Source organism: Terrimonas rubra, assembly GCF_042686025.1.
GTDB lineage: Bacteria > Bacteroidota > Bacteroidia > Chitinophagales > Chitinophagaceae > Terrimonas > Terrimonas rubra.
In genome coordinates, this window is sequence record NZ_JBHUOZ010000002.1 from 1 (window position 1) to 57671 (window position 57671).

Sequence of the window (57671 nt, forward strand, 5' to 3'; positions counted from 1 at the left end):
TGGTTTTGTTCTAAAAACTGTTTGGCTTTCAGGCTATCCGTCTTTTGTAGTTTTTTGTAAATACGGTTTTCCTGTTGTTGCAATTTGCGTAGCAACTTATCTGTTTTCTTATCCAGGCTAGATTCTAATTTGTCCGCTGTTTTATTGATCGAGGAAAGGTATTTGTCCGAAACCAGGGCGGTGCTGCTATCCGGGGAGGAGACATCCTGCGCATGCAGTTGCATAAAACAACATAGGCATGAACATAAATATATAAGCAGGTATCTAATGGTTTGGTTCAAGCGACTCGGTTTTATCCTTGGTCTATCTTGCACAGATCAAATGGCACTCTATGAAATTAGGAGATGTTTTCAGAATAAAAATGTAAAAGAATTATTAATTCACTCTTTTATTGAAAAATGAAAACATTCCTAGAAAGAATACTATATATTTACCGCAACAATTACGTATCAGATAAATTATTTTGACATATATCATATCATCATATACATTTTAGTATTCAACTACAATTTTTTATGGGTTTGTAATACCTAAAAACAACAATTTGAAAATTAATTTCTAGTATTGGGTCATAATAATTTTGACAATATAGGAGAAACTCTCCCACACATTAGATCGGATTCTTATTGTACATGTATTTGCTACACTTAGCGAGTACCAGCTGTCTCGCCCTGCGGCTGTACAAGCAGCCTCTTTTTATTAATAGAATACTTATTCTTCTATTACCTCCATACCTGCCAGGCGGGCTTTGTAAACAATCTTATCACGTAACCCCGACATACTCCAGTTACGTAATAAAAAACTATTTTCTTTTTCTTTGAGTGCAACCTGCTTATCGGTATGGTTCAATAAAAGAATGGTACTGACCGCGTGTTTTTTACAAAGGTCAACCAGGCGACGACTATACAGGTGCAGCTTATGTACCACATAATTCTTCTCGGCATCTTTATATTTTGTTACCAGGCTGAATTTCTTTTTCTTTCCATGCCCGCCGGAAGTATAACCCGCTGCGGCCTGCGCCCTTTTAATGGCCGCCTGTATGGCCAGGCGACGATGCAGGAATTCCTCTTTATTGCCGATATTGTAGATATGCTTTTCAATTTTTACCTGTAAAGGATAATCCATAGAAAGGTTAACCTCCGCTACTATATTAGTAGCCACCGGCCCGTCAGCCACTGCCTCGAAAGTCGCCAGCAAATAGATCTTCCTGTCCTTTAACTGTAAAGCACTATTACAGAGCGTAGCATGACCAGCCGTTATTTTTTGCAATAAGATCCGTTTATCATCATACCCTCTGCCCAATACCGTACAAAAGGGAATACCCAATAATACAAAATGGAGGTTCCTGGCTTCTTCATCCCAATACAGGGAACGCAGATTACGCCCCTTTACCGGCATGGGTATATCCTGCCGGTAATTAGGCATGCTTTTCTTACCGTTGATGTAGTGTTGCCTTTCCCTGTTATAATCGCTTACCAGGCGATTATTAAGGCCGGTATAAATATCCGATGGCAGCTTGTTCTTAAAATAGTGTGCCAGTACCTGGTAAGTGGTATTGAGGCGTGAAGTGGTCAATACACCTTCACCATCTTTCAACATAGAAGCAAGCTTTAGTTTTATCCCTTCCTTAAAATAAAAGAGACTGGCTATATTATCCTGCAAAAACTGGTGTGTAAAAATATAGTTCGCACTACGGAAAGTATTGTACTGCCAGTTATAGAGTTTATCATATAGCTGCTGTTTTTCAACCGGGTCAGGATGATTGATCCTTAACTGGATTTTACGGGTGAGATAATGTTTGTTGGGTATCATAACAATAGATTTTTCATGGTTAGTTTTTGCTCATTATTTTCAATGCTTCAATATACAGGCACCTGACTTCAGGGGTATCTAAACCTATACTGGCGGCTATACATTCAAAACTCTTATTTTCATTACGACGCATGCAGACAATTTTTTCTTTAACTGCATCCAGTTGTACCAGGTTAAATACTTTGCTTCTTTTTTGCTCTTTCTTTTCAAACATGTAAGAAGCATGAATGATCTGTTTTAAATGGCTGGCAGCATCCTGTAATTGTAAGGAAACGGCTGTAGCGGAAGAACCAATACGTGCTGCGATCTGTTTACAGCTGAGACCATATTTTAAAGACAGGGTGGTAATATTTTGTTTGGTAGGTGTCAGATAAGGAATAGCATTGTAAACCAACTGCCGTCTTTCCTCATCCTGCTCCACCATTTCCATTTGTTTTTCATCGGCCAGCACCACTTTGTATTCTTCTTCCAGCACATCATCGAGGTTGCTGCAACGATTACTGTAAAATGTATGTTGTTTACTACGTAACCAGGCAAAACATTTCCAGAGAAGATCCTGCCGGATAAAAAAGTAAATATGTTTGGTGCTTTTCATGGTATGCCGGTGTTCCCAGCCATGCAGCATGGCTTCCTGTAAAATGCAGGAGATAACAAACTCGTTATTAAGGATACGTAAGCCTATATGTTGCAGGGGTAGCCAGGCATGTTTATAAATATAGGCCAGCGACCGTTCCTCGCCCGCCACAAAGCCACGGTAATGCAGGTGATTGTCAGCACAATCCTGCAAAAGAATATTGTACATAAAAAGTAGTTTGGTTAAAATGAATAGTTGTTTGTGTTCATTTAACCAGCCTACACCGGGTTTTTGGGTTTACAGGCAAACCTGGTAAGTAACAGGTGAATGGTGGTGTAATGATAAATGGCTAGCATGGTCAATATGTTTTTCAAAAATTATGGCTTGTAATAGCGGTGTTATACGGCTCTTTTTACACTTTTTTACACGAACATATATAAAAAGTAAACAATATTACACACGATTTTGTTTACAAGTTACCATTTTTGTCCAATTTTTTATACATATCTGTTAATTTCTTTACTGCGGTGAAAGGAAAGCGTACAAAACTTAACCGTGGGCAGGTATTAGCTACTGCTGTTGAGGCTACAGGTCTGAACAAGGAAGATATTGCCAATAAGGCCGGTTACAGCCGTTCGGCTTATTACAAACATATTGAGAACCCGGAACTGGACTACCATATCCTGATGGCATATGGCCGGGCGATCCGTTACGATTTTACCGAAGAGTTTCCCGATATGCCCAAGTACATTGCGGAAGAACCCGACGATACCTTCAACAAGCCAACCACTTTTGAAGAAGCCCTTCAGCAGATGGAGCGATGGAAGGATAAATACCTGGAATTATTGGAAAAGTATAACCAGATCATTGAAGAAAGGCTGATGAAGAAATGATCTTGCGGCGTACAGCCTGACATAAAACAGAAAGAGGCTGGTGTTTGTTACACCGGCCTCTTTGTTGATATAAGATCTACTTAATTAATCGTCACCGTTTGGGTATACTCATTTAAAGTAATAGTATAGGTACCCGCAGTTGCCGGGGTTTTAAAGTTCTTATCACCATTCCATACAATAGGCTTGGCAGTACCGGTGGCATTACTTTGCCCGCTGTTATCTTCATAGTCAAACGCACCCCAGGCGTTACCAGCCAGGAATTTAATTTCCATATTGGCTTTTAGCGCCAGGCTAATGGTCCACACTCCATTGCCGGAATAGGTCATTTGCGGTGAACTGCCCGGATCCCAGTCATTTACACCGGTCATACCATTACCCACTACCCGCATTTCAGCTGCAGGACTCATTTCATATTTTAATTCCTGGCCGTTAGTTCCATCCCATATAAGTCTTGTACGGGGTGAAGTAGCTGCTACCAGGTTAGGATCGCCGCCATCATGATTTAACTTACCGCTGCCGGCATCACCCCACCAGCGTGCTTTATCAGGCGTACTGTTATTCCATTCAGGACCATCGTGAAATTTAAACGCATCACTGCCATTTGAATTCGCTATGATGAGGAAATGGTCTCTTTTAATATACCCGCCGGTTAAAGGCGCAGCAGCATCCCAGCCTTGCATATTGCCCACAACGCCTACCTGTTTCTGTTGTACATAGGCCATATTGGTTCCTACATCCAGTGTTAAACGATAGATACCCGCCGTAGCTATTACAAAGTTACCGCCCACATTGAAGCCGGTACTAAATCCTGCTCCCGAAGTACCATTGTTACCATAGCCGGAACCCCAGTCACCTTTTGTTTTAAAGAACTTAAATTCGCCTCCGGCATCTATTTTTATATAAGTATAGAATACTTTACCATACCGGTCGGCTCTTTTATCGGTGATAAGCTCCAGGGGGTCATTGATATTCCAGCCCTGTACCGAGCCCACCAGGTACATTTTTACCTGGCGTAAAAAGAAAAGATCATTTTTGTAATCTGAATTTTGTTTCCAGGAGCCGGAAGTAGCCTGTACGGTCCATTTTAAGTTAGCTTGTAATCCCAGGTCACTGTATCCATGGTTAGCAATGGAATCACTCAACGCTTTATAGGTAACCGTAGCAAAGCTATCTACACCATTACTATTTGAGGTGATGCTGAACAACGTACCGGTTGTCCAGTCAATAGGCAGTTCGAGTCCTTCGCTGTCCAGTTTACGCTCGGCAAATAAAATTTTATATGTTACTGCCGGTCCGCCCGCAGCCGGTTTGGAACGGGTCCAGTTAAATGTAAAACTCTCTGTAGTTGAAGTTGGATTTATTTCTAATATGCTTGTACTTGATACGGGGCCTAACAGGTAAAAAGGAGAAGCTCCGTCTTTAAATCTTGTAACAGTAATAAAGAAAGTGCTTTGAGACAGCAGCTGTTTACTTCCGTTATCGGCAGTTACCGACCATTTCAGATCAGCAGTAGCTCCGGCCGCAATTCCTTTGGCACCCAGTGCATCATCTAATTGTTTGTAGGTGAGTGTTAACTTATTGGCTACTCCGGCATTATCAGCATCAAAAGAAAGTAAAGGTGCATTAAAATCACCGCCCTCGCGTAATACGGCCACCACTTTATATTTTGGAGCAGTATTGAGGCCGGGCTTTGCAGCATTCCAGGTAAAGGAAATAGCAGTTGTGGGAATAGCGGCATTTAACTGTAGCACTGCGCCGGAAGAAGGTGTCAGAAGGGTAAAATCGACAAGGCCTTCACCCGTCACCGTATTATCATTGAAATCTGCTTTTTTACAACCCGCCAGGATCATATACACTGCAGTAACAAATAATATAATTTTTTTCATTTGCAACATTTTAAATATGACAAGAAGGGTAGCTTAGTTAAGGTTTACAAATTCATAAGTAGCTTCTGAAGAGCTTACATTAACCGGTGCACCGGTTGTACCCAGCACCGTGCCATTAAACTTATAGATAAACTTTTTTAAAGTATGCCCGGCGGCCGGTGTAAATCTTGTTTTAGGGTCAAATGTAGCTGCCCATATATTGGTTTGTAACACGCGTACCGGGATCGTTACAGCGGTTCCTATCTGTGCATTGGTTTCGTCAAATGCCGTAATGGTAGCGGTTTGAGGCGTCATACGTTGCTCGTTTACCGTACCGCCTAAAGTTCTGTCAAAGTTGATAGTAATGATATCAGTACGGCTGGCTTTGCTAGGAAATACCCTCAACATGGTAGGCGTAAACACCAGAGGGTCAAAAGTAAAGCCCTCGTAGTTAGAGGTTTGTTTGGAACCTGTTTTTGTTTTTACCAGGAAGGCAAATGTTGTGAGGTCAGAAGGCGGACGCCCCCATAAAAGAGTAGCAGTAAAAGTAAAACTCCATTTATTACCACCCACATTGGTCAGTTTAGCCGTTTCCGGAGAGTTGCTCCAGGCTGTGTTTAATGGACTGTCACCGGCGCTGCCCCACATCCACAAATAAGCTTCCGCTTCACCAGCCATCGGAGTACCGGTTACATCAACTGTTAAAGTAACTTCATCCTCGGCTGTAAAAATTGCCGGTGAAAAGGTTGGGTTCTGTGCTCTTATAACAAAAGCTAAGCCCATTATTAAACATGTAAATAATATCTTTTTCATACAACAGCAGTTTTATTGTTTTGTAAATTCATAGGTGTAAGAGATCATCACTTTCCCCGCAGCATCCTTACGTTCAATTCTGAAGGTAAGTTTATTATTGCCGCCTATCGGATAAGCACCTAAAGTAACCTGCTCTGTCGTTGCACCATTTTTAAAAATAAGTGTCTTAGGAGCTTTACCGTCGTCCACAGACCAATTGCCGGCTGTTAACCCGATGATAGCAGGAGAGCCACCTGCATTAGCGGTGAACGTAGTAGGGCTGCCGCTATTATCAGCATTCAGGGTTAAGGTAAAATCTGTATAGGGAAATAAAGTAGTCAGGTCAATTGTATTGAAAATAAAACTGCTTCCTTTACGCTTTACGTCCTCATCTACCTGTAATGCTTTCGTCAGTTTCCAGCTACCCACAAAACTGGAAGGGATATCCCTGGGTGCACCAATGGCCTCAATTTTATCGGGCTGACATGCCACCAGCGACACCATCACCAGCAGCAGGATTGTTATTTTTAGCGAAATATTTTTCATATTACAATCATTTAATTTTTTAGAAACAACCGCCTTCTGGGTTTAATTTAAAACTGGTCATGGCATCCTGCTCTGCCTTAGGGAACTGCAGTATAAAACCATTACAGTTCCAGGGCGAACCCCGGCGATCCACACTGATACCGTTCCTGGCACCTATACGTTTGATCTCGTGATAACGATTACCCTCGCCCACCATTTCCAGCTCTCTTTCTTTACGGGCAGTACTGATTACTAAACCGGCCGTTGCATTAACACCCAGGTTACGAGTGGTCCCACCATAAGCTCTTGTGAGAATCTGGTTCATATTGGTGATAGCAGCTGATAAAGCACCTGCATTACCCGCAGCAATTTCAGCACCGCTCTCTGCCAGTATTAGTTTTATCTCGGTTAAATGTACAATAGGCAGATCGAAGAAATCACGATTGTATTTAGTCAATACATTATAGCCGGATTGTAAAGAATTACTGTACCAGGCTTTCCTCACATCCAGGGGATCTTGTGTTGCTATACCATAAAACTGATTAGTATAGCTTAATAAAGGAATATTCTGATCCGAACGATAATTACCTCTCAACTCTCCACCCGGACTATAATAGTTTGTTACATTTTGAATAACCAATATCCCTTCCTTACTTAAAGCCGGTGAATAACGCAGGTTGTAGGCATTATCTAAAACAAAGGCTGGGTTTGCTACCACTTGTGAAGCATAGTTATAGGCATTTGCAAAGTCATTCATTTGAAAATATACTTTGGCTAAAATTGCTTTAGCTGCCCATTTGGTGGCTTTGTAATTACCGGCATAAGTATCCGGTAACAGCTGTTCTGCTTCTTTCAGGTCACTAATAATTTGTGCATATACTGCAGCTACTGTTGAACGTTGCACCGACCCTATTAATACTTCTGTGCGTAATGGGATGCCATCCTGGCTATTATCCGGTGAGTATCCATAAGGCTGTGCAAAGAACCGAACCATTTCAAAATGGCCCATTGCACGGAACAATAATACCTGACCTTTAGCATTATCCTGATTCGCAGGGGAAACCAACGACATCTTGGTTAACAATAAATTACTCACATTGATTACCCTGTAAGCATTTTTATAAAAGTCGTCCCTAAATCCGCCAAAAATTGAATTCTGTCTTCTGAATATTTCAGAATAATCGCCCTGAAGACGGCTTCCATCCATTTCATCGGCTAAGAACTCAGCTATTGTCTGCAAGCGGCCCCCATACATTTGCGGGTTAGCAATTAATGTATATTGACCATTTATCATAGTCATGAAATCAGACTCATTTTTTAAGGCATCTTCTTCTTTCATCTGCCCATCAGGAGGTCGTTCCAAAAATTTTTTACAACTACTAAAAACTCCTGCAATTAACACGGACATCAGGGTTATATATAATATCTTTTTCATACTTGCAATCTGTTTAAGGCTTAAAAGGAAAGGTTTAATCCAAAAATGATATTACGTTGCGATGGCGCGGTTAAGTAAGTAATATTAGGACTTAAGTTACGATCCTGCGCATTTTCAAAATCACGGGTAATTTCAGGGTCACCGCCAGGGTATTTGGTGAACGTAAATAAGTTACTGCCTGTTGCAAACAGGCTCAATCCTTTGATACGGCATTTGGCCAGTTTAGCCGGATCGAAACGATAGCTTAATGTCAGCTCACGTAACCTTAGATAACTCGCATCCCTCAAAAACATGGTGGAGTTAAACTGGTCTTCACTGGGTACACCCGGGTAGTTCGCCGCATTATATAATAATTTAGGATATTGCGCTTCATCACCAGGATTTACCCAACGGTCAAGAAAATCGGTTCTATAATTCCAGTTACGTGTTGATGCACCCAGGAACTGGTATTTAGCGGAGTTTTCATAAATATTACCGCCAATAACAAAAGTGAACAAGGCGCTTAATTCAAAATTTTTATACCCGACAGCAGTATTAAAACCACCGATATAATCGGGTAATACTGAGCCTGCAAATACACGATGATTCAGCGAGAAGGTTTTGGTTTGTTTACCGGTATTGTCTAACCAGATAGGCAAGCCATCAACCGGGTCAACACCGTGGTAACGTACCAGGTAGTTAACACCCAGTGGCAAACCTGCGACAATACGGGTATCGTTAGTACCGCCGCTTACCGCATCCGGACCTAATTCGTATTTCAATACTTCGTTGTAGTTACGGGCTATATTACCGCCAACCGACCATCTTATATTTTTGCGATCGATCAGTTTAATATTGGCGCTGAATTCAATGCCTTCATTTAATATCTCAGTGTTGTTCAGGTTGCGCCAGATATCACCCAATCCGGTTGCAGAAGGTGAGATACCGGGTGCCAATAAAATATTGGTAGAGTTTTTACGGTAGTAAGCAAGCTCACCGGTAACACGCCCTTTAAATAAACCAAATTCAACGGCCGCATCCAGGTTACGCATATTCTCCCACTGCAGATCAGGATTACCTAAATTATTTAAATATAAAGTTTGGGCCCCGTTGTAATTGGTACCTCCTAGTTGAAAATTATCATAATATACACCCGATGGAATATTGGCATTACCTACCAAACCATAACTGGCCCTGATTTTTACCAGGTCTATCCAGTTAACATCCTGCAGGAAGTTTTCTTCCGAAACTGTCCAGGCTGCTGAAGCAGAAGGGAAGAAACCATATTTGTTATTGGTACCGAATTTAGACGATCCGTCCAAACGGCCGGTAAGCTGGAAGAAATATTTATCGGAGATATTATAGTTTAAACGACCGAAGAAACTGGTAAAGGTCCAGGCATCTCTTTGTCTTTCTACAATCTGATCATTATCCAGCATTCTTTTACGCAGGTTACGATAGCCCTGGCGGGAGTTGACATCGGTCCAGTAAGGTTTACCTGACCATTGAAAGAAGTCGTAACCAGTATAGTCTTTTAAAGAAACAGATTGGTTCTCCTGTCCTACTAACAGGTTGAATTTATGGTTATCACCCATATTCCATAAATAGTTGGCCGTAATAGATGTGTTCCAGTTAGTACCCCAGTAAGGAGAACGACGTATAACACCTGAATCAGCAACCGGTTTCTGTGTCCAGATATAAGTTTCGAACTGGTCATCAAAAGCGTTCCTGTATTCGAGGTTACCGGAAGCCTTTAAGAAAAGATTTTTAACAGGTTGAACTTCTACCGACAAACCTCCTAAAAACCGGTTATCCACTTCGCGACGTTTGGTTTGCTCCAGTCTTCTGAGAGGATTAATGGCGTCCTGGGTACTTAACACATAATTCCCATTTGCATCAAATACAGAATAAATAGGTAATGCCCTTGACATGGCTTCACCTATACCGCCATCCCAGGCAGCGGGTACACGTTTATTGATACCGCGGTTAAAACCGGTTGTTAATGCAATTTTCACGGCTTTAACCGGAGAATAATCCATATTTAACCTCGCTGCCATACGGGTATAAGAGTTAGCTTTAATATACCCTTCGTTATCACTGTAGGAGATATTGGCAAAGGTTTTTAATTTTTTTGTACCGGCGTTTAAGGATAAGTTATGCTCATTGATGATGCCGGTTTGTGTTAACAGGTCCCACCAGTTTGTATTATTAGTTTTAGCTTCCGGATATAAAACAGGTAAAGGAGCATCTCCTGGATTACCGCTGTTATGCCAGGCTTCCTGCCTTAACTGCAACCATTCCTGGCCATTTACAAATTCGGGCTTCATGGATGCGCTGGAGAAACCAATTTTATTGGAATAATTAAAAGAAGGCTTACCGCTTTTACCACGTTTGGTAGTTACCAGTATAACGCCATTGGCGCCACGGCTACCGTAAATACCGGTAGCACCGGCATCTTTTAAAATTTCAACAGACTCAATATCTGCCGGGTTGATAGAAGCTAACGGATTCTGGTTCATACCACCACTGTTACCACGTAAGAAAGGATCGGCTACAATGGGCACTCCATCAATTACGTATAAAGGATCGCCGCTGGCAGATATAGAGCCTATACCACGGATACGGATTACCGAACCTGAGCCGGCCAAGCCGTTACCCTGCATGATCTGTACACCGGGTGCTTTACCCTGTAAAGCCGCTTCGAAGCTGGGAACCGGTATCGCATTCATTTTTTCGCCGCTTACTTTGGCAATGGCGCCTGTAACTTCTTTTTTACGTTGTGTACCATAACCTACCACCACCACATCATCCAGGTCGGTACTGCCCGATACCAGGGAAATATCCACGGTGCTTTTACCGGTTATATCCACTTCCCGGGTAACAAAGCCCACCGACGAAATAACCAGTGTAGTGGCATTGCCCGAGATGGTTATACTGAAAGCGCCGTCAACACCGGTTTGGGTGATACGTGCGGTACCTTTTACGGCCACGTTGGCTCCGGCAACAGGGCTGCCATCGCGGGTATCCAATACCTTACCCGTAATAACCTTATCCTGCGCTAACGCAAACAACGATATAAATAACAGGGAAAATGTTACGGCTGCACGAAGCCATTTTGTGCACAACATAAGCAATCGTTAAGAGTTAAGCAATTCGTTTTAAAATACGATAATGTGTATTTAATACACAATGTTAAAACAAATTTATTGATACCGCAAAAATATTTTTTATACGTCCCTTACCGGCCCGGACAGGGCAAACCATCCCTGGTGAACGCTGCCGGTAAAATTCTTGTAAGCTTTTGTTTATTATATATACGATTGACAAAGGGCTGCCGGATTGCAGGGGAAAGCCCGTAATTACCAGGTGTATACCAGCCGGCTTTTATATGGGAAAGAAGAGCGGGAAAGCGTTTTAGCCCGAACTAAAGGGCTTGTACCGGAAAGCCGGGACTGCAGCTGACCGGAGCGGTAAAGCTGACAGCCCCCATAGTAAGCTGATTGTTTAGACCTTCTCTACCTTTTTCTGGCCGCTTTTTTTGCGCAGTACTGTCTTTAATTTGTAGAGTTTGCCGGGGCGATGCGGCACATCTACTTCCATTTCGTCCAGGTCGTGTAACCAGTCCTTGATGGCCATTTTTTTACGGAAGTTACGCCTGTCCAGCTCCGTATTTAAAATAGCCTCGTACAGCTCCTGCAGTTCCCGTAAGGAGAATTTTTCGGGCAACAGGTTAAACACCACCGGGTGCTCCATTACCTGCTCCCGTAAGCGATGTAAACAGGTATCCAGTATGGTTTTATGGTCAAAGGCCATTTTTTTAATATCGTTCACCGGGTGCCAGTGCAGGTGATTGTTGTTGATCTTTAGCTTGACATTATTGATATCCAGCAAGGCAAAATAAGCCGTGGTAATTACACGTCCTGAAGGGTGGCGGTTAATGGTACCGAAAGTATGTACCTGCTGCAGGAAAATATCATCCAGGCCGGTACGCTCCCGCAGTATACGGTAGGAGGCCGCGTCCAGGTCCTCATCAGGATTTACCAGGTCGCCCAGTAAGGAGTACAGGTTGGAGAACTCTTTTAAGTCGGATTTAATTAACAGCACTTTCAGTTCCTGCTGCTCATACCCAAGAATAACACAGTCCACCGAGATCGCTATTTTAAAATAATCGAGGTGACTGATCTTTTCCGCCTCGGCAGTTTTTAAGAGTGACTTATTGCCCATAGATCTATCCATATTGAGATCGCAAAATTAAATGACTGATGCAGTACAATGTGAAATTACGGGAAACTTTGTGACCGCATGATGTTTGCAAAAGGATTGGTTGTTTTCCACGGCTGAGCCTTGCTGTTTATAAAACCAGCTTTATGGTTTTAGTGGCAGAGCCGGCTACTACCTTTATCCAGTATAAACCTTTCATGGCATTGGTATACCGGGTATTGACCGGCAGGTTATGCACACCACGGGCAAGGGTACCATCATAAATAGTACCCAGCGGCCTGCCGGACCCATCAAATATACTGGCCTGAACCCTACCCGATGCAGGCAGGTTTATTTTTATATAGGCTTGTTTGCCGGCCGAAGGATTGGGGAAAACGCTGGCCAGTACTTCATTGGCAACAGGCTCTTCGGGTTCTTCCGGCTCTTCCGGATCAACCGGGTTGGTATTAATATTTAAGAGGTTCCTGTTCAGGTAAACAATATACTCCCCCGGAGCCAGCGTAACATTTTGTGCTGTAGCCGTGATGCTGATAAAGGTACTGTCGAGGTAGCTGAACCAGTTGCCCGTAACCGGGAAGTTTACCTGTTGCGTTACCGTACTAAGGCCAAAATTACCCACCACCAGCAAACAGGACGTATCACTGGCCGAACGTAAACGCATCCACTTGAAAGCCCCGTCCAGCCCATGTTCTATCTGGGTGTTCTGCGCAGCAAATACATGCTGGTAAGCTGTACTGAAACGCAGAGTTCCCATTTTTTGGTACAACTTGTAAATATTGTAACGGCGGGCCTGTTGCAGGTAATCCCAGCGGATCGGTTTTTTATTGGTACGGCAATCATTGTTAACCGTACCATTTTCGCAATAGTTGATGGAGTAATCATAACCCAGCTCGCCAAACTGCCAGATGAGTTTAGGCCCGGGCATGGACAGGAAGAAAGCGGCTGCCAATTGTGAGCGTTTCAAAGCTGTGGCCGTATCCCGTATATTGTAATTACCGGATGCATTACCAAAGTTAATGTTCTTGTATACCACCCTTTCCTCATCATGACTTTCCATATAGGTTACCAGGTTGGGATTGGCCCAGCCACGGGTAGTATGTAAACCCCAGGAAAAGTTGGACTGATCCAGCCAACCCATAGAAGCTTCGGTAAATGCATGGTTGGAATTTCCCCAGAACATCATACCATAATCTGATAGTTCTTTTTCCTCCTGGTTATCGGCAAAATGTTCCAGTATAGCATAAGTGCCGGTTGCGGCTGCCTGCTGTGCATTGTAATAATCTTTCCAGATAGCCACACGGCTGGCATCGTATTGTGCCATTAAGGCCTCGTTGCCTATAGAATAGGTTTGTGTAAACCCTTTTGACAGGTCATACCGATAACCATCAATTTTATATTCTTTTAACCAGTGCTCAATGACCCGCTTGGTAAAGTATTTGGTAGGCGCCGCTTCGTGGTTAAAGTCGTGAAATACATTAAAAGGGTGCCTGGCCGTTACATTGAACCAGGGGTTATCGGCCGCTGTTTCGTTGGTGGCGCTATTCCAGTATAAGGCTGCTAAAGGATTGCTGCCGGTAGAATGGTTTAAGGCTATGTCCATTACCACGGCCATGCCCTTGCTATGGCATACATCAATAAATTGTTTTAAACTGTTTTTGGTACCGTAATATTTATCGGGTGCAAAAAAGTAAGCAGGATTATAGCCCCAGCTCTCATTACCATCAAATTCATTGAAAGGCATAATTTCAATAGCATTAATGCCGATGCGTTTTAAGTAATCCAGGGTATCCTTTAAAGTTTGCCAGTTATGGGTGGCTATAAAATCACGCACCAGTAACTCATACACCATCAGGCTGCGTTTATCGGGCCGGCTGAAGTTGGGTATAGTCCAGGTATAGGCAGGTGCTGCTGTTTGCAGGATGCTCACGATACCTGTTTGCCCCGCAGGATAAGCTTTTAAGTTAGGGTAAGTAGCAGCACTGATATACTGGTCATTCCAGGGGTCCAGTATTTTTTCCGCATAAGGCTCGCCCACTTTTAAAGTACCATCTACCAGGTACTGGAAAGCATATTCGGTGCCGGGTGTTAAGCCGGTAATCGTCTTCCACCAGTAATTGCCATCGGGCGTTTTATTCATCTGGAAGGCGGTGTTCTCCTGCCAGTTACTGCCTGCAAATTCGCCAATAACACATACGCGGCCTTTATTGGGTGCGTATAATACCAGGGTAACTTCGGTATTGTTAGGGTTATAGTTTATACCGTCTCTTACACCTGCTGGTAAAGGTGCTATGTTAGCGGCATTGTTTACCATAAAGGTTATTTCCTGTGAGCGGACATCGGTTCCGTTCACCGCCTCCAGTTTCAGGCGGGTATTGCCGGCTACGTTCAACACAGGGTTTGCCGTAATAACTGTAGCCGCAGCTGCCGTTTGTACAAGGTTATCGTTAATATACAGGTTAAGGGTAGAAGGTTTATTAGCTGCGCCGCTGATGGCAATGGTTTCACCCACGGTTTTACTGATCGTTTCCGGTATAGGCACAAAATAAGGCTGCATATAGGGCTGCGTTAAACCTACTACCAGTGAGTCGCCACCATACAATTTAATATACATATCGCCGCCATTACTGTTACGCTGTACCGTATTGCCATTACCGCTCCTGAATAACAGTGCAATGTTTTGAATATACTCCGTGCCGGTTACATTAAAAAAGCTGCGGATATTATTAATGGTAAAACTATACTTATTATTTCCCAGGTAGCTTGCCTTGTTCTGTGCCGTATTGGAGCTCCACTCAAAAGGCACATGTTTCCAGTCAGCAGGACCGGTACTCAGGTTGGTGATCACCCCCACATGTACATATACATCGCCGGTATTGGCATAATTCAGTAAAGCCTTGTTGCCAAAATTGGCATCCATAGTTATGATAATATTATCCGTTTCCCGGGCAAACTGTGGAGTAGTGCCCAGTAACTGTGCCTTGGCTGCACAAAAAAATAACAGGAAAAACTGTAGCAGGTAAACCTTTTTCATTGGCAATATTTTGCAGATAAATAACCGTTAGTGATGTGAAGATATAAAATATGTACTTAATACACATTAAAAATTAAGCAAATTGTTCTGCCAATCCTGAAACATTACCCAGCGTCTTCATTATCAACCCGTTTCCATACCGGCCGCAGTTTTTCCCGAAATAGTAACCCCTTATCTCAGGCAGTGAATACTTTTACTTAAAATATACCATGATGATGCGATTGACGCTTTTTGTTTTAGCAGCTCTATTACTTACAACCACCGTACAGGCACAGGAAGAAAAAAAACAGTATAACCTGAATGCCGCTGACGGCATTGTATATTATGACCTGGAAACCAACCAGCCGGTAGCCAAAACCAATAAAAGCTGGGATATTGCTTTTAATAAAACTGCCATACAGTTAAATAGTGCTGAAGGCAAAGTAGAAGCACAAATAGTAAGCGGTAACAATTTTGATAAAGTATTGAAAGCTCCGGCCGGCGGCTACAAAAAAGATGCTGCAGGTAGCAGCGCCATCCCCACAGGCAGTGGAAATGGCTGGTATAATTATAATATGGACGACCATACCATTCAGCCTATTGCCGACAGGGTACTGGTGATAAAAACCACCGAGGGCAAGTATGTAAAACTGGCTATTACCAGTTATTATAAGGACCAGAAAGATTTTAACCCAGGCGGTTATTACAATTTTAAGTACAGCTTTATTAAATAAGCTTAGCGCTTATCAATAAACTTAATGGGCTTACGGCCCCCATCGGGGAACTGCAGTTTTTGCATCTCCTCCGGTGTTAAGTATTTAATTTGCGGGCTTACTCTCAGGCGTGCCTGAAGGTAGGCCCGTATTTTATTGGCCGTTTCGGCGGTGGTATTTACCGGCACCACATGCAGCAGCACTTCATCTGTACCAATTTCATTGGCGCTTACTTCGGCCACATAGTCTTTAATGTTTTCCATGCCGTTCAGTATTTCAAACAGGGCGGGCGCAAATAAGGTTGTGCCCTTGTATTTGATCATTTGTTTTTTACGCCCCAGCACCGGTGACAAACGTAAACTATGCCGGCCACAACTGCAGGTATCGGTATAGGCAATACAGATATCCCCTGTTTTATAACGCAGCAACGGTGTGCCTTCTACTCCTAAGGTAGTAATGGTTACTTCGCCAGGCGTACCGGGTATTACCGGCTGGTTATTATCATCCAGCAGTTCAACAATCAGCAGGTCGGGTTGCAGGTGGCCGCCTTTACCTGCATGACATTCGGTAAATGCCGTTTGCATTTCGGTAGAAGCATAGGTGGAATACAGTTCAATATTCCAGGCATCGGTAATACGTTTACCCAGCACATTCAGGGACAGATCCTCATCCCGTATATTTTCACCGATACAGATCGCTTTTTTTACCGAGGAGCGGTTAATATCAATACCCTGCTCCTGTGCATATTGTATGAGCTTTACAATAAAAGAGGGCACGGCTACAATGGCCGTAGGTTTTATTCTTTCAATAGTTTCCCATTGTAAGGAAGGTACACCCGGTCCTACCCTTACAATGCCTGCACCCAGTTTACGCAGGCCTGTATAATAAGCCATACCCGCCATAAACTGCCGGTCCAGCGTAAGCATTAACTGGTAAATATCTGATACAGTACCATTGGCACAAACAAAGGAGTTGTATTCGTTGGTGGCCAGCCGCTGCAGGTCATTATCTGTTAACGCAATGGTCACCGGCTTGCCTAAAGTACCCGAAGTAGCCACATATTCCACGATCTGGCTGGCTGGTACACAGAAAAAATGTTCATTTTCCGATTGCAGGTGTTCCTTTTCAATAGGCGGAATTTTTTGCAGATCGTCCAGGGTTTTGATCTCCTCCACTCTTACCCCCTGTGCATAAAACCATTTCTGATAAAACCGGGAGTGGGTATGCAGGTACTGTAACAGCTCCTGTAAACGTTGTTCCTGGAATTGTTTGATAGCGGTTTCTTTTTCAAATGCAATGGAGGTAGATATAGTCATAGCCATGATACCATTTAATAGGCCGATAAAGTTAGGAAACTAGGAGGAAAGAGATTTAATAAGGTTCAAAAGGTTCGGCAAGTGCTGCCTTTTTGTTCCCAAAGATTATCGCTGGGTAATATCTGATTTGCTAAGATCCGCGGCGTACTCACTCTGCGATGATCTGCGGGAAACCTTTATTTTTTGCCCGCTGATGAACGCCGATGTTTACGCAGATTACCGCTAAATAATATCCAAATTTGTGAACATCTGCGGTGCACTCAATCTGCGACGATCTGCGGGAACCTTTTTTGCCCGCTGATGAACGCCGATGTATACGCAGATTACCGCTGAATAATATCTTATTTGCGAAGATTCGCGGTGTACTCAATCTGCGATGATCTGCGGGAAACCTTTGTTCTTTTACCCGCTGATGAACGCCGATGTATACGCAGATTGCCGCTGAGTAATATCTGATTTGCGAAGATCCGCGGTGTACTCACTCTGCGAAGATCCGCGGTGTACTCACTCTGCGAAGATCTGCGGGCAAAAAACTTAATCACTTAACAACAAAATAATTACTTTCACGCATGCCTACCGAAGTAATTATAACCAAAGATGGTTCTCACAGCATTGCCATTCCCGAACTGAATGTTACCTACCATTCACATCACGGCGCCATACAGGAGTCCATGCATGTGTTTATACAGGCAGGACTGGAATACCTGGTACAGCAGGCGGCCACATCCCCGGTACGTATTTTTGAAATGGGCCTGGGAACAGGATTAAATAGTTTACTGGCCATGCAATATGCAGAATTACACCAGTTGCCCATAAAATATGAAGCAGTGGAGCTGCATCCTTTGGCAGATGAGCTGGTGCAGCAATTGAATTACTGTACTGAAATTGATGAAAGTTTAGCTCCTGCTTTTGCCACTTTACATCAATCACCCTGGCAGCAGCCCATTGCGCTTACACCTTATTTTAATTTCACCAAACACCGGTTGTCTTTACACGATTTTGCATTTAATAATCCCTTTCACCTTGTTTTTTATGATGCTTTTGCCCCGGCTGCACAACCGGACCTCTGGACAACCGAAGTCTTCACTAAAATATATAATGGCTTATTACCCGGTGGGATTTTTGTTACCTATTGCAGCAAAGGCGATGTAAGGCGGGCCCTGCAGGCCGCAGGATTTATCATTGAAAAAATACCCGGGCCACCCGGTAAACGCGAAATGATCCGGGCAATAAAAACGGAAAAGGTATAAGCTGAAAGATATAGCATTCCTTCAACCTTACACCTTATACCCTTTACCTTATACCTTTTTAATCGGCCGACCAGGTGGTATTACCGTCCTTCTCGTCCTTTAATGATATACCTAACTGGCTTAACTGGTTACGGATGGCATCAGAAGTAACAAAATCTTTTTTGGTCTTTGCTTCCTTCCTGATGGTGATCAGTAGCTCCATCACTCCTTTCAGCTTATCGCTGGTTTCTTCGGTCACACCCTGTAATCCTAAAATATCTTCCAGGTACAGTTTCATCTGCTGTTGCAACAAAACAAATGTTCCGGCCGAAATACTTGTCAGTGCAATGGATTTATCTTTAAACGAATTGATCACCGAAGTAAGGTCAAACATATTGGCCAGCACTTTTGCCGTGCTGAAATCATCGTTCATAAACTCGGCAAACTCGGTCACCAGTTTTACAATCTTTGCATCCAGGTCCGCATCAACCGTTCCGGCAGTTTCCGGATAACTCAGTTTATTCAGGTTCTCGTAAGCCTCCCATAAACGTTTCAGCCCTTTTTCCGATGCTATCAGGGCTTCGTTGCTAAAATCAAGCGTACTGCGGTAATGGGTCTGTAAAATAAAAAACCGGATCACCATCGGGTGAAAAGCTTTTTCCAATATCGGGTGACTGCCGCTGAACAGCTCGGTAAAAGTGATCACGTTGCCATAGCTTTTACCCATCTTACGGCCGTTGATGGTGATCATGTTATTGTGCATCCAGTACCGCACCGGCTTTTCATGATTGCAGATGGTGCTTTGCGCTATCTCACTTTCATGGTGCGGAAACTGCAGGTCCATACCACCACCATGAATATCAAACTGGCTGCCCAGGTATTTGGTGGCCATGGCCGAGCACTCAATATGCCAGCCCGGAAAGCCTACGCCCCAGGGGCTTTGCCAGCGCATGATATGTTCCGGCGCCGCACTTTTCCATAAGGCAAAATCGGCACGGTCACGCTTCTCTTCCTGCCCGTCCAGCTCACGGGTGGTCTCTAACAGGTCTTCAATTTTACGGCCGCTCAGTTTACCGTAATCGTAATTGGCGGCGTATTTATTTACATCAAAATAAACCGATCCGTTCACCTCATAAGCATAACCATCGGCAATAATTTTTTCAATCATGCCGATCTGCTCTACTATATGGCCCGTTGCTGTGGGTTCAATGGAAGGTGGCAGGGTATTGAACTGCTGCATACCCCAGTGAAACAGGTTGGTGTATTTCTGCACCAGCTCCATGGGTTCCAGCTTTTCCAGCACCGCTTTTTTCGAAATTTTATCTTCGGCTTCACGGCCCTCCTCTTCAAAATGCCCGGCATCGGTTATATTGCGTACGTAGCGCACTTTATAACCCAGGTGTTGTAAATAACGGTACACCACGTCAAACGTAATGTAGGGGCGTGAGTGCCCTAAATGACTTTCACCGCTTACGGTAGGTCCGCACACATACATACCCACATGTCCCGGTACCAGCGGGGTAAATACTTCCTTGGTTCTGCTTAATGAATTATAAACTTTTAACTCGCTCATGGTATTTTTTTATGTTACCGGCTGTAGTGCTGGTGGCATCGTTCCTTGCGTCGCACTCTTCGGCTTTTGTACTGGTATCAACAATTTAAAATGGAAAATCAGGCTGCAAAAATAGCGTTTAAACCGCCAAACAACAGCAACAGGAGTAAGAATCAGGTATATGTGACAGGATGTACATACAACAAAAATAGGGTTATTCTTGTAACCAAAAAATCCGTTCATGGCCTTTCCGGCCGGTATTGGCAAAAAATTAAAGGTAATTTGCTATACCCTCAACCGGCCCGGCACATATATTTTGGTCTGCCTGTAACAAATTCCGCAGATGTCCGTCCTACGGTATCTTTTTATTGCTAAAAACAAAAAATGAAACTTACTACTGTTCTGCTGCTATCCCTTGTATGTTGTTCCCAAACGGTTATGGCCCAAAAAAAATTACCGGTTATTAAAGCATCCTCTCTCCAGGTTGATATTAAGGATGATGGGGACCTGCAAAAAAATGCCTGGCGTATTGAGCCGGAAACCAACCCGGATGTATACACCACATCGGCAAAAAAAGTCACTTTTTACACTGATATTGATTCTATTTCATTTAATGTTGACCCCAAAATAGGTACTTACGATTTTGTCATTTTACTGAACGGCAAGGACTCTGCAAGAACCCAGGTCAAATACCAGCCATCGCGCCTGGATATGTTAAAAAAGGCCGACAAATATAACTATGCCGATAACCGTTTTGTTCCTTCATTCACCTACCAGCAGGCAGATCATCCTGCCCTGGTAAAGATCAGGACCGATCTAAAACTGGACTCCATTGCCGGTAAGGGATCCGAACTGTCGCAGGTGTTTAACCTGCTGCACTGGGTACACAACCTTATTAAACACGATGGCAGCAGCGATAACCCTTCATTAAAAAACGCTATTGACCTTATTAATACCTGTAAAGCCAATAATCGTGGTGTAAACTGCCGTATGCTGGCCATTATTTTAAATGAATGTTATTTATCACTGGGCATTAAATCGCGTTATATTACCTGTATGCCCCGCGAAACCAAGTTTGATGATTGCCATGTGATCAATATGGTGTACATCAAAGACCTGGATAAATGGATATGGATTGACCCTACTTTTGATGCCTACGTAATGGACGAAAAAGGCAACCTGCTGGGCGTACAGGAAGTAAGAGAAAGGCTCATCAAAGGCCAGCCCCTGGTATTAAATGCCGATGCCAACTGGAACCGGGAAACCCTGCAAACCCGGAAAGGTTACCTGGAAAATTATATGGCCAAAAACCTGTATCGCCTGGAAACACCCGTGGCAAGCGAGTACAATGCCGAAACCTGGACCAAGGGCGGCTCTATTACCTACGTTGAACTATTACCATTGGATGGCATTGAGCAAAGCCCGCAAAAAAAGGAGAGTACGCTTACACAATCGGGTGTAAAGTTTATACAGTATAAAACCAATAACCCTAACCTATTCTGGACAAAGCCGCAGTAACTTTAGGTAGGTTAGTGAAGTGTTTTGTATTTTTATTATAATACATTTCGTTTTCCAGGTCTTTTTAAGACCTGGAAAAATAGTAAAGACAAAATTTCTTTATAACTACTAAACCGGCAATATGGGTTTTGTACGCTCTTTTTTACTAAACAGGTACAACTATATTTTCATACTATTTATCCCTTGCTTGTTTTACTCAAGTTGTAAAACTCCCAGGGTTTATATATGTGGACTCGCAGTTTCTACACTGCAATGTGAGCAGGCTTATCTTCAACTTACCCCAGCCCTTAACAGGCCGGTTATCATTACCTCTAAAACAATTGCAATGGATAGTATCAGAAGCAAAAATATTAAACATTGCGATGTACCGGAAAGTTATGTAAACACGTTTGAAAGTTGCATACTAAAAAGGGGAAACACAAAATTTGTGAAGCGCCAAACAGCTTTTTACGATCTTTCGCAAAACCTTCTTGCTGTAAACTGGTATGCTCCGATGGGGGTTGTAAGTTATACTTACGAGGAGATGGTTAATGACCGGTTATTATTAGTCAATATGGATATTTCATTATTGGCAAACTTTACATTATGCAAAACCAGAAGGCACATTATTGATAATAATGATACCTTATGGATAACCGCTCATTGGCCGGAACAAAAGCTGCTATTTACTCATTCAGACAAATTACCCAAAGACCGTGTAGTGATTTATGGGTACGAATAAGCTGTTCAACAGCGAACAGCACCCCGAACGGAGCCCACCACAATAACTGTGGGGGCAAGCTGCCGCAACAGCCCTTTCCGATAGGATTGGGTTACCGGGTTATACAACCGGTAATCAAATAAAAAAAATTATCCCCCAATATTGGTTAATTTTACTGTTCTAAATTTTGCATGCTTCATGAATTTTGACAGAAAGGATTACACCGACCAGCAATTGACCGGTTTTTATGAAAGATTGTTGTGGCCCCGGATGATAGAGGAGAAAATGCTGGTGTTATTAAGACAGGGAAAAATATCCAAATGGTTCAGTGGTATTGGCCAGGAGGCCATTGCAGTAGGCGCTAGCATGGCGCTGGATAGTGATGAATGGATCATGCCCCTGCACCGCAACCTGGGTGTATTTACCACCCGTGATATGCCTTTACATAAATTATTTAAACAATGGCAGGGTAACCAGGATGGTTACAGCAAAGGCCGCGAAAGGAGTTTTCATTTCGGCAGCCGGGAACATCATGTATGCGGCATGATCTCGCACCTGGGCCCCCAACTGGCCCTGGCCGATGGTGTAGCCCTGGCACATAAATTAAGTAACGAGAAAAAAGTGGCCCTGGCTTTCAGCGGCGAAGGCGGTACCAGCGAAGGCGATTTTCATGAAGCATTGAACGTAGCAGCCGTATGGGACCTGCCAGTAATATTTTTAATTGAAAATAATGGCTATGGTTTAAGTACGCCTACCAGCGAACAGTACCGTTGTGTAAGCCTGGTAGATAAGGCCAAAGGCTACGGCATGGAAGGTGTAACAGTAGACGGCAATAATATTTTAGCCGTGTATGATACCCTGAAAGGCGTAAGGGAATATTGTTTAAAAAACCAAAAGCCCTATTTCATTGAAGCCATTACTTTCCGCATGCGTGGCCATGAGGAGGCCAGCGGCACCAAGTATGTACCCACCCATTTGTTTGAACTGTGGAAACAGAAAGACCCCATAGATAATTACGAAAAATACCTGTTGCAGCAAGGTGTATTACAATCCGCACAGGTAGAGCAGATAAAGGCAGACCTTAAAGAAAAACTGGAAGCAGAATTAAGTATTGGTTTTGATGCGGCACCTTTAACGATCTCTACACCAAATGAATTACAGGATGTATATGCCCCCCTGCCACTTAATAACAGTGTACAGGTCATCAATCATTCCCGCTCTTTCAGCAATGATGTGCCGGAAGGCAATGAACTGCGCATGCTGGATGCCATTAAGCAAGGCTTACAGCAAAGCCTGCAAAAACATGACAAGCTGGTGATCATGGGCCAGGATATTGCCGAATATGGCGGAGCCTTTAAAATAACCGAAGGCTTTGTACAGGAATTTGGTAAACAGCGTATCCGTAATACCCCCATCTGCGAAAGTGCCATTGTAGGCGCGGCATTGGGTTTAAGCCTGAAAGGTTATAAATCGGTAATGGAAATGCAGTTTGCCGATTTTGTGACCGTGGGCTTTAACCAGATCATTAATAACCTGGCTAAAATATATTACCGCTGGGGCCAGAATGCCGATGTGGTGGTGCGTATGCCCACCGGCGGTGGTGTAGGCGCCGGACCTTTTCACAGCCAGAGTAATGAAGCCTGGTTTGTGCATACACCGGGATTAAAGGTGGTATATCCTTCCACCCCGCTGGATGCAAAAGGTTTACTGATCGCTGCCATCAATGACCCCAACCCCGTATTGTTTTTTGAACATAAAGCTTTATACCGCAGTGTAAGCGGCCCGGTTCCCGATAGCTATTACGAAATTGAAATAGGCAAAGCCCGTCATGTACGGGAAGGCGATGAACTGTCTATTATCACTTATGGCAGCGGCGTGTTATGGGCCGAGGATTATGCCGCCGCACACCCGGAAATTGCTATTGATATTTTAGACCTGCGTACTTTATTACCACTGGATTATGATGCCATTGCCGCGGCCGTAAAACGTACCGGCCGTGTGATTGTATTACACGAAGACACCCTTACCGGCGGTATTGGTGGTGAAATAGTGGCCTGGATTGCCGAAAACTGTTTTACCTACCTCGATGCACCGGTGATGCGTTGTGCCAGTTTAGACACACCTATTCCATTTAATATTGAACTGGAAAAGAATTTTATGGCGCAGGGACGGCTGGAGGAAACGGTGAATAAGATCATGCGATATTAACAGATCTTAGATCTCAGATTTTTAGATCTAAGATCTATTGGATGCGCCATGGCGGGGACTTACGGTTCTCACCGGCATAATAAAAGATAAGGATATTGCCGTCGGGGTCTTTGCATCTTGCTTCCCGCCATAACCAGGATTGATCGGTGGGCAGGCTTTCAAATACGATTCCGTCTTGTATTAATATGTCAACGTCGGCATCCAGGTTTTCAGTTTCAAAATAGATCCAGGTGCTGTTACCGGTAATATCATCATCCGTTTGGTGCAGGGAAAAAGTGGTATCACCACTTACACATTCAAACCGGGCATAATGCGGCAGGGCTTTTACAATAAGCTTTAATCCCAGCTTTTCATAAAAGGCAATGGACTGCTCCACATTTTTTACCGAAACGGTAACCTGGTTAAGGTTTAACTGCATTACTTATTGCTTTAATCATTTGTGATTCGTAAGACACAAAGCATAGTCTCCTTGTCAATATTCAAATATTAAATCTTCCCTCTTCCATCACTTACCACCCAATACCATAATCCTCACCGTTATTACTGCTGCCACCCCATAAGGTTTTGTGTTTCTGGTCAAAATAAATGGCGTTGATAGGCCCGCTGGTACGATTGCCCAGGGCTATAATATAACCCATTTTCTTTAAGGCGGCCTGCACCGTTTCGCTGGTGGTGCGGCCAATTAAAATGCTGCCGGGTTTTGGTTTGCGGTCATCCAGTTTTGTACCGCCCAAGGATAACCAGAGTTGGTTGGAATTAATATTAGCGGCTTCGCTGGCCTGTTGTACCGTCATATCAAACTCCACCATATTCAGGAAAAACTGTAACAGGTTCTGGTCCTGTGTATCGCCTCCCTGCACAGCAAAGGACAGGAAAGGTTTGCCATCTTTTAAAGCCATTGATGGGGTTAAGGTTACACGAGGACGCTTTCCAGGCTCTACCACGTTAAAAGGCGACAATATAGAGTCCAGTACAAAACTCTGCATACGCTGGCTCATACCAATGCCGGTATTACCTGCTATACAGGCCGGCAGCCAGCCACCACTGGGTGTTATGGAAACTACCCAGCCTTCTTCATCTGCCGCTTCCACACTGGTAGTACCACGCCATAAACGGTCCTGGTACAAACTATCTTCCTGTGCTGCATTCATTGCCATATCACTGAAGCCGGGTAAAAATCCCAGGCCGGGAACCGCATCATGTTTGGGAACAAAGTCAGCCGGTGTTTTACCTTTGGTCGTATCCGTTAATAAAGCACGTTGCTCCAGTAAATTTTTGTAAGGGTTGGTTTTGTTTTCATATGGATAAGGATCACCCGGCAATACGTTCGCTACATTATGGTTGGCATTGATGAGGGCCGCCCGCTGTTTGCCATATGTTTTACTTAATAACCCCTGTATGGGTGTTTGTACAAAAGCCGGATCGCCATAATAAAAATCCCTGTCGGCAAAAGCCAGGCTCATGGTCTGGTATACGGTGTTGATATACTCCGCCGAATTATAACCCATCTTCTTCAGGTCAAAGTTCTCCAGTATGTTCAGGCTTTGCAGCAAAGCCGGGCCCTGGGTCCAGCTCTGCAGTTTGTATACATCAATGCCTTTATAATTTACCGATAAAGGCTCTTCTTCTACAGGCTTCCATTGGGCCAGGTCCTGCATGGTAATCAAACCACCCTGCTCCTTACTGCCTCTCACAAATTCCTGTGCAATATCACCTTTATAAAAACGGTCATAAGCCGCCATGATGGCTTCTTTTCTCGACTTCTTTTTACGCAATGCTTCCTGTTCGGCTTCCACCATTTTAGTTAGGGTAGCCAGCAGGTCTTTTTGTACAAATAATTCACCGGCTTCCGGTGCCTCCCGTTTTTCACCTTCATGGGTAAGAAAAACTTTTTTACTGTAGGGCCATTGTTTAATTCTTTCTTTACCCCGTTCAATACTGTTCGCCGTTTGTGCATCAATAGGATAACCGGCCGCCATTTGCATGGCCGGTTCCAGCACTTCCTTTAAACTTAACTTACCGTAATTAGCCAGCATCAGGCAAAGTCCGCCGGGCGTGCCGGGAGTAACGGCTGCCAGTGGTCCGTATTCGGGCGGAAAATTATACCCCTGCTTTTTAAAAAAGCCGGCAGTGGCACCGGTAGGCGCCACACCCAGGGCATTAATAGCAATTACTTTTTTTGTTTTCGGATTATAGATCAACGCCTGGGTTTCACCACCCCAACTTAATACATCCCACATGGTACAGGTGGCAGCCAGCATGGCGCAGGCAGCATCCACCGCGTTCCCACCCTTTTGAAAAACAATGGCACCGGCTGTTGCGGCCAATGGTTTACCCGTAATGGCCATCCAGTGCTTGCCATGCAAAGGTGGCTTTTGCGTGGCCTGGGCCATAGCAGGCATCACAAAAAACCGGCTGCACCATGCTAAGGCGATCAATAAAAATAAACGGCTCACTTGTTGTACAGTATATTTTTTACACAGCGACTTACTCATAAAATAAAAGCATTTAGAAGGCCTTTAAAGGTAACTTTTTTATTTATGGAACGATCAGGAAGATGGAACAAGGCAGCACCACGCCTGTTAAACCTTTATAAAGCTTATTTTGTAATAACTTTACATAAATAACGATCATGAATTTACTTCAAATAAATAGCGCCCCCTGGGGTTTATATGTAGTAGGCGGATTGTTATTGGTGGCCCTGCTGGTTATTATTGTACTGGTAAAAAAAACCTATCGCCAGCAACAGGTAGTGACCGATGCCGTAAATAAGTACAACAGCCTGCAACAGAAAGTAGATTCGCTGGAATTGCAGTCGCTGGAAGCAAGACTGAACCCGCATTTGTTTAAAAATGTACTGAACTCCATACAGTCGCATGCATACCAAACTTATTTTGCCCTGGACAAGCTGGCCAATGTACTGGATTATATTTTATACGAAAGCCGGAATAAACTGGTAACACCCAAGGAAGAGATTGAGTTTGCCCTCAACCTGATAGAGATCAATAAAATAAAAGTAAGTCCCCTGTTTGAACTGAAGGTAAAGACCAGGATCAGCGACAATGACCCCTTATATGAAGAAGCCATACTGGCGCCGCTGATCTCAATTGACCTGATTGAAAATGCTTTTAAACACGCCGACCTGCAAAGCCAGGATGCTTTTATCTCCATTGTGTTTGAGTTTAAGGACGGTTGCTTTTATTTAACCGTATCCAATAAAATATCTACCAAAAAAAGTATGGTAAAAACCAATAGCGGCATTGGTACCAAAACACTGGATCAGCGCCTGCATATTTTGTATAACGATGCCTACAAGCTGGACCGGTTTATTGAGGAAGACGTTTATATTGCACATCTAAAAATAAATTTACTTGAAAGAAAAGCTAAAGTGTTTACTACTGGATGATGAGTTACCGGGCTTAACCTACCTAAAAATGTTATGTGACCAGATCCCCGAACTGGAAGTGGTAAAGGCATTTAATAACCCCCAGACACTTTTAGCCGAAGCCCCCCGGCTGGATTTTGACCTCTGCATTTTAGATATTGAAATGCCCGAGATGTCGGGCCTGCAGGTAGCCAATTTACTCAACGGTAAACCGGTTATTTTCACTACCGCCTATAAAGAATATGCCGCCGAAGCTTTTGACCTGAACGCCATTGATTATGTACGCAAGCCCGTAAAAATGGAAAGGCTGCACCAGGCCGTACAAAAAGCCGCCCAGCGTTTACAGACAGACACCCGGGTACGACAGTATTTTCAATGGAATACCGAAAAAGGAAAAACCCTGGTATTTTTTGATCAGCTGCTGTATGTAAAAACTTCAGAAAATGATAGCCGGGATAAGATTGCTTATTTATCGGATAATATTACATTTACACTCAAGAATATATCCTTTGAAAAGCTACTGGAAATGTTGCCTTCCGGCGATTTTTGCCGGATCAACAAACGGGAACTAATTGCTATTAAAACGGTACAGGTATTTTCATTTGATGAAATAACCCTGAACCTGGCGGATGAATCCGGTCAGCCTGTACGCCTGACCCTGAGCGATATTTACAGGCAAAACTTTCTTCAGCAATTAAAAAATTAGTTTTCGTTACAGCATTTAATTGCCTTGTTACATTCTTAAAGCGATTGCTTACTTTTTTAAAATTATGAGCAAAAGGTACTGCATTTTTGCAGCGCATTTTTGCCGGGTATCTGCCGTACAAGGGTTATTATTAACAACCTTTATGTATTGCCAGGCCCGGGATGAGGAAAAACATTAGCCCTGGCGCTAAACCAACCATACATGAAGAAGTTTAGAAATAGTTTTTTTTACCTGGGCATTATCGGCTTTTTTTCCGTGCTGATCTTTGGCGTTATTCATTACGGCAAAGGTTTACAAGCCGGCCGCCAATTTAAAATGCCGGCCAGTAATGGCTCGCAATGGCAGGAGTTCCTTAACTCCATGCAGGCCAACCTGGGGCACCCGCTGGCTATTCTGCTCATCCAGATCGTTACTATTATCTTAGTGGCGCGGATGTTTGGCTGGGCTTTTAAAAAAATAGGACAACCCGCCGTGATCGGTGAGATCATTGCCGGTATTGTTTTAGGCCCCTCCCTGTTCGGCCTGTACTTTCCCGATTTTTCGGCCACTTTATTTCCCACAGAATCCTTTGGTAACCTTAAAATTTTAAGCCAGTTCGGACTTATCATGTTCATGTTCGTGGTAGGTATGGAACTTGATTTAAAAGTACTGCGTACCAAAGCCAAGGATGCCGTGGTCATCAGTCATGCCAGCATCATCATTCCCTTTGCGCTGGGCCTGGTACTGGCCTATTTTATATACGAAACTTTTGCACCGGCCAATGTACGGTTCACCTCCTTCGGCTTATTTATGGGTATTGCTTTAAGTATTACGGCATTCCCGGTACTGGCCCGCATACTGCAGGAAAGAGGTATTAATAAAACCCGCCTGGGTTCTGTTGTTATCACCTGTGCCGCCGCCGACGATATTACCGCCTGGTGTATCCTGGCCATTGTTATAGCCATTGTAAAAGCCGGTACATTTGTCAGCGCCCTGTACACCATTGTGGCCGCCATAGCCTATGTACTGCTGATGATAAAAGTGGTAAGGCCTTTCTTAAAACGTGTGGGCGACCTGCACGCGGTAAGAGAAAACCTGAGCAAATCGGTGGTCGCTATATTCTTCCTTACCCTTTTACTATCCTCCTTTGCCACCGAGGTAATTGGTATTCATGCTTTATTCGGGGCCTTTATGGCAGGCGCCATTATGCCGGAGAATACCAAATTCCGCAGCATCTTTATTGAAAAGGTAGAGGATGTTGCCCTGGTTTTATTACTCCCCATATTTTTTGTATACACCGGTCTTCGTACAGAAATAGGTTTATTGAACGATCCTTACCTATGGAAGGTAACCGGGGTAATTATACTGGTGGCTGTAGCCGGTAAATTCCTGGGTAGTGCCATTGCCGCCCGCTTTGTAGGACAGAACTGGAAGGACAGTCTCATCATTGGCGCCTTAATGAATACCCGTGGTCTGATGGAACTGGTAGTACTGAATATCGGGTACGACCTGGGCGTATTAACCCCGCAGATATTTGCCATGATGGTGATCATGGCCCTTGCCACCACCATGATGACGGGGCCTGCGCTGGACCTTATCAATTTTATTTTCCGTAAAAAGCCTGAGCCCGTACCATATGAAGTGAAAGAAAACCGGAAGTTCAAGATCTTACTGTCTTTTGATACACCACAATCGGGTAAAGCCCTGTTACTGCTGGCGAACAGCCTGGTAAAAAAATTAGGCAAAAACGCCTCGGTTACCGCCATGCATTTAACCCCGCACCAGGTACATCATTTTAACGAGGAGGATTATGAACAGGAGAGTTTTACACCGGTAGTGGAAGAAGCCCAAAAACTGAACCAGCCTGTAACCACACTGTTTAAAGCAGCAACTGATATTGATACAGAGATTGCCGAGGTTGCCAACAAAGGCGAATACGACCTGCTGCTGATGAATATGAGCGAATCTATTTTTGAAGGAACCCTGCTGGGTAAATTATTAGGCTTTACCACCCGTATCATTAACCCTGAAAAAATATTGAATACCGTAACCGGTAAAGAAAAATTATTTGAAACCTCGCCTTTTGATGAGCGCACCCGCCTCATCATGGCCAGGTCCAATACACCTATTGGTATTTTTATTAATAAGGACCTGAAGCGTGTGAACAATATCTGTGTGCCTTTGCTGGATGCCAATGACAGCTACCTTATCACCTATGTACAAAAACTGATACATAATAATGGCGCACAGGTAACCGTACTGGATATTAACGGCGAAATTAAAAACGATGCCAATATCAAAGAGCGTATCCGGTCCATTGAACAAATGGCGCCCAATCACATCAACCTGCTACAACTCGCCACCATCGACAGCCAGTTTATGCAACTACACGACCTCATGATCGTGAGTATGGACAGCTGGACTAAATTAACAGAGGATGACAGTCCCTGGCTGGCCCATATTCCTTCCACTTTAATAGTTTCCCGTTTCGAAGAATAGCATCAAACTAATCGTTAAAATAATCAGTTACATAGGGCATACAATGTTGTATGCCCTATCTTCGTATGAATGGTTGCCTTGTTACACGGTTGAATAATTGAATAAGCCTTTACAATAGTAAATGCTACTGTATAATTCACTGAGGAAACAATACTTCCATACCACCACTATAATAAAAATGACCGCCATTATGTTAAAACAAAGCCTGTTTATTGCTTTTGTATGTTTATCTCTTTGTGTATCTGTTACCACCGGTGCGCAAAATGCACCTGCCGCTGCCACCCATCATTACAATAGCTGGGCAGCCTGGTTCAACAACGTTAAGTTCAGTAACAAATGGGGGTTAAACAACGATATACAATTAAGGGTGGGCGAATCCTGGAACCAGGGCGCCTTATTACTGGTTCGCCCGGGTGTGAACTATTATTTAAAACCTAACCAGACCATTACTGCCGGTTATGCCTTTACTTTATCGTTAAATGATCTGCCTTCCGGTCAGCCGCGTATCGGTGAACACCGCATCTGGGAGCAATATATTTTTACCCATAAAATAGGGGGTGTGTCTGTACAGCACCGTGCCCGCCTGGAGCAACGTTTCCTGCAACGCCCTGCCGATGCTGACTTTTTTGCCCAGCGTGCCCGTTATTTTTTCAGGGGTATTATCCCTTTAACCCAGCCCACATCCAAACCCTTTGCCCGGGGTCTTTTTGCATCAGTTCAAAACGAGTTGTTCTTTAACATTCAGAACAAGGAAAAGCTTAACGGTAAAGTGTTTGACCAGAACCGGGCCTATGCCTCGGTAGGCTACCGTTTCAGTCCTAAGTACGACCTGGAACTGGGCTATATGTACCAGTTTATTGAACGCAGCACCGGTACACCCAATACCAATAACCATATAGCACAAATTGCTTTTTATACCCGACTGTAAACAGTAATGTATAAACCGGCAGCCAGATTAAAACAACCCGGTTGCGCAATACTCATTAGTTTTGCAGGGTATGATACTGATACTCGCAAGCATACTGTTTTTAACCGGCTATGGTGCATTGATCACCTATTACTGGCTTAGCTGGAAAAAAATAAAACCGGTTACAGCCGGTGACAGTATTGCACAAACAGCTATTTCAGTTATCATCCCCGCCCGTAATGAGGCAACGAATATCGCTGCCTTACTGGAAGGGTTGCTCACGCAGGACTATCCCCGGCATTTACTGGAGATCATTGTGGTAGACGATCATTCCGATGATGATACCGCTGCTATTGTACGGAACAACTTTCCGGAGGTACACTTACTATCCTTACAACAGGATGCCATTAACTCCTATAAGAAAAAAGCCATTGAAACCGGCATTGCACAGGCAAAGGGCCGGCTTATTGTTTGTACCGATGCCGATTGTATTGTACCGCCCAACTGGCTGCGTACCATTGAGCACTGCTACCGCCAGACCAATGCAGCTTTTATTGTAGCACCGGTTGTATTTACCACCGGTAAAAGCCTGGTACAGTTATTCCAGCAAATGGACTTTATGGTGCTGCAGGGCGTCACCGGGGCTTCGGTTACACAGGGTGTACACGCCATGTGTAATGGCGCCAACCTGGCTTATGAACGCAGCGTGTTTTACGAAGTGAACGGCTTTGCAGGCATCGACAATATTGCTTCAGGTGATGATATGCTGCTGATGCATAAAATAGCGCAGCAATACCCGCACCGTATCCGTTATATTTTATCGCAGGATGTGATTGTATCTACAGCCGCCATGCCCGACTGGAAAAGTTTTATTAACCAGCGTATCCGCTGGGCCAGTAAGGCAAAATATTACGAGGATAAAAAAATTTTCGGCGTACTCCTATGGGTATATATTACCAACTGCCTGTTCCTGTTATGGCCCTTACTCGCCATTATTACCGGCAGTATGTTTTATATAGCGGGTGGGTTATTAGTATGGGTAAGCAAAACCCTGCTGGAATTACCTTTTTACGCAGCTGTAGCCCGTTTTTTTAATAAACAACACACAGTCAGATATTTCTTCTTCTTCCAACCCCTGCATGTGTTATACACCGTTATTGCCGGCTTTATGGGTGCTTTTGGTAAATATGAATGGAAAGGCCGTAAGGTGAAATAACCATATTTTATAATGGCGCCAGCTATAGTAACCATCATCGGCACTCGTTGCGACGCTCCGTTTATCGTTCCGTTCGCTTATCATCACTTGTAATCCTGCAGTTTCTCTAAGTCCGGCCATCCGCCAGGCAACTTTGCTGATATGCCCGACAAAGGCTAACTTTGCGCCTCGAAAAAATACATTTTAATGAGCGAACAACAATTGTCGGAACAGGAACTGATCAGGAGAGAAAAACTGCAAAAAATGCAGGCCGCGGGCATTGATGCCTACCCGGCTCCTCTTTTCCCTGTTTCGCATTATTCGGCAGATATTAAAGCTGCTTACACCGAAGAGACAAAAGATAGTTTTGCCGACGTATGTCTGGCAGGAAGGGTAATGAGTATTAACGATAAGGGTAAGGTATTTTTTATAAAGATCCAGGACAGCAAAGGCATTATACAGTTATATGTAAAACGTGATGAGATTTGCCCTGATGAGGATAAAAGTTTCTGGGACCTCGTAATAAAGCCACTTGACCTGGGCGATTTCCTGGGTGTAAAAGGATTTGTATTTACCACTAAAACCGGTGAAACTTCTATCCATGCACAACAGATCACCCTACTGGCCAAATCATTAAAACCTTTACCCATTGTAAAAAGGGATGAGGAGGGCAATGCATTTGACGAAGTAACCGACCCCGAGTTCCGTTACCGCCAGCGTTATGCCGACCTAGTGATCAACCCTTCGGTGAAAGAGACATTCCTGAAAAGAACCAAACTCATCAATTCCATCCGCAACTTTTTAAACGAAAGAGGCGGCCTGGAAGTAGATACCCCGGTATTACAAAGCATTCCCGGTGGTGCAGCGGCCCGCCCGTTCGAAACCCACCACAATGCCCTGGACATACCTTTTTACCTGCGTATTGCCAATGAGCTATATTTAAAACGTTTGATCGTTGGTGGTTTTGACTGGGTATACGAGTTCAGCCGCAATTTCCGTAACGAAGGCATGGACCGTACGCATAACCCCGAGTTTACCGTACTGGAGTTTTACGTGGCCTATAAAGATTATCTGTGGATGATGGATACCACGGAACAATTACTGGAAAAAGCAGCGCTGGATGTAAATGGTACCACCGATGTGACTATTGGTGATAAGACCATCTCCTTTAAAGCGCCTTACAAACGTATCAGTATTTACGATGCCATTAAGGAGCATACCGGTTACGATGTAAGTAATATGAACGAGGAGGAATTAAGAGCAACCTGTAAGGCTTTACATATTCCCGTTGAAAACAGTATGGGTAAGGGTAAACTGGTGGATGCCCTGTTTGGCGAAAAATGTGAGCATCATTACATTGAGCCTACTTTTATTATTGATTACCCGGTAGAAATGAGCCCGCTTACTAAAAAGCACCGCAGCAAACCCGGTCTGGTAGAGCGTTTTGAGCTAATGATAAACGGTAAGGAAGTGGCCAATGCTTACAGTGAGCTGAACGACCCCATTGACCAGCGTGAGCGTTTTGAGGACCAGGTGAAATTAATGGAACGTGGTGATGATGAAGCCATGTTCATTGATTATGACTTTTTAAGAGCCCTTGAATACGGCATGCCCCCAACATCGGGTATCGGCTTTGGCATTGACAGGTTATGCATGATGCTGACCAACCAGCCTTCCATACAGGATGTACTGTTTTTCCCGCAAATGCGTCCGGAGAATAACGGGTAATAGGTTACCTCATTATATCAAAAAGCGTCGTTTTGTTCATCCGAAACGGCGCTTTTTTTATTTTTTAAACAGCTGGCCAACATGTAGCATTACACCCAATGCCAGGTTAATACGCCGGAAATAAACGTTACTACGCATTATGTGATCATCGTCGTCAGCTGGTAAAGCCAGGAGGTTAATATTTATATTAAAACTTACCGGGCTGTTTTCAGGTACAAACTGCATACTGGTGGCTGGCTCAGCTAAAAATATTGTCCTTTGGCTATAACGGGAAAAACCAATATCCAGCAAATCCTGTTCTGTAAAACTGGTAGCTGGTGTTTGGAACTGTAACCAACTGGCTTTTAAAGCAACCCCCATCCTAAAATGTTCACCCATCATAAAGTTAAGCGAGGGCTGTATAAACCATTTTTGTAAGGGTATCCGGTATACATCTTCTTTCGGAGCAGCCTGTTCCTGTTTTTTGTTTTGTGTAAATATGTTTTTTCCAAAGCCCCAGCCACCATACATGTTAAAATAAACTGTTTTAGCGGTATTGATGGGTGTAAAATACCCCACGGCAAACTCGGCGTTATTACGCATATAACGCAGGCCGGCACTATCCGGGCTTTGCGAAAATATATTATCATGTTCTTTATACTTATTTCTTTCCGGCCTTTTGGAAAATGAGGCAGTAAAGGCCAGATGATCGCTTATTGCATAAGCCGATTGAAAATCCAGGCCCGGCGTTGCAATGCCCTCGCCCAATAGTACATTCGCTGTTAATTGTATATCATTCTTTTCTTTTAAAAACGGGTTGTTTACAGGCGTCGGTGCATGAACAAAGTACTTAGGGCTTCCACAAGCCGCCAATAACCAAATAATTGAACAACCTAGTACCATCAACCTATAATTATGACGTTGCATCATGTACTTATTTAAAGAGTTTTTTAATGTCTGCACTTAATCCTATATGAAACATAAAAGACCTGCTCCGCATACGTCTGGTATCATCTACTATACCGTATTGATCGGTACGTACATCGGGGCAAAAAACAAAGCCCACATCTAAGTTCAACCAACGCGGAAAAACAGCTACCTGCATCAAAATGGAGGGTTCAATATAAAAAAACATCTTGGAGCCTAATTTGTCCAGGTCCCTTGCCTTCAGCTGCTCTTCGGTCCAGTTGGTGTGTAACTTTTTCTGATCCAGTAAGGTTAACCGGGTGGCAATCCCAATATTAAAACGTCTACCGGTAATATGGTGTACCGATGGCTGCAACCAATATTTTTTAACGGTTGTATTAAGGTAAGAAAGGAGGTAAGTATTGTCGGTTAACTGAGCTATATCGGTTATCTTATTTTTTCCAAAACCTACCCCTCCATATATATTGAGGGTTGTTTTACCGTTTTGCAGGGTAGTAAAATAACCAGCCCCCAGCTCAGTAATCCGGTTGTTGTATCTTATAAAATTGCTGTCATAGTTATGTAATCCGTCGCTCCAGTTTTTACTGTAGGCTTCTACCTGTTTATTACCGCTAAAAGAAGCAGTTATAGCCAGGTGGTCTGTTATAGCGTAAGCTCCTTTTGCCTGTATACCGGAATTCAGTTTTTCTCCATCTTCAGATACAACGGTTAAGGCCGCTCCTGCTGTAGCATCACCCTTTTCTTTAAAAAAAGGCATCACGCCCGGCGAAGGTGTATAAGTATAATACCTTGGACCACTACAGGCCGATAATATTAACAGCAAGAAAATTACACCCGGGTATTGATTGACAAGTATTCTCATGGCATGTTAATTAAGTTGTGCGTTAACTGCTTAACAACGATGTGTAGGGAAACGTTGCATGCTGCTGTATAAAACAAAAAAGCAAACAACAAGATTTGCTGTTTGCTTTACTTATAATTTATATCCTTTTTTACATATTCATACCGCCGCACACGCTCAATACCTGGCCGGTAACATAACGGCCCATATCGCTGCATAAATACAAAGCTGCATTGGCAATTTCAATAGGCTCGGCAAAACGACCCAAAGGAATATCTGCTTTATACTTTTCTGCGCCTTCGCCGTCTTTTAAGTAACTGGTCATATCGGTTTCCACAAAACCCGGGGCAATGGCATTACAGCGGATGTTGCGGCTGCCCAGTTCGCGGGCTACCGATTTGGTAAAGCCTATAACACCGGCTTTAGAAGCAGCATAACTGCTTTGCCCGGCATTACCCAACTCACCGATAACCGAACTCATGTTGATGATCACACCGCTTTTTGCTTTCATCATAGGTTTAATTACCTGTTTGGTCATATAAAATGCGCCGTTCAGGTTTACCTGTATCACATCGTTCCATTGCTCAGGCGTCATACGTAATAAAAGGTTGTCTTTTGAAATGCCGGCATTGTTAATACAGATATCTACGGTACCAAACTCTTTTAATACATCGGCCACAAAACTTTCACATTGAGCAAAATCGCCGGCGTTGCTTTGGTAGGCTTTTGCTTTAACACCAAAGGCCTGTAATTTAGTTTCCAAAGCAGCCGCTTTTTCAGCACTGCTATCGCTAACATAGGTGAAGGCCACATGAGCGCCCTGTTCGGCAAATAATAAAGCAATGGCTTCCCCAATTCCGCGGGCAGCGCCGGTAACAATGGCCACTTTGTTTTCAAGTAACTTCATAAACGTATTGATAGTTGTGATTTAATTTTCTCCTGCCGGCTCAAAAGCCCGGCAGCGGCGGCAAAATAAACATATTTTACCTAACCCGTCATATTTTATCTGCGTAAAAAGTGTTTTCGTTCAACCTGCCATTACTTTGCCAAAATCGGCTAACCATTTTTCCTGCAGTAACTGGTGCCCTGTAGCCAGGATGATCATTTGTCCCTGTTCGGGTATGTGTTTAATAAAACGTTCGCCCACTACCGGCACAATAATTTTATCGTATTGCCCGTATACCAAACGTACCGGTGTTTGCTGTTGCCGGATCATTGTTTGCAGTTTTTGCAGGTTGGGCCTGAAAGGTGAAAGTACAGTCCAGCGCTGGTACAATAAGGAACGCACTGTTGCATCGCCAATATAAAAGTTGACAAACTTAAAAATGCTGGTATTAACCATACCTGCTTTGTTTAACAGTTGCAGCATGTTGAAAAACCAACCGGGATGTTGCATGGTAAATTTAAATAAGCGATTGCCCAAAAAAGTTTGAGTGGCCAGCCAGTACCAGCGATTGAGTTTTAAGCCATCGGGTGCCAGCAATACCAGTTTGCTGAACAGGGAGGGCTGGTGCTGGTACAGACTGAGTGCTACCCTGCCACCCATGCTATAACCCAGCAGGATAAGCTTATCATATAAAGCCGTATCACGCTTACGTAAATTTTGCAGGAGTTGCCCGATGAGTTCCAGTAACTGAACCGGCAGTAACTTTTTTTTATCCTGCCAGATGGTATCGCCATGATAAGGCAGGTCAATAGCCGCAATGGTATACTTACTGCCAAGCTGTTGTAAAAAACTAAAATGCATAGCGCTTTCGCCATAACCATGCAGGCACAACACCAGCTGCGGACCATTGCCCCAGGTTTTTACCGCAAAGGATGATTGTTTAAAAGGAAGTACCCATTGTTGCATACAGCCGAAAGTTATAGCATTTTATTTATTCGGTTTTACAAGGCCGGGCAGATGGAGGGTTGTAACAATTATCAACAAGGGTAAAAGCTAATGCTTTCATTTTCCACGGATTAACAATATTTTCCGCTTTGACGGCATTTTATTTTTTGCTTTATGAAAAAATAAATTAATTTTATATAAATTAGTTGCACAAACAACTGTATGCCAAACAACCATTTTAAAAGAGGAGAATTATACAGCTTTATCACGGGTAAGGCCTCTATTGCCATTGCCCGGCGGCTGCAAAAAAAATTCAACACCGCCACGCTTAATTTAACTATTGAGCAGTGGAGTGTGCTGTATCATTTGTGGAAACAGGATGGCATTAGTCAGCAGGATTTATGCAAAGCCACTTTCAGGGATAAACCCAGCATTACCCGCCTGGTGGACAACCTTGAAAAGGCAGGCCTGGTAAAACGTATTGCTGCCGAAAACGATCGCCGTATTAACCGTATTTACCTGACCAAGCAGGCGCAGAAACTACAGCAGGAGAGTATGGATATTGCCGAAGAAACCCTGAACGAAGCACTGGAAGGCGTATCGCCGGAAAAAGTGGAAATATGCAAGGAAGTGCTGCAGGTGGTGTATGATAACCTGAAGTGAGCTGAAAGCTTAAAGCTCAATGCTGAAAGCTGAATAGCATTACTGCAGTACAAGTGTGCGACGCAAGGAACGATGCCAGCAGTACTACAGCCGGTAACATAAAATAAAAGTTTATGCTTTGTGCTTTTTGCTTCAGGCTTTAAGCATTCAGCCAATATAATACTTATAACTTAACACATATAGCTATGCCAACAGAGACTGTACAACAAACATTAAAAGGTGGCGAGTGGTTAATTAAGCCTTCGGCGCCGGAGAGCACTTTTACTGCTGATGATTTTTCGGAGGAGCAGTTAATGATCAAAGATATGTGCGACCAGTTTTTGGATATGGAAGTATATCCGAAGCTGGACCGTATTGATGCCCTGGAAGCGGGTTTAATGCCCTCGCTGGTTGCAAAAGCCGGAGAGCAGGGCTTACTGGCTACCGCCTTCCCCGAAGCTTATGGCGGTATGGGTAAGGATTTTGTGACCTCCACCATTATTAACGAGTACCTGGGTGGTGGTTATTCATTTTCTGTTGCCGTGGCGGCGCATACCGGCATTGGTACTTTACCTATTTTATATTTTGGTACCGAGGAGCAAAAACAAAAATATATTCCCAAGCTGATCACCGGCGAATGGGCAGGCGCATACGGCCTTACCGAGCCTAACAGCGGCAGTGATGCCCTAAGTGCCAAAACCACCGCCAAACTGAGTGATGATGGCAAACATTATATCTTAAACGGGCAGAAATGCTGGATCACCAATGGCGGCTTTGCCCATGTGTACACGGTATTTGCCAAAGTAGACGGCGATAAGTTCACCGGTTTTATTGTGGAAAGGGGTACCGAAGGTTTTACACAGGGACCTGAAGAACATAAAATGGGTATTAAAGGCTCTTCAACCGTACAGTTATATTTCCAGGATGCTAAAGTACCGGTAGAGAATGTACTGGGTGAGATTGGCAAAGGCCATAAGATCGCTTTTAATATTTTAAATATCGGACGTTTAAAATTATGTGCAGCAGCATTGGGTGGCGCACGCCGTTCTATGAACATATCGGTAGAGTACGCCAAAACCCGCGAACAGTTTAAACAGCCTATTGCCAATTTCGGCGCTATCAAACATAAGATTGCCGAAATGACCATTAAAACCTTTGTGGCCGAATCGGCATTGTACCGTACCGCCGCCTGGATTGATGAGAAAGAGAAAGAACAACTGGAAAGCGGCAAACATTTTAATGAAGCCTTGCTGAGTGCAGCGGAAGAGTACGCCATTGAATGTGCCATGTTAAAAGTATATGGCAGCGAGGTATTGGATTTTGTAGTGGATGAAGGCGTGCAGATACATGGCGGTAACGGTTTTAGTGCGGAGTATAATATTTCCCGTGCTTACCGCGACAGCCGCATTAACCGTATTTATGAAGGCACCAACGAAATCAATCGCCTGCTGACCCTTGACATGACCCTGAAACGTGCCATGGGCGGACGTTTAGACCTGATGGGACCTGCCATGAATGCACAGAAGGACCTGATGAGCATTCCTGATTTCAGCAGTGAAGAAGAAACCACCTTTAGCCGTGAATTAAAACTGGTAGCCAATTTTAAGAAAGCTATTTTAATAGCTGCCGGCGCTGCGGTACAAAAACTGATGATGAAAATTGAGCAGGAACAGGAAGTATTGATGAACCTGGCCGATATGGCGATTGAAACCTTTAATGCCGAGAGTGTATTGCTGCGTGTTATAAAACTATCCCAGGCAAAAGGCGAAGCCAGTACACAATTGCAACAGGATATGATGCGCACTTATTTATATGATGCTGCAGACAGGATTTTAAAATCGGGTAAAGATGCGGTGAACGCTTTTGCCGAAGGTGATGAACAACGTATGATATTAATGGGACTGCGCCGTTTTACCAAGGCAGAGCCATTTAATGTAAAAGATGCCCGCAGGCGTATTGCCGATAAAGTAATAGCTGAAGGGAAATATTGTTTTTAAGTTCAGAACAAATGTTCACCCGGAAATAAGGCCGCTTCTAACAGAGTGGCCTTATTTGATTTCTGGCCACCATAGATCTGTGACAGTTCTTTACGGGTTACCTGTAACTCTTTTAATTTAAAAAACCTTTTGCTTTCGAAATAGGCACCCACGCTAATAGCTATACAGGCAATGGTAGTACACAGGTAAAATAGTAATAATGCTTCATCAATATGTGGATCCTTGAGCACGTATACAATGGTATAAAGAATGACGTATGAACCATACATGAATAATAGACCGGAGGAGATAATGGCCCTGCCCGTAGCACCCTTGCGGCGCACACTGATACGCAGGTTGTTCCAGGTAAGGTATACGCTTAACATGAACACAATTAAAACACCAGGCCCCAGTACATAGGTTGCCGTAGTGGTGCTGAAACCAAGAATACTGATGATGAGTATGGAAGTTAATACAAGTAACACCACCGCAACTGTGATAATACCCTTGTATAATTTAGAAGGGTATAATGATAACATGAATAATAACATCAGGGGTGCATCCAGAAAATTATTGGTGGCCGCTGCATTATTAATAAAGGTATCACTGGCAGAAATATAGTTTAATTCCAAAAAATTATACCCAAAGATCATGATCAGGTAGAACAGTAAGAAGGCGTACGTTTTAAAAGTGGTTAAACGTAATACAATAATTGCTATAATAGGTAAGGCTATAGCAATACTGGAGATTAATCCTATGGTATCTAATACGGGCATGTTAACTGGTTTTCATAAAGGGATAATGGGGTGTTATTAATACGTTAGGCCCGACAAGATAACGCCATATTTTTGGTATATAGTACTATCTATTACTGTTTTATAAAAAATTCAGTAAAACTAACTTTCCCCTTAGTAATATTACGCTTGCGTTTTTTTGCGTGGTTTTTACGTAAGATTGTAAATTTATGCAAACGTTTGCATAAATGATGGATTTAGACCTCCCTGCAATTATCTCATTTTGTTTGTATTATATATTATCCCCTCTCAGGAACACTGTGGATTTTACGGGTAGGGGTCGCCCCTGTGGCAGGTAATACAGGTAACGCTGGTTAAATACGCCGCCGGCGTGTTTTTATCGTAATGAAAATAGTTTTTATTGATATCCATGGTAAGGCGGATCATTTTTCTCCCCTCCTCTTTCATGGGGTTATCATCCAGGGAATAGTCAAGGCTGTCTTTAATAGTGGCATGCGGTGAATGGCAAAAAGCGCAGTTAACGCCTAAGGCTTTGTTATAGGTGTGCATGATGCTGTCCAGCTTTGCATCGCTGATATCTTTGGGTAATACTTTCAGGTTCCTTTTTTTTCCCTGCTCTATTTTAGTGGCCGCTACACCGCTTACCACCATCAGTATAATACCCGAGATCACGGTCCAGGTATTTATTTTTTGCTTCATACGCCAGATATTTACTGTTTACCGCTATACATTTTATCACACCGTGTTTGCTGCAATGATACGGATCATCGCCTGTTGTGCAGCCCCACCCTATTATTGTTACGTACCGCAGGCTTCAACTGCTGTAATACTGCTGAACAGTTTGTTGAGCCGCCGGAATACATACAGGATGTAAGATAGCTTTTTAAGGTTGTATGCAAATGATAAGTGCGGGCTTTCACCGTACTGTACTTTCCTGTACAGGTGCAGGCATTAAAAAATAAGGTCGTAAATTTGGGAATGCTTTTACATATACATCCTGATAATCCGCAGCCACGCCAGATCAAGGCCGTGGTGGAATGCCTGGCCAGGGGTGGTGTAATTATTTATCCCACCGATACCATTTATGGACTGGGCTGTGATATTTTGCAGCATAAGGCCATTGAAAAGATCTGCCGGCTAAAAAAAGTTGACCCCAAAAAAGCACAGCTTTCTTTTATCTGTAACAGCTTAAGTCATTTAAGCGATTACAGCAAACAATTACCTACTTCTACCTACCGTATATTAAAAGAATACCTGCCGGGACCCTACACCTTTATTTTACCGGCCAGTAAAATGGTGCCTAAAATATTACAGAGTAAAAAAGACACGATTGGTTTGCGTGTGCCGGATAATAATATTGCCCAGGCCATTGTACAGGAACTGGGCCGCCCCATTCTCAGCGCCTCTTTACCCGGTGAGAATATTGAAGATTATACCGACCCTGAAATCATGTATGAAAACTTTATGAACGAAGTGGACATCGTGGTTGATGGCGGCATTGGCGGCATTATTCCCTCCACCGTTATTGACTGTACCAAGGATCATTATGAAGTGATCAGGAAAGGTTTGGGAGAATGGCCCGAGGAAGAATAAGTTTATGACGGAAGCAGACAGACCCATCTTATAAAAAAATCCCCTTTTGCTGTAAAGGGGATTTTATCATTAACTGAACAGGTACTCCACATCCTCGCGTGTAAGCGATTTTACAAAGCCTGTATCATCGGAAATAATATCCTTGGCCAGCGCACGTTTCTTTTCCTGCAGCTGTACAATTTTATCTTCAATGGTATCTTTACAGATCATACGGTAGGCAAAAATATTCTTCGTTTGCCCGATACGGTGCGTACGGTCAATAGCCTGCTGCTCCACTGCCGGGTTCCACCAGGGGTCAACAATGTACACGTAATCCGCTGCTGTAAGGTTTAAACCCACACCACCTGCTTTTAAAGATATCAGGAATACCCGCACTTCATCATCCTTCTGGAAGCTCTGGATGGCTTTTTCCCTGTCAGGCGCTGAAGTACTGCCGTCAAAGTATTCGTATTTGATACCCAACTCTTCCAGTTTCTTTCTTATCAGTCCAAGCATACCCAGGAATTGTGAGAATACCAGGGCCTTGTGATCACCGATATTTTCCGTTATTTCACGGGCCAGTTCATCCAGTTTAATGGAGTGGTTCTCAAACTTCTCCTCCTCGTTGAGGATAGCCGGTGAGTCACATATCTGGCGCAGTTTCATTAAACCCTGTAAGATGGTCAGCTGTGATTTCTGGATACCCTGGGTTTCAATAGTGCCTAAAATTTTATTTCGGAAGTCGTTACGGTAGGCATCGTAAATATTTCTTTGCTCATCCTCCATCTCACACCAAAGGATCATCTCCTGTTTTTCCGGAAGGTCCTTTGCCACCTGTTCCTTGGTACGGCGCAAGATAAAAGGGTATAGTATTTTTCTTAAATGTTCTTTCCTGTCGGCCTCCCCAAACTTATCAATGGGTATGGCAAATTCCTGGCGGAAAAACTCCATGGTACCCAGCATACCGGGGTTCAGGAAGTTCATCTGCGCAAACACATCAAAGGTATTGTTCTGCAGCGGTGTACCACTCATACACAAACGGTGTTTGGCATTTAATAAACTGGCGGCCTTGGTTACTTTACTGGCCGGGTTTTTAATGGCCTGGCTTTCATCAAGCACCACATAATCCAGGTCAATGCTTACCAGTAGTTTAATATCGCTGCGTAAAGTGCCGTAAGTAGTAATGATAATATTTTTACTCAGCAACTCCTCCCGGTTGCGTGTACGTAAAGCACCATGGTGGATACAATAGGTTAAATGCGGCGTGAATTTTTTGATCTCGTTCTCCCAGTTATAGATCAGCGTGGTAGGACAAACCACCAGCGCCTGCAGTTTTCCATCCTGTATACGGTGAAAATATTCCATGAAGGATAAAGCCTGTAAGGTTTTACCCAAACCCATATCGTCCGCTAAAATACCACCCCATTTTATTTCTTTCAGGTAGTTAAGCCATTGGAAGCCCGATACCTGGTAAGGCCTTAAAATAGGCATTAAGGTATCTGATGGTGGTACTTCCTCAATTTTATTAAACTCCCGCAGGTTTTCATATTTACCCTCCAGTTGTATACTCAGCTCCTCTTCATCACGGTTTTCGTATAACTCATCTACTACGCTTAAATGGTAACGCGACAGTTTCAGGTTATTGGTATTGCCTTCACCCACACGGAACAGCAAAGCATATTTTTTTAACCATTCTTCGGGTAGTATACCCAGAGTACCATCATTCAGTTGTACAAATTGCTGTTTATTGGCCAGGGCTTTTTTTACATCAGCCACCGATACTTTCTGGTCGCCAAAAACAATATCCACTTTCGCATCGAACCAATCGGTATTGCTGCTGATAAATATTTTGGTCTGGGGTTTTGCCGTATTAAACCTGAAGTTTTTTAAAGCCTCAAAACCAAACACCGGTGTTTTCAGGTCCTTCATCGCATCTACAAATAAAAAGAACCAGTTATTTTTTAAAACATCGGTGCCTTTTAATGCCAGTGAACCATTATCCTCGTTGTAAATAAAATTCGAGTGCAGGTTTTGCAGTTTGTCCACGTGTACCCGTTCCAGGTCGCGGTTACGGTGAACCACGATCACTTTATCGTTCTGCGGTACAATCACTGCATCACGGTCTTTGGCCTTGGTAGCATACCCTTTATAAGAGAAAGAGGGTTGAAAGATGAGGTAATCACCTTTTTCAATTAAAAACAGTTTTACTTCCGGCTCGCCGTCTTTAACTTCCTGTATCAGTCCCTGGTCAAAGTTTACCTTATATTCCCTGGTAAGCGGTAATACAAAATTGCTCAGGGCAGCGGGCCATTCTTCTTTGTTAAACTTTTTTACACCGCCTGGTAAAAATTGTTCTACCAGGTGCAGGGTATCCTTATCGTTCCATAATGATAACCGGTTGTTGTATAAAAAGAATAAAGGGCCGGGTGCTTCATTGTCCTGCAATTCAAACTCCATATGCCCCACAGCAGCCTTACCTTCCACCAGGTAATCGTCCCCTTCCTGTTTTACATAAAAAACCGGGTTAACAGGCTGGCCTTCTATCTCCAGGCTTTCCAGGGAGGCAGTCTTAAATGTTTTGCCTTTGGGCAAGAGATATAAAAAATTACTGCCTGCATTGTCCGAGCATATTTTTTTCAGCTTCGGCAGCAGGTATTCTGCCATCAGCGATTTTGTTTCATCCGGCAGTTCTTCATCTTCGGCATGAATGATATTTTCCCAGATGCCGGAGAAAGGGGAATTGCGGCTTACATATTTATTCAGTTCCGCATCCTGTAATTTTCTTACAGCGGTTAACAACAGTGCATCTTCCTCGGTGTACTGTTGTGTATCCACAAAACGGCTGATATCCACTTTTTCAATATTGCCGACAAAACCATCCTTTGCTTCATTCATATCACCCGTTACAATATCGAGTGTAAAATAAGGATAGGTTGTTTTATTCAGGTTGATCACCAGGCCGAAGCGTTTATTCTGCTCCTTTTTTTCTTCGGTGATCACTTCTTCCGTTTCTTCCTCCTTTTGCTTAATGGGCAGTAATACAGGACGGGGTTGCAGTGCAGGGGCCACTACTCTTTTAATAGAAGGATCCAGTACCCTTAAGAAAGGTTTTCCTTCTTTAAATACAAATTCAAATTTACCGGCAAGGTCATCGCTTAAAGAGTAACCATAAGCTTCGAGTAATTTATTTTTTACATTATCCCAGTTGCGGATCGAATCAAAGTAAAGCGGGCCATGTTCCTGCAAGAGGTGTAAAAAAACGATCACTTTGGGTAAACACAGTAAATGATTGGGATCGTCATAATCACAACTGGTATCAAAACTGCGTTCTTCGTTTTTACGTAAAATAACTTCGTATACTTTACCGTGTAAAGTAACATCGGCCTTTACCGTTTCATTCTCGGCAAAGTTTATCTTAACGTCTTTTTTATTTTTCGATAAAAAATCATCGGCCTCGGCCACAATATCATGCGAGGATAATAAACGCAGGGTTTTATGATCGAGTGTTTTAATTTTTGCTACGGTATGGCGCTGGTCATAACGGGTATCTTCTGTACGTAACTGGCCTTTATCCATCAGGTCCTGGATATAGAAAAGGGCCGCACTTTCATGCCGGCATATATCGCCTAAGTTATAGGGACAGGTACAACGTACCGATAAGGAGTCTGCATCTTTTATTCGTTGCAGGTACACTTTATAAAAAGTGGCATAGGTATCGTCTTTTACCCGTAATACAGCCGAGCCAAAAAGGTCGTCGTATTCGATCAGTTCAACAAAACCCGTTGCATGAATCTTCTTGCCTCTGCGAATCACTTCATCGCTTCCATGCGTGTATATGTACTTTACAAGGTGTGGTAACGCCATAATAATAAAAACAAATTAACAGCCCTGCGGTTCAGCCGGTAAACACAATGTTATACATCCTGCCCGCACCACCCGGTTAATAGTTTAACCAAAGCGTTCTCTGTTCCGCTTTTCCTGTCCGGTTTAATGGGCGAGGAAAGACAGGCACACAGAGGAGCTGTCCTATCCGTCATAACATTGCACCTGCCATAGCCGGCAAAGGGCAATCGGCAAAAATAAAAGAATGTAAAGCGTAATTCCTTGTAAAAAGCGAAGAATTTATAAATAGTTTTTTCCACGGCATAATGCCGCATAAAAGCCGTATCTTTATAGATTTTGCCCGCCAATGATCAATTTCCCGTCTTTATAATAGGGTAACACATTTGCCACATCCGGCGTTAAGCAAAAAGCAATATCATCAATTAAGCCAAAACGTTCTACCAGGCGATGGTAGTGTGTCATTTTTGAAGCAAAACCCAGCAGGTTGTTTTTATGTTTTGCGTACATGGCTTCTGCCATTAAAGAACTGTCGCAATGTATTTCAAAATGTTTTTTTACCTGGTGTATCACTGCGCCGGCAAATAAAGTGTCTTCTAAATTAAAACGGTCTTTCCAGCCGGAACAACCCAGTATCACGTTCTTTTTCTCCGCCACTAAAAAATTACATACTGCAGACAGGTTGGGGAAAGAGCCGGTAACCACGGTATCTGCATTTTTATCAAGGGCCATATGTAATAACCTGGTGCCATTGGTAGTTGTTAACACCAGTATCTTATTTTCAATAAAACCACGGTCATACTCCAGCGGTGAGTTGCCATAAGACAATCCCTCTGCCAGTTTACCATCACGTTCACCCGCTGCAATACCATCAATTTGTTTGCTGATCTCGATGGCCTTGGGTACCGAATCAACAGGAATAACACTTTTAGCACCATTGAATAAAGCAGAGGCGATGGTAGAAGTAGCCCTGAAAACATCTATAATAACTACTACACTGTTACTCAGGTCGTATAAATGTAATAATGCCGGACTAAGTGAAGTATGAAGCGAAGGTTTGTTACTCATAATTTAGAAGGCGCAAATTAATAATTTGCCCAACAACATTATTTTTTTTGTTTTCGGGTAAAATAGTATAAGAGCCAATTAGACAATGAGATAATCTGGTAATAAAATCTTAGATCTCAGATCTGATGATCTAAGATCTTTCAGAACCATCCGCGTTTTTTAAAAGCGCCGATCATCCAGATGGGTATCAGTAACATAGCGCCCATGGCAAACCAGAACCCCCAGTGATTGCTTAAGAGCGGCACATTTTCAAAGTTCATCCCGAATATGCCCCCGATCACCGTGGCAGGCGCCAGTAAACAGGTTACAATGGCCATTACTTTCATTACTTCATTCATCTTCAGGTTTACGTTGTTGATGTAGAGGTCCTGTAAACTCATCATCATATCACGGTAGTTCTCCGTGAGATCGATGGCCTGTACAATATGATCGTACACGTCTTTGAAGTATTTGGTGGTACGGTCTTCCAGCAGTTCATTCTCGCTGCGGATAATACCGCTTAAAAGGTCACGTACCGGAACAATATTACGTTTAAGTACAATGAGCTCTTTACGCAGCTGGTTTACTTTTGCCAGCGATCGTTTATTGCTGTTGCGGATCACTTCTTCCTCCAGGTCTTCTATACGCTCGCCTATTTTTTCCATCACCAGGAAGTAATTGTCTACGATCAAATCCAGCAACACATAACACAAATAATCAGCTGTCCGGCCACGGGCCTTACTGGTAGGCATTTTCAGCTTATCCCTTAAAGGATTGAACACGTCACGGCTGGCATCTTCCTGGAAACTGATCACAAAATTTTGTCCCAGTACAATACTGATCTGCTCCTGTTCTACCGTTTGTTTGGTAGCATTGTAGTATAACATGTTCAGCAGGCAAAACATCACGCCTTCCACTTCATCCGTTTTAGGTCTTTGCCCAACACTTAAAATATCTTCCACCAATAAAGGGTGTATATTAAAATGCTGGCAAATAGCTTCCACATCGTTTTTTCGCAGGCCATCTATATTTATCCAGCTGATCTTATCCGTATTTTTATACGGGAAAGTTTCTTTTATATCATCAAAAACTTTTTCGTTAATGGTAGTGGCATCGTATTCATAAGCCGTAATCACTACTTCCTGTGCTTCCTCCCTTACCGGTAATACTGTTGGGTTTACGGACAAAATTTCTTTTGTACGCTGTGTGCCGATAATATTAGGCAGGTATAAATATTTCAGGTATTTATCGGGGCGCAGATTTACACTCATACAATAACGTATTTGCTAATAAAACAACAAGGTATTAAAAAAATACGAAGGGCTGCGGCACTGCATAAAAATAGCCCCTTTGATATACGCAGGGGCTACCCGTCTCTGGTGCCATAACTATGGTTGGCTAAAACCGTTACTGTCTGGTATAACAAAGTAATGGCAAGTATTGTATACAGGCTATACCCTCCCGGCGGTATATCCTGTTTGTTGTAAGTAAAGGGAATAACTATTCAATAACCACCACCGCACCGGCTGTTGTTCTGGTATGGGTAAGCGATAAACTGATATGGTTATATGCCAGCACCGCAATGGTTTGGGCCGTAGTGCCGGTGAAAACCAGCTGAGGCTTACCGGTGGAGGTATTTTGTACTATTATTTCATTAAATGCCGTGCCGGAAACCCAGCCTGTGCCCAGTGCTTTTAAAAAGGCTTCCTTGGCGGCAAAGCGGGCCGCATAGTGCTCATATTTTTGGGTCTTGCTTTCGCAATAACTGATTTCCTCCGGCGCAAAAACCAGTTCACGAAAACCATTATCTTTTTGCAGGCTGGTGGCTATGCGTTCAATCTCCACCAGGTCAATACCAACACCTTTAATAGCCATTTGTTATTGTTTAGTGGTGATTGTTGCAATACGTTCCTCAATATGTTTTTTCTCAGCCACGGTGGCTATTTCTTTGGTTAATGCCTGGCGGTAATAAGGCAATGCCTGCTGATAGTTTTTTTGTTTGTATAAATAATCCCCGGCCAGCATGTAAGCAAGATAGGATTGCGGATTAGCGGCCACCATACTATCGGGGGAGATAGTGCCACCATCCATATACCGGTGTTTCATATTGTAGAACAAGCGGAAATTATTGAAAGCCGGTGTTTGCAATAAAGTATCAGCTGCTATGGTATAAGCACTGTCAATAATCTCGGTATTGTGCTGCAAACCCTGTAAGCTGAATATTTTATTCAGGTCGTAACAAACAAATTGTCCCAGTTGCCATGGCGCGGTAGATACCCATACCCGGAGCTGTTTGGGTTGAAAAACCACCGCATGATGAGCAATGAGCTGGTTAACCGCTTTTTCATTACCCAGGCCAATATCATTGCCGTCAAGCCCCCGTGTATCACGTAAAATATCAATGGTTTTTTGCACCGTGTTGGGACCATTGTTCTGTAATAACTGTGTTAAACGCTGGTAACGGTAAGGTGAAGCACTTTCTGCCAGTGACTCTTTATTGATCTTTGTAGTACCGAGGTTATTACTCTGAAAATGGTTGGTACATAAAATACTGTTGCGGTTGGGATCATAAATATCCAGGGCCTTGGGTGTTTTTTCAATAATAACTGCTTTGTTATCTTCTGCACTGCCTACCAAAAATGATTCGGATACAAACATCTTCCTGCTTTTGGCGATGGCTATGGCTTCATTGATATTTTTAGCATACTGTAATATTTCCCTTGCCACCAGCGATACGGGTGTGGCCGAACCCGTAGGTATATTACTTTTGGCCGCATTAATGGTAACGGTCAATCCCTTTTCATTCATACCCGATACCACCCCGATAAAACCTCCCCAGGTAACGCTCATAAACTTATAGCCTGCCTTAGGATTGGCGAATAAGACAATTTTATTTTTGGCAAAATTGTCGCCCACATAAAAATCAAAATTCCGGCCAATGATCAGGCTGCTGTCCTGCGAAGCCGTACCCCAGGTGCCAAAGGAGGTACAACCCACCAGCATAAGGTTTTGCAAAGCATGCCCTATATCGTGAGCTGAATGATAGTTAAGTATACGCTGATACTTTGTGCCGATATACCCGTAGTTATCTGATGCGGATTGCGATACGCCATAGATCTCCTGTTTATATTCGGGTGTTACATGGTTAACCAGGTTACGGTTAAACCAGCCGATCACATACTTTAAAAAATACTGGTAGTTTTTGGAGGGCACCATTTTATCGATCTGCTCGGTAAAATAATCTTCCTGGGTTTGTATCAGCTCCGCCGATAGTTTGCCATTGATCACCCCTCTTTCAAAAGCATCACCGGATACATACATTTCATATAAACCGGAATTACTTTTCCGTAACCAGTTATTACCAATTGTATACAGGCCGGGCTCAGGTTGGTTTCTTTGTAAACTTAAAGCTGACTTATCATCTACCTTAGGCGGCTTTATATTACTTACCCAAACCAGGTAAAGGAAAAACAGCAACAGGAGGGTAACCAGTACACCCAGCACTCTTAACAATCTTCTCCAAAACCGGTATGGCCTTTTAACCTTTTGCATACTGATACTAATTCAAATTTTTGACCGGCAAAATTAACACATTAAAAAAAGTATTAAATAGGTACCGTTTTTTGTTTTCGTGGTTTTACGATAAAACGTCAGATAGTTTTTTTTAATATAATTATCAAAATATTAAAACTAACTCGTTTATACATACCACAAAATAAATATCTATCTCCCACCCCATACCACAAAGTGGTAAGTATAAATCCCTAGGGTATTTTCATCCCAAAATTGACTAAAACAATCAGTTTTTTACACAAATTTGCATAAACCTAAGAACTAACACTTATGGCAATTACAGCATTAATCATCCTCTTTATTACCCTTGTAGGTGCCGCCTTCATTACCCTGAATACCATCCGGGAATCAAAAAAAGCCCGTCTTCGCCTGGAACAGGAACGAAAGAAATACGGACTTTAATTACTCCGGGCAGGTTTACAAAATAGCTTTTACCGCCTTTATCACCGCATCCAGGCTGCTGATGTCCTGGCCACCGGCAGTAGCCAGTGTTTTTTGGCCCCCGCCGCCGCCTTTTATCAGGGGCGCAATATGTTGTTTAATGATCTTACCGGCATCCAGGTCACGTGCTGCGGCAACCGTATCGGCAATGGATACTGCTACCGAAGCCTTCCCGTCAATATTGGCGCATAGTACGATCACGTAATCGTTCAGGTTATTTTTGAAATCGTGGCTCAGTTTTTTTAAGGCATCCGCACTGCTTACCTCCACAATATCGCCAATGAAAGTGATCCCGTTAACGATCTCATCTTTTTGTAATAGTTCATTACGCAGTTGTACCAGCTGGCGGGCTTCCAGGCGCTCAATTTTCTTTTCCAGGGCCAGTTTATCCTCAATCAGCTTTTCAATACTTTTCAATGGATCTTTTGCTTTCAGTAATTCGCCTATGTATTTAAACTGGCTGATACGTTCACCAATGTATTGAATGGCGGCTGCGCCGGTTAAAGCTTCAATTCTTCTTACGCCTGCAGCTACAGCAGTTTCGTTCACAATATTGAACATGCCGATCATGCCGGTATTGGACACGTGTGTACCACCGCACAACTCTACAGAGTAAGCGGGATCAATAATAACCACCCTTACCGTATCGCCGTATTTTTCGCCAAACAGGGCCATGGCTCCCAGTTGCAGGGCTTCATCCTTTGGCATTTCTTTGATCACCACCGGTATATTGGCCCTTATTTTTTCGTTCACCAGCAAATTGATGGTGCGTAGTTCCTCCTCGCTTATTTTGGAAAAATGAGAGAAGTCGAAACGCAGTTCTTTCGCACTCACCATCGAACCTTTTTGGGTAACATGTGTACCCAATACCTCCCTTAATGCGGCATGCAGTAAGTGAGTGGCCGTATGGTTATAAGTGGTATTTAAACGGTTATTCCAGTCTACGGCAGCCACTACTTCCACCCCGATATCACCAGGCAGTTTATCAGTGAAATGTATGATCAGGTCATTTTCCTTTTTGGTATCCACTACCGCAATCACTTCCTCACCAAAACCAAGGGTACCGGTATCACCTAACTGTCCGCCGCTTTCGGCATAGAAAGGAGTAACAGCCAGTACTACCTGGTACTGTTCTTTACCTTTGGCTTTTACTTTACGGTATTTTACCACCTGCGTGTTTACCAACAGGTCATGATAGCCTACAAATACCGGTTTGGTATCGGGTAATAGTTCAACCCAGTCGTCCGTATCAATGGCAGTAGCCTGGCGCGAACGGGTTTTCTGTGCTTCCAGTGCTTCATTAAATCCTTTTTCATCTACCAGCAGGTTTTGTTCCTGGGCAATTAAACGGGTAAGGTCAACCGGGAAACCATAAGTATCGTATAGTTCAAATACATCATTGCCGTCGATCATATTGGACGACAGGTTTTTGATGATATCGTCAATACGTTTCAACCCTTTTTCCAGCGTACGCAGGAAAGATTCTTCCTCTTCACGAATAACACGGGCCACAAAATCCAGTTGCTGCTGCAACTCGGGAAATACCTGCTCAAATTGTTTGGCCAATACCGGCACCAGCTGGTGTAACAGCGGTTGCTGGTAGTTCAGGTAAGTATAGTAATACCTTACAGCCCGGCGTAAAATACGGCGGATCACATAACCCGCGCCGGTACTGGCAGGTAATTGTCCGTCAGCAACCGTAAAGCTGATAGCCCGGATATGATCGGCCAGTACCCGGAAGGCAATGGCTTCCTTGCTATCGCTGTAATCATATTTTTTACCGGTAATATTTTCCACGGCAGCAATAGTGCCGGTAAATACATCGGTATCGTAGTTACTTTGTTTTTGCTGCAGCACCCTTACCAGGCGCTCAAAGCCCATCCCGGTATCTACGTGTTTGGCGGGTAACAATTCCAGTGACCCGTTTTTTAACCGGTTGAACTGCATGAATACATTGTTCCATATTTCAATTACCTGGGGGTGGTCGTTGTTCACCAGGGTTTTGCCATCCACAGCAGCACGTTCCGCTTCGGTACGGCAATCCACATGTATTTCGGAACAGGGGCCGCAGGGGCCCGTATCGCCCATTTCCCAGAAGTTATCCTTTTTATTTCCCAGCAGGATCCGGTCTTCGGCTATGTATTTTTTCCACTCATCAAATGCTTCCTGGTCCATCGGCAGGCCTTCGGCGGCGTCACCTTCAAACACGGTCACATACAGGCGGTCCTTTTCTATTTTGTATACATCGGTCAGCAACTCCCAGCTCCAGGCAATGGCTTCGGCTTTAAAATAATCGCCAAAACTCCAGTTACCCAGCATTTCAAACATGGTATGGTGATAGGTATCCACCCCTACTTCCTCCAGGTCGTTGTGTTTACCGCTTACACGGAGACATTTCTGGGTATCGGCCACCCGGCTGTGCGCAGGTTTGGCGTTGCCCAGGAAAAAATCCTTAAACTGGTTCATACCGGCATTGGTGAACATGAGGGTGGGGTCGTTTTTCACCACAATAGGGGCCGATGGTACGATCTGGTGGCCTTTCCCGGCAAAAAAGTCTAAAAACTGCTTCCTTATGTCTGCACTGGTCATCATGATAATGCTTCTTAATTTTTGGGTTGATTTTTGCTTACGAACGGCCTATATTTGTTAGCTGTTGTGCCGGCCATCATTGGATAAGGATGGCGATTTTGTTTTACCCTGTACTTTTACCATTACGATGATGCCGTTTTTTAGTTGCCCAATAGTATTGGTGCAGTTGAACGGAGCGTCGCAAGTAAAGCCCCATCAGGGCCGTACAGCCGGGAAAACAAAATGCAGGCTTAACATAACAGTAATTACTTTTATGCCGTTAGTAAACGTGGCGCAAAGGTAATTGTTTCAATTGTGATTTAATTAAGCGGTATAAGTTGGTGTAAACCGACAAAACGGGTTCATGAAGAAGATAAAATATTTTTACAATACCAATACACTCCGATACGAAAAACTCGAGATGCCGCTTCGTGTGAAGTTGTTGCGCATATTCGGTTTTATAGCAACTGCCCTGGTTACCGCCTTCCTGATCTCCTATTTTGCCTTCCAGTTCGTGGGCTCGCCCAATGAAAAACTGCTGCGGATGCAGAACAGCAGCCTGAAGGAGAATTACCAGGACCTGAACGATGAGCTGAAAAACCTGGAAAAACAGATCAAAGAACTGGAAAAAAGGGATAATAATGTGTACCGCTCCATTTTTGAAGCCAACCCCATACCCGACAGTGCCCGGGCCAAGGAAATTGAAATGGAGGAGGAAATAAAAACCGTATCGGGTATGACCGATAACCAGCTGTTATCCTCTATTTACTATTCCATTAAAAATATTAAGAGCAGGGTGAATGTGCAGATGGAGTCGTACAAGGAAATTGACAGCCTGATCAAGAATAAAGAACAGCTTTTAGCCCATACCCCCGCCATACAGCCGGTAAGCAACCAGGACCTTTCCCGCATTGCATCCGGCTTTGGCTACCGTATTGACCCGGTGTATAAAACCGTTAAAATGCACGCCGGTCTTGACTTTGCCGCCCCCCAGGGAACGCCCATTTACGCTACGGCCGATGGCCGCATTACCCTTGCCGGCAATGCCGGTGATGGTTATGGCAACCACGTAATTATTAATCATGGTTATGGTTACCAGACCCTGTACGGGCATATGGTGAAGGTAAAGGGTAAAGTGGGCCAGAATGTAAAACGCGGGGAAGTGATAGGCTGGGTAGGCAGTACCGGCAAAAGTACCGGCCCTCACTGCCATTACGAAGTACATAAGAACGGCAACAAAATTGACCCTGTTTATTTCTTCTACAACGATATTTCACCGGAGCAGTTTGACCGCCTGCTGAAACAGGCTGCGGCCAGTAACCAAAGCTTTGATTAGATCTCAGATCTGAGATCTTAGATCTAAGATTTTAAGCATTTTACAAGCGGTTGTGTTTGTGTAAACCCCATTATTAATTATTAAATCTTAATTATTAATTCTTTCCTTTGCGTCATGTTACTGAGCTGTTATCAACAACAATTAATCGAAGCAGGCTGCGATGAGGCCGGGCGGGGTTGTTATGCAGGTCCTGTATTTGCGGCAGCCGTTATTCTGCCTAAAGACTTCAGCCATCCCCTGCTGAACGATTCCAAGCAGGTGAATGAGCAAAACCGGTACCAGCTCAGGAGTATTATTGAGCAGGAAGCGCTGGCCTATGCTGTTGCCAGTATTGATAATGAGGAAATTGATACCATTAATATATTAAAAGCCTCTTTTAAGGCCATGCACCTGGCTATTGACCAGCTGCGTATTGTTCCGGAAATGTTACTGATAGACGGTAACCGCTTTGTTCCCTATAAAAAAACGCCCCACGAATGTATGGTGAAGGGGGACGGGCGTTTTGCCAGCATTGCCGCGGCCAGTATCCTGGCCAAAACCTACAGGGATGATTATATGAAGACCATCCACGAGGAATATCCCATGTACGACTGGATCAATAATAAAGGTTATGGCACCCTGAACCACCGTACAGCCATTGAACAAAACGGTATTTGCAAATACCACCGCAAAAGTTTTAATATTTTACCGCAGCAATTAACCATTTTCAGCGAATAACGGATGATAACAATCATCCTTTCTTATTCCTTCATTACCGTACTTTGCAACTTATAAGACACTTTACTGACCGGAACTAGTGTGTAGCTGAAACAGAAAATTATTTGATCATCATAACCGTGTAACCACCCTTGCGTTGTTACCTTTGCCCCGCTATGAATAAAAATAAGGCCTATATACGTTATACCCGTTTTGTGCTGGTTTGGATTTTTGTGGTGATACTTGCCGGTGGCGTTGTACGCATGACCCAGAGTGGTATGGGCTGCCCGGACTGGCCCAAATGTTTCGGACGCTGGGTGCCTCCTACCGATGCCAGCCAGTTACCTGCCGACTTTGAAAAATATTTAAGCACGCAGGATATTGATCATAGTTTTAACGCTTACCATACCTGGATAGAATATATTAACCGTTTAACAGGCGCTGTGCTGGGCATCCTGGTTTTTGCCCACATGATCTGGAGCTTCCGCTTATATTTTAAAACCCAAAGAAGTATTTTCTGGTGGTCGCTGCTGCTGGTGCTCACCACCGGCTTCCAGGCCTGGCTGGGTAAAATGGTGGTGGCCCATAACCTGGCCGTTGTAAAAGTGACCACGCATATGCTGGTAGCTATTGTGATTGCCGCAATCCCTTTAATCATACTGGCTTTACTGAATAAACGTAAAGAAAACGTACCAGCTTACTTAAAACACCTCACGGTGGTGGCATTAGTGCTGGTATTGTTACAGGTAGTGTTGGGCACGGATGTACGTGAACAGATAGACGAAATATCCAAACCCCTGGGTTACCAGCAAAGAGAACTGTGGTTAAGCGGGCTGGATAATATGTTCCTGTTACATCGTAGCACCTCCTGGCTGGTACTGGCAGTGTGCCTGTTCCTTTTCTGGC

The 57671-nt window shown here is 43.5% G+C and carries 45 protein-coding genes (1 of these 45 running past the window's edge); 19 read left to right on the forward strand and 26 right to left on the reverse strand.

Annotated elements, in window-relative coordinates; all coding sequences use genetic code 11:
- From ACFS6H_RS08445 to ACFS6H_RS08455, 3 genes are all read right to left on the reverse strand, one after another.
- A partial coding sequence (locus tag ACFS6H_RS08445; RefSeq protein ID WP_386097253.1) for a hypothetical protein occupies positions 1-224 on the reverse strand: 224 nt, incomplete at its 3' end.
- Between the two features lie 487 nt (positions 225-711).
- The gene (locus ACFS6H_RS08450) at positions 712-1812 is read right to left on the reverse strand and encodes a hypothetical protein (protein WP_386097255.1); all 1101 of its coding nucleotides are present in this window, start codon (positions 1810-1812) and stop codon (positions 712-714) included.
- A 19-nt stretch (positions 1813-1831) separates the two neighbouring features.
- Positions 1832-2614 (reverse strand): RNA polymerase sigma factor, encoded by a 783-nt coding sequence (locus ACFS6H_RS08455; RefSeq protein ID WP_386097257.1) that lies wholly within the window; start codon positions 2612-2614, stop codon positions 1832-1834.
- A 257-nt stretch (positions 2615-2871) separates the two neighbouring features.
- Between ACFS6H_RS08455 and ACFS6H_RS08460 the strand changes: the two genes are divergently transcribed.
- Positions 2872-3279 (forward strand): hypothetical protein, encoded by a 408-nt coding sequence (locus tag ACFS6H_RS08460; protein WP_386097259.1) that lies wholly within the window; start codon positions 2872-2874, stop codon positions 3277-3279.
- A gap of 80 nt (positions 3280-3359) precedes the next feature.
- Here the strand turns inward: ACFS6H_RS08460 and ACFS6H_RS08465 are convergent, their stop codons facing one another.
- The 7 genes from ACFS6H_RS08465 to ACFS6H_RS08495 form a co-directional block, all read right to left on the reverse strand.
- Positions 3360-5165 carry a SusE domain-containing protein gene (locus ACFS6H_RS08465; RefSeq protein WP_386097261.1) on the reverse strand — a complete coding sequence of 602 codons (1806 nt, stop codon included), beginning with the start codon at positions 5163-5165 and terminating at the stop codon, positions 3360-3362.
- Between the two features lie 33 nt (positions 5166-5198).
- Positions 5199-5957 (reverse strand): hypothetical protein, encoded by a 759-nt coding sequence (locus ACFS6H_RS08470; protein WP_386097263.1) that lies wholly within the window; start codon positions 5955-5957, stop codon positions 5199-5201.
- A gap of 12 nt (positions 5958-5969) precedes the next feature.
- Entirely contained in the window at positions 5970-6482 is a 513-nt protein-coding gene (locus ACFS6H_RS08475) for a DUF5004 domain-containing protein (protein ID WP_386097265.1), read from the reverse strand.
- Between the two features lie 19 nt (positions 6483-6501).
- Positions 6502-7896 carry a RagB/SusD family nutrient uptake outer membrane protein gene (locus ACFS6H_RS08480; protein ID WP_386097267.1) on the reverse strand — a complete coding sequence of 465 codons (1395 nt, stop codon included), beginning with the start codon at positions 7894-7896 and terminating at the stop codon, positions 6502-6504.
- Between the two features lie 20 nt (positions 7897-7916).
- On the reverse strand, positions 7917-11003 hold the full coding sequence (locus ACFS6H_RS08485) for a SusC/RagA family TonB-linked outer membrane protein (protein WP_386097269.1): 3087 nt from the start codon (positions 11001-11003) through the stop codon (positions 7917-7919).
- Between the two features lie 376 nt (positions 11004-11379).
- Entirely contained in the window at positions 11380-12111 is a 732-nt protein-coding gene (locus tag ACFS6H_RS08490) for an NUDIX hydrolase (RefSeq protein WP_386097271.1), read from the reverse strand.
- Positions 12112-12226: 115 nt separating this feature from the next.
- Positions 12227-15127, reverse strand: coding sequence for an alpha-amylase family glycosyl hydrolase (locus ACFS6H_RS08495; RefSeq protein WP_386097273.1), 2901 nt, complete (start codon positions 15125-15127; stop codon positions 12227-12229).
- A 209-nt stretch (positions 15128-15336) separates the two neighbouring features.
- Between ACFS6H_RS08495 and ACFS6H_RS08500 the strand changes: the two genes are divergently transcribed.
- Positions 15337-15840, forward strand: a complete 504-nt coding sequence (locus ACFS6H_RS08500) for an HmuY family protein (RefSeq protein WP_386097275.1) — start codon at positions 15337-15339, stop codon at positions 15838-15840.
- Positions 15841-15842: 2 nt separating this feature from the next.
- Here the strand turns inward: ACFS6H_RS08500 and ACFS6H_RS08505 are convergent, their stop codons facing one another.
- Positions 15843-17141, reverse strand: coding sequence for a phenylacetate--CoA ligase family protein (locus tag ACFS6H_RS08505; RefSeq protein ID WP_386097277.1), 1299 nt, complete (start codon positions 17139-17141; stop codon positions 15843-15845).
- Between the two features lie 563 nt (positions 17142-17704).
- Between ACFS6H_RS08505 and mnmD the strand changes: the two genes are divergently transcribed.
- Positions 17705-18385, forward strand: a complete 681-nt coding sequence (gene mnmD, locus ACFS6H_RS08510; protein WP_386097279.1) for a tRNA (5-methylaminomethyl-2-thiouridine)(34)-methyltransferase MnmD — start codon at positions 17705-17707, stop codon at positions 18383-18385.
- 58 nt (positions 18386-18443) lie between these two features.
- Here the strand turns inward: mnmD and cysS are convergent, their stop codons facing one another.
- On the reverse strand, positions 18444-19937 hold the full coding sequence (gene cysS / locus ACFS6H_RS08515; protein ID WP_386097281.1) for a cysteine--tRNA ligase: 1494 nt from the start codon (positions 19935-19937) through the stop codon (positions 18444-18446).
- A gap of 417 nt (positions 19938-20354) precedes the next feature.
- Between cysS and ACFS6H_RS08520 the strand changes: the two genes are divergently transcribed.
- The 3 genes from ACFS6H_RS08520 (at position 20355) to ACFS6H_RS08530 (ending at position 24342) form a co-directional block, all read left to right on the forward strand.
- On the forward strand, positions 20355-21434 hold the full coding sequence (locus tag ACFS6H_RS08520) for a transglutaminase domain-containing protein (protein WP_386097283.1): 1080 nt from the start codon (positions 20355-20357) through the stop codon (positions 21432-21434).
- 427 nt (positions 21435-21861) lie between these two features.
- Positions 21862-22155 carry a hypothetical protein gene (locus ACFS6H_RS08525; protein WP_386097285.1) on the forward strand — a complete coding sequence of 98 codons (294 nt, stop codon included), beginning with the start codon at positions 21862-21864 and terminating at the stop codon, positions 22153-22155.
- Positions 22156-22332: 177 nt separating this feature from the next.
- Positions 22333-24342 carry an alpha-ketoacid dehydrogenase subunit alpha/beta gene (locus ACFS6H_RS08530; protein ID WP_386097287.1) on the forward strand — a complete coding sequence of 670 codons (2010 nt, stop codon included), beginning with the start codon at positions 22333-22335 and terminating at the stop codon, positions 24340-24342.
- 34 nt (positions 24343-24376) lie between these two features.
- On the opposite strand, the gene ACFS6H_RS08535 is transcribed toward ACFS6H_RS08530, so the two are convergent.
- Both ACFS6H_RS08535 and ACFS6H_RS08540 read right to left on the reverse strand, forming a co-directional pair.
- Entirely contained in the window at positions 24377-24760 is a 384-nt protein-coding gene (locus ACFS6H_RS08535; RefSeq protein ID WP_386097289.1) for a VOC family protein, read from the reverse strand.
- Between the two features lie 91 nt (positions 24761-24851).
- Complete coding sequence (locus ACFS6H_RS08540; RefSeq protein ID WP_386097291.1) at positions 24852-26837, reverse strand: gamma-glutamyltransferase family protein; 1986 nt, start codon at positions 26835-26837, stop codon at positions 24852-24854.
- A 137-nt stretch (positions 26838-26974) separates the two neighbouring features.
- On the opposite strand from ACFS6H_RS08540, the gene ACFS6H_RS08545 reads away from it, so the two are divergent.
- The 6 genes from ACFS6H_RS08545 (at position 26975) to lysS (ending at position 34741) form a co-directional block, all read left to right on the forward strand.
- On the forward strand, positions 26975-27748 hold the full coding sequence (locus tag ACFS6H_RS08545) for a sensor histidine kinase (protein ID WP_386097293.1): 774 nt from the start codon (positions 26975-26977) through the stop codon (positions 27746-27748).
- Positions 27714-28433, forward strand: coding sequence for a LytR/AlgR family response regulator transcription factor (locus ACFS6H_RS08550; protein WP_386097295.1), 720 nt, complete (start codon positions 27714-27716; stop codon positions 28431-28433). Before ACFS6H_RS08545 ends, ACFS6H_RS08550 begins: the two co-directional genes overlap by 35 nt.
- 201 nt (positions 28434-28634) lie before the next feature.
- Positions 28635-30911, forward strand: a complete 2277-nt coding sequence (locus ACFS6H_RS08555; RefSeq protein WP_386097297.1) for a cation:proton antiporter domain-containing protein — start codon at positions 28635-28637, stop codon at positions 30909-30911.
- 121 nt (positions 30912-31032) lie between these two features.
- Entirely contained in the window at positions 31033-31839 is an 807-nt protein-coding gene (locus ACFS6H_RS08560) for a DUF2490 domain-containing protein (protein ID WP_386097299.1), read from the forward strand.
- A gap of 70 nt (positions 31840-31909) precedes the next feature.
- Positions 31910-33034, forward strand: coding sequence for a glycosyltransferase (locus tag ACFS6H_RS08565; protein WP_386097301.1), 1125 nt, complete (start codon positions 31910-31912; stop codon positions 33032-33034).
- Positions 33035-33220: 186 nt separating this feature from the next.
- On the forward strand, positions 33221-34741 hold the full coding sequence (gene lysS / locus ACFS6H_RS08570; protein ID WP_386097303.1) for a lysine--tRNA ligase: 1521 nt from the start codon (positions 33221-33223) through the stop codon (positions 34739-34741).
- A gap of 57 nt (positions 34742-34798) precedes the next feature.
- Here the strand turns inward: lysS and ACFS6H_RS08575 are convergent, their stop codons facing one another.
- The 4 genes from ACFS6H_RS08575 to ACFS6H_RS08590 form a co-directional block, all read right to left on the reverse strand.
- Complete coding sequence (locus ACFS6H_RS08575; protein ID WP_386097305.1) at positions 34799-35650, reverse strand: hypothetical protein; 852 nt, start codon at positions 35648-35650, stop codon at positions 34799-34801.
- 4 nt (positions 35651-35654) lie between these two features.
- On the reverse strand, positions 35655-36509 hold the full coding sequence (locus ACFS6H_RS08580; protein WP_386097307.1) for a hypothetical protein: 855 nt from the start codon (positions 36507-36509) through the stop codon (positions 35655-35657).
- A 130-nt stretch (positions 36510-36639) separates the two neighbouring features.
- Positions 36640-37395 (reverse strand): 3-oxoacyl-[acyl-carrier-protein] reductase, encoded by a 756-nt coding sequence (fabG, locus tag ACFS6H_RS08585; RefSeq protein ID WP_386097309.1) that lies wholly within the window; start codon positions 37393-37395, stop codon positions 36640-36642.
- Between the two features lie 120 nt (positions 37396-37515).
- Positions 37516-38340: an alpha/beta fold hydrolase gene (locus ACFS6H_RS08590; RefSeq protein WP_386097311.1), complete on the reverse strand. Its 825-nt coding sequence runs from the start codon at positions 38338-38340 to the stop codon at positions 37516-37518.
- Between the two features lie 201 nt (positions 38341-38541).
- Here ACFS6H_RS08590 and ACFS6H_RS08595 point away from each other — a divergent pair, with 201 nt between their 5' ends.
- Together ACFS6H_RS08595 and ACFS6H_RS08600 are read left to right on the forward strand one after the other, a co-directional pair.
- Complete coding sequence (locus tag ACFS6H_RS08595; RefSeq protein ID WP_386097313.1) at positions 38542-38982, forward strand: MarR family winged helix-turn-helix transcriptional regulator; 441 nt, start codon at positions 38542-38544, stop codon at positions 38980-38982.
- A gap of 185 nt (positions 38983-39167) precedes the next feature.
- Complete coding sequence (locus tag ACFS6H_RS08600) at positions 39168-40958, forward strand: acyl-CoA dehydrogenase family protein (protein WP_386097315.1); 1791 nt, start codon at positions 39168-39170, stop codon at positions 40956-40958.
- Positions 40959-40960: 2 nt separating this feature from the next.
- On the opposite strand, the gene ACFS6H_RS08605 is transcribed toward ACFS6H_RS08600, so the two are convergent.
- Together ACFS6H_RS08605 and ACFS6H_RS08610 are read right to left on the reverse strand one after the other, a co-directional pair.
- Positions 40961-41713 (reverse strand): hypothetical protein, encoded by a 753-nt coding sequence (locus ACFS6H_RS08605; protein WP_386097317.1) that lies wholly within the window; start codon positions 41711-41713, stop codon positions 40961-40963.
- A 285-nt stretch (positions 41714-41998) separates the two neighbouring features.
- Positions 41999-42391 (reverse strand): c-type cytochrome, encoded by a 393-nt coding sequence (locus ACFS6H_RS08610; RefSeq protein ID WP_386097319.1) that lies wholly within the window; start codon positions 42389-42391, stop codon positions 41999-42001.
- 279 nt (positions 42392-42670) lie between these two features.
- On the opposite strand from ACFS6H_RS08610, the gene ACFS6H_RS08615 reads away from it, so the two are divergent.
- Complete coding sequence (locus ACFS6H_RS08615; RefSeq protein WP_386097321.1) at positions 42671-43285, forward strand: L-threonylcarbamoyladenylate synthase; 615 nt, start codon at positions 42671-42673, stop codon at positions 43283-43285.
- Between the two features lie 69 nt (positions 43286-43354).
- On the opposite strand, the gene ACFS6H_RS08620 is transcribed toward ACFS6H_RS08615, so the two are convergent.
- From ACFS6H_RS08620 to ACFS6H_RS08640, 5 genes are all read right to left on the reverse strand, one after another.
- Positions 43355-47128, reverse strand: a complete 3774-nt coding sequence (locus tag ACFS6H_RS08620; protein ID WP_386097323.1) for an SNF2-related protein — start codon at positions 47126-47128, stop codon at positions 43355-43357.
- A 306-nt stretch (positions 47129-47434) separates the two neighbouring features.
- Positions 47435-48172 (reverse strand): 2-phosphosulfolactate phosphatase, encoded by a 738-nt coding sequence (locus ACFS6H_RS08625; RefSeq protein WP_386097325.1) that lies wholly within the window; start codon positions 48170-48172, stop codon positions 47435-47437.
- Positions 48173-48312: 140 nt separating this feature from the next.
- Positions 48313-49422 (reverse strand): magnesium/cobalt transporter CorA, encoded by a 1110-nt coding sequence (corA, locus tag ACFS6H_RS08630; protein WP_386097327.1) that lies wholly within the window; start codon positions 49420-49422, stop codon positions 48313-48315.
- Between the two features lie 229 nt (positions 49423-49651).
- Entirely contained in the window at positions 49652-50026 is a 375-nt protein-coding gene (acpS, locus tag ACFS6H_RS08635; RefSeq protein ID WP_386097329.1) for a holo-ACP synthase, read from the reverse strand.
- Positions 50027-50029: 3 nt separating this feature from the next.
- Complete coding sequence (locus ACFS6H_RS08640) at positions 50030-51703, reverse strand: C45 family autoproteolytic acyltransferase/hydolase (RefSeq protein ID WP_386097331.1); 1674 nt, start codon at positions 51701-51703, stop codon at positions 50030-50032.
- A gap of 291 nt (positions 51704-51994) precedes the next feature.
- Between ACFS6H_RS08640 and ACFS6H_RS08645 the strand changes: the two genes are divergently transcribed.
- Positions 51995-52126 (forward strand): hypothetical protein, encoded by a 132-nt coding sequence (locus ACFS6H_RS08645; RefSeq protein WP_386097333.1) that lies wholly within the window; start codon positions 51995-51997, stop codon positions 52124-52126.
- A 15-nt stretch (positions 52127-52141) separates the two neighbouring features.
- Here ACFS6H_RS08645 and alaS read toward each other — a convergent pair whose 3' ends face one another.
- A complete protein-coding gene (gene alaS / locus ACFS6H_RS08650) occupies positions 52142-54757 on the reverse strand; it encodes an alanine--tRNA ligase (protein ID WP_386097335.1) in 2616 nt (871 codons plus the stop codon).
- Positions 54758-55097: 340 nt separating this feature from the next.
- On the opposite strand from alaS, the gene ACFS6H_RS08655 reads away from it, so the two are divergent.
- The 3 genes from ACFS6H_RS08655 to ACFS6H_RS08665 form a co-directional block, all read left to right on the forward strand.
- The gene (locus ACFS6H_RS08655) at positions 55098-56069 is read left to right on the forward strand and encodes a M23 family metallopeptidase (RefSeq protein WP_386097337.1); all 972 of its coding nucleotides are present in this window, start codon (positions 55098-55100) and stop codon (positions 56067-56069) included.
- Between the two features lie 114 nt (positions 56070-56183).
- Entirely contained in the window at positions 56184-56786 is a 603-nt protein-coding gene (locus ACFS6H_RS08660; RefSeq protein ID WP_386097339.1) for a ribonuclease HII, read from the forward strand.
- Between the two features lie 155 nt (positions 56787-56941).
- On the forward strand, positions 56942-57671 hold the 5' portion of the coding sequence (locus ACFS6H_RS08665) for a COX15/CtaA family protein (protein ID WP_386097341.1). It continues 185 nt past the right edge of the window; only the first 730 of its 915 coding nucleotides appear in the window; the start codon lies at positions 56942-56944; its stop codon lies beyond the right edge, outside the window.

Excerpts from the sequence above, each read along its gene's own strand:
- ACFS6H_RS08450 (WP_386097255.1), bottom strand. The coding sequence starts at position 1,812 with ATGATACCCAACAAACATTATCTCACCCGTAAAATCCAGTTAAGGATC.
- ACFS6H_RS08455 (WP_386097257.1), bottom strand. The coding sequence starts at position 2,614 with ATGTACAATATTCTTTTGCAGGATTGTGCTGACAATCACCTGCATTAC.
- ACFS6H_RS08465 (WP_386097261.1), bottom strand. The coding sequence starts at position 5,165 with ATGAAAAAAATTATATTATTTGTTACTGCAGTGTATATGATCCTGGCG.
- ACFS6H_RS08470 (WP_386097263.1), bottom strand. The coding sequence starts at position 5,957 with ATGAAAAAGATATTATTTACATGTTTAATAATGGGCTTAGCTTTTGTT.
- ACFS6H_RS08475 (WP_386097265.1), bottom strand. The coding sequence starts at position 6,482 with ATGAAAAATATTTCGCTAAAAATAACAATCCTGCTGCTGGTGATGGTG.
- ACFS6H_RS08480 (WP_386097267.1), bottom strand. The coding sequence starts at position 7,896 with ATGAAAAAGATATTATATATAACCCTGATGTCCGTGTTAATTGCAGGA.
- ACFS6H_RS08485 (WP_386097269.1), bottom strand. The coding sequence starts at position 11,003 with ATGTTGTGCACAAAATGGCTTCGTGCAGCCGTAACATTTTCCCTGTTA.
- ACFS6H_RS08490 (WP_386097271.1), bottom strand. The coding sequence starts at position 12,111 with ATGGATAGATCTATGGGCAATAAGTCACTCTTAAAAACTGCCGAGGCG.
- ACFS6H_RS08495 (WP_386097273.1), bottom strand. The coding sequence starts at position 15,127 with ATGAAAAAGGTTTACCTGCTACAGTTTTTCCTGTTATTTTTTTGTGCA.
- ACFS6H_RS08500 (WP_386097275.1), top strand. The coding sequence starts at position 15,337 with ATGATGATGCGATTGACGCTTTTTGTTTTAGCAGCTCTATTACTTACA.
- ACFS6H_RS08505 (WP_386097277.1), bottom strand. The coding sequence starts at position 17,141 with ATGGCTATGACTATATCTACCTCCATTGCATTTGAAAAAGAAACCGCT.
- mnmD (WP_386097279.1), top strand. The coding sequence starts at position 17,705 with ATGCCTACCGAAGTAATTATAACCAAAGATGGTTCTCACAGCATTGCC.
- cysS (WP_386097281.1), bottom strand. The coding sequence starts at position 19,937 with ATGAGCGAGTTAAAAGTTTATAATTCATTAAGCAGAACCAAGGAAGTA.
- ACFS6H_RS08520 (WP_386097283.1), top strand. The coding sequence starts at position 20,355 with ATGGCCCAAAAAAAATTACCGGTTATTAAAGCATCCTCTCTCCAGGTT.
- ACFS6H_RS08530 (WP_386097287.1), top strand. The coding sequence starts at position 22,333 with ATGAATTTTGACAGAAAGGATTACACCGACCAGCAATTGACCGGTTTT.
- ACFS6H_RS08535 (WP_386097289.1), bottom strand. The coding sequence starts at position 24,760 with ATGCAGTTAAACCTTAACCAGGTTACCGTTTCGGTAAAAAATGTGGAG.
- ACFS6H_RS08540 (WP_386097291.1), bottom strand. The coding sequence starts at position 26,837 with ATGAGTAAGTCGCTGTGTAAAAAATATACTGTACAACAAGTGAGCCGT.
- ACFS6H_RS08545 (WP_386097293.1), top strand. The coding sequence starts at position 26,975 with ATGAATTTACTTCAAATAAATAGCGCCCCCTGGGGTTTATATGTAGTA.
- ACFS6H_RS08555 (WP_386097297.1), top strand. The coding sequence starts at position 28,635 with ATGAAGAAGTTTAGAAATAGTTTTTTTTACCTGGGCATTATCGGCTTT.
- ACFS6H_RS08560 (WP_386097299.1), top strand. The coding sequence starts at position 31,033 with ATGCTACTGTATAATTCACTGAGGAAACAATACTTCCATACCACCACT.
- ACFS6H_RS08565 (WP_386097301.1), top strand. The coding sequence starts at position 31,910 with ATGATACTGATACTCGCAAGCATACTGTTTTTAACCGGCTATGGTGCA.
- lysS (WP_386097303.1), top strand. The coding sequence starts at position 33,221 with ATGAGCGAACAACAATTGTCGGAACAGGAACTGATCAGGAGAGAAAAA.
- ACFS6H_RS08575 (WP_386097305.1), bottom strand. The coding sequence starts at position 35,650 with ATGATGCAACGTCATAATTATAGGTTGATGGTACTAGGTTGTTCAATT.
- ACFS6H_RS08580 (WP_386097307.1), bottom strand. The coding sequence starts at position 36,509 with ATGAGAATACTTGTCAATCAATACCCGGGTGTAATTTTCTTGCTGTTA.
- fabG (WP_386097309.1), bottom strand. The coding sequence starts at position 37,395 with ATGAAGTTACTTGAAAACAAAGTGGCCATTGTTACCGGCGCTGCCCGC.
- ACFS6H_RS08590 (WP_386097311.1), bottom strand. The coding sequence starts at position 38,340 with ATGCAACAATGGGTACTTCCTTTTAAACAATCATCCTTTGCGGTAAAA.
- ACFS6H_RS08595 (WP_386097313.1), top strand. The coding sequence starts at position 38,542 with ATGCCAAACAACCATTTTAAAAGAGGAGAATTATACAGCTTTATCACG.
- ACFS6H_RS08600 (WP_386097315.1), top strand. The coding sequence starts at position 39,168 with ATGCCAACAGAGACTGTACAACAAACATTAAAAGGTGGCGAGTGGTTA.
- ACFS6H_RS08605 (WP_386097317.1), bottom strand. The coding sequence starts at position 41,713 with ATGCCCGTATTAGATACCATAGGATTAATCTCCAGTATTGCTATAGCC.
- ACFS6H_RS08610 (WP_386097319.1), bottom strand. The coding sequence starts at position 42,391 with ATGAAGCAAAAAATAAATACCTGGACCGTGATCTCGGGTATTATACTG.
- ACFS6H_RS08615 (WP_386097321.1), top strand. The coding sequence starts at position 42,671 with ATGCTTTTACATATACATCCTGATAATCCGCAGCCACGCCAGATCAAG.
- ACFS6H_RS08620 (WP_386097323.1), bottom strand. The coding sequence starts at position 47,128 with ATGGCGTTACCACACCTTGTAAAGTACATATACACGCATGGAAGCGAT.
- ACFS6H_RS08625 (WP_386097325.1), bottom strand. The coding sequence starts at position 48,172 with ATGAGTAACAAACCTTCGCTTCATACTTCACTTAGTCCGGCATTATTA.
- corA (WP_386097327.1), bottom strand. The coding sequence starts at position 49,422 with ATGAGTGTAAATCTGCGCCCCGATAAATACCTGAAATATTTATACCTG.
- acpS (WP_386097329.1), bottom strand. The coding sequence starts at position 50,026 with ATGGCTATTAAAGGTGTTGGTATTGACCTGGTGGAGATTGAACGCATA.
- ACFS6H_RS08640 (WP_386097331.1), bottom strand. The coding sequence starts at position 51,703 with ATGCAAAAGGTTAAAAGGCCATACCGGTTTTGGAGAAGATTGTTAAGA.
- ACFS6H_RS08645 (WP_386097333.1), top strand. The coding sequence starts at position 51,995 with ATGGCAATTACAGCATTAATCATCCTCTTTATTACCCTTGTAGGTGCC.
- alaS (WP_386097335.1), bottom strand. The coding sequence starts at position 54,757 with ATGATGACCAGTGCAGACATAAGGAAGCAGTTTTTAGACTTTTTTGCC.
- ACFS6H_RS08655 (WP_386097337.1), top strand. The coding sequence starts at position 55,098 with ATGAAGAAGATAAAATATTTTTACAATACCAATACACTCCGATACGAA.
- ACFS6H_RS08660 (WP_386097339.1), top strand. The coding sequence starts at position 56,184 with ATGTTACTGAGCTGTTATCAACAACAATTAATCGAAGCAGGCTGCGAT.